The sequence below is a fragment of the Achromobacter sp. K91 genome, from assembly GCF_003576205.1.
In the GTDB taxonomy this organism is placed as follows: domain Bacteria; phylum Pseudomonadota; class Gammaproteobacteria; order Burkholderiales; family Burkholderiaceae_B; genus Achromobacter; species Achromobacter aegrifaciens.
Genome location: NZ_QWFB01000037.1, coordinates 56,377 through 113,285, shown reverse-complemented (window position 1 = coordinate 113,285; position 56,909 = coordinate 56,377). Strand labels below are relative to the sequence as shown.

Below are 56,909 nucleotides of genomic sequence, written 5' to 3'. Positions count from 1 at the left end.
TGCACCGCGCTGGATTCGGGGTAGGCATAGCCCTGGCGGGTGGCGGATCCCAGAAAGAAGCGGCGTTCGATGCCGAAAGTTATGCCGGTATCGGCCAGCAGATAACGCAGGCCCAGCGCGCCGATGGTGCTGGGGATGCCGGATGAGGTGCTGTTGTTGCGAAAGCGTTCTTCGTTAGAGCGTTCGTCCGGGGTGCTTTCCCCGGTGCAAGGGTCGACATTCCTGCGCGACTCGTAGGTGCTGCCGCTGTCGTACAGCGTGTTGGAGCTGCGCGCGTACGCCTCGAGCATGCCCCAGCGGTTGTTCAGTTGCGGCGGACGCCAGAAGATTTCCGCAGTGCTGAAGATCACGTCGCCAGGGGTGTTGATGGCGGCCCCGCCCAGGCTGGAGCTGGCCGGCCGTGCGCCGCGATAGGACGCGGAGAACGAGCCGCCCCATTCGCGCGACAGGGCGGCGACGCCGCTGCGCGTGTTGTAGCGCTCCAGCGGCGTGAGGCCCAACTGGCCGGCATCGTCCATGTCGATGGCTTGCTTGAGCGAGTCGGTGGCGGCGCGGTTGTCGCCCATTGCCGACTGCGCATAGGCCTGGTCCAGGATCAGGCGCGGCGGCGCCTGGCCGGTGGCGCGCGCGGCCGCGAAGTCGGACGCCGCACCCGCGGGCTGGCCCAGGCGCTGGCGCGCATAGCCGCGCTGCGCAAGCAGCTGGGCCGAGTCCGGCTGGCGGGCGATGGCGTCGCTCAGCCGGGCTTCCGCCTCGGCGGCTTGCGCCTTGTCGCCCGCGGCCAGCGCGGTCGTCAGCAGCTGGGCATAGCTCTCATTGTCCGGCGCTTGCGCCACGGCCTGGCGGGCCAGCGTGATGGCTTCCTGGTAGGCGCCCTTGTCGTAGGCGGCATAGGCGCCCGTGGCGGCCTCGCTACCCGGAGCCGGCGCCGCGGGCGCCTGGCTTGCGGCGATCTGCTTCTGATAGGCCTGCTGCCTCGCCTGCAGCGCCGCCTTGTTGGGCGCGCCCAGCGCCAGCGCCGTGTCGACGGCCTGGCTGGCGGCTTCGTAGCGCTGTTGCGCGCCCAGCGATTCCACCCACAGCAAGGCCCATTCGCCTTGCCTGGGCACGGCGCGGAAGGCGCGTTCGGCGCCTGCGGCGGACGCGGCGTAATCCTGGCGTCCATAGTCCGCATAGGCGCGCGCCGCCACGGGATAGGCGCGCTGGTACGGGGTTTGCGGCGCGGGCTTGCGGACAGGGGCGGGCGTCTGCACGGGCGTCTGCCCGGAAGCTTGCGCAGGCGTTTGCGCCGCGGGCTGTGTGGGCGTGGCGGCCACGGCAGGCGGGCGCTGCAGGTTGGCCTTGGCCTGCCGCAGTTCCGGGGTGCCCAGGCCGTCGGCGATCGCCGCGTCGGCCGCACGGGCGGCCTCCTGCCGTTTACCTTGCTTTTCCAAGGCATAGACCAGCAACAGGCGCAGGCGAGCCACGTCGGGCCGCAGGCGGATGGCGTTCTCCGCCATGATCTGGGCGGTTTCGTAATGGCCGGCGTCGTACTGCTTGTAGGCCTGGTCGGCCAGTTGGTAGGCGTCGCCTTCCAGCGGACGTTCGGCTGCGGCGGCAGGTTGCGTGGCCGCTACAGGGACTGCGGCCACGCACAGCAGGGCGCTGAAAGCCAGCGTACGGGAAAGGACGGTCATGGAGGAGTGGGCCTGTGCGATAGCGGGTCCGCGGGGTGTTCGGTTTGCGTCGGGGCGCCTTGCTGGAATGACAGCGCTTCGTGCAGCGTCTTTTCGTCGAGCCAGCCCCGCTCCATCAGGATTTCGCCCAGCGGCCGCTTCTCGCGCGCCTGGATCTCCAGCGCCTGCTCCAGCATCTGATGATCGATGGCCTGCCAGGACAGCAGCAGGTCGCCCAGGCGCTGGCGCTGCTGCGCCAACTGGTCGGTGGAGGGGAAGTCATGCATGGTCTTGTCCCAGGCCAGCCGCTTGCCCGTGATCAGGTGGCCGATGAACAGGCGCCAGGCCCGCGCCGCCGCCATGGCGTTGATGAAGTTGCCGACGATCATGCGCGGCATGGACAGCAGGGCGTGCTCCCAGCCGTACATGCGGCCGACGAAGTACGCGCGCTGCACCACGCGCAGCAGCAGGGCCCCCGCGTTCAGCCACATCAGCGTCACCAGCCAGCCGCCGGGGCGGAAGTAGGAAGGGTAATAAACCTTCCACCAGCCAAAGCGGTCGGCCAGATAGAAGAGAAAGAAGTTGGCCAGCAGCAGATAGGCCAGTATTGCGATGAACGACGTGAACAGTCCCTTGCGGTCGCGGAACAGCAGATACTTGGTGGCCAGCGAGCCGGTCCATCCCACCTGCTGCCAGCCTTGCAGGCCGATGCCCAGCGTCCAGCGCGCCTTTTGCCGGTAGGCGGTGCGGAAGGTGTTGGGGAAGTATTCGCGCACGCCCAGCGGCATCCTGATGGCAGAGATCTTCTCCCGCCCCAGGCCGAACCATGAGCGGCGGCGCGTCACGTACTCGACCTCGAATTTGCCGAAGATCTGGCGCATGCCGCGCTGGGCCAGGCGCGCGCCGATGTCGTAGTCCTCGGTCAGCGTGTCGGTATTGAAGGGCTGGTTGTTGGTCTCTGCCGCCAGCACCTCCAGCGCGTGGCGCGAGAAGCAGGTGCCGACGCCGGCGGACGGCACCATCTTGGACAGGCTTTCCCGCACCACCAGGTCCTTGGTGTGCCATTCGGCGAACTCGTCCATGTAGGTGCCGGCGACCAGCTCGTGCCACTCCCGTTCCAGCGACGTGACTGGCAACTGGATGAAATCGATGCGCGGCAGCAGATAGTTGTAGTACTTGAGTTCCAGCGGGTGCAGCACGTCTTCGCTGTCGTGCAGGATCACGCCGGCGAAGGGCTCGGGCTGCATGGCATTCTGGGCGAAGATGGCCTGCACGATCCAGTTCAGGCAGTCGGCCTTGCAGGTCGGCCCGTCGTGCGGCACTTCCACCCGTATCAGTTGGCGGTAGCGCCGCCGCATGCGTTCCACTTCCTTGATGGTGCGCTCGTCGTTCTGGTACGTGCCCGCGAAGATCATGTAGTTCTTGTATTCCAGCGTCGACACCATGTTCTCCAGCATGGGCGCGATCACGTCGTACTCCAGCCAGGCCGGCACCATGATCGCCAGCGGCTGTTCCCGCTTGGCGCGCAACTGCTCGGCGGTCAGCGGCGCATACTGGCGCTTGACCGTCAGCCCGCGGCGCAGTTCGCGCAGCCAGAACCAGCCGTCGATGAACAGGTCGTCCAGGCTGGACAGCAGGATGATGACGCCGACTACCGCCGTCACGATCTCCAGGCCGCGGTAGTAGTCGGCGATGAGGTAGGGCCAGTAAAGCGAGGACATGGCGCCTCCGGGTTACTTGCTGTCCTTGTTCTTCCTGCGGGTGACGCGCAATGCGGCGATCAGGATCAGGAGCAGGACCAGCAGGCACACGCTCAGCGCCGGGACGCTCCACGACAGGTAGTTGCGCCATTCGAAGAAGGCGCTTGCGCCCGCCCCCGGCGGCTGGCCCGCCGCGGGATTGGCGCTGTCGATCCAGGCCAGCGGCCCTGCCGCGCCGATGATGGCGATGTTGCCGCGGTTCAGCACGAAGGGCGCCTGCGGCATGACCGGGCGCTGGCCCAGCGTGTGCCACAGCAGGCCGTCCTGGCCGCCGGCGCGCACCACTTCGGCCGTGCTCAGGTTGTCCAGGCCGGAAACGTCGAGCCAGGGCGCGCTCTTGCCGTCCACCGTCAGCTGCTTGCGGTCCGTGACCTTGACCATGGGCTTGGCGCCGTCCACCGCGACTTCCATCGCCACGAAGGGGCCGCCGGGCTTGGCCGCCTGACCCGCCGGCGTGAGCGACAGCGCCGCGCGCGTGGCGGACAGGCCGCTGGCCGTGGCGATGCCGATGACGCGTTGCAGGCTGGCCGGCGCGTCGGCCAGATAGCCGTCGGGGATCAGCAACTGGGGGCTGCCGGCCAACAGCGGCAGCAGCCCCACGAAGGTGCCGTCCGGCTGCGCGCGGCCCGGCTTCACATAGCTGGTGGGCAGCACGTTGACGGGGTAGCCTTGCGGGATTTCATTGCAATCCACCGATACCGGCTGGCGCTGGAACGTGACGCGCACCGCGTTGGTAAGGCCCAGGGCGTAGCCGGGCACGCGCGCCGTCAGGCGTTCGGGATGGCCGTCGGCGTCCATCTGCTTGGCGGCCAGCAGGATGCCATTCCAGAACACCGAGGCGACCGGCCGGGTGGCGGACGCGCCCGGCGCGGCGGCCAGGTCCATGACCAGTTCGTCCGGCATGCTGCCGTCCGCCGACACCGCGGCCAGCGCGAACGTGGCGTTCCAGTCGCCGCGCGCGACCACGTCGAAGCTGGCGGACGATCCGCCCAACGCGGTCAGGCGCATGCCATCTTCGCCCGAAGCCTGCGGCGGCTCCGCCGTCTTGACCTGCGCCTGGCGCGTGACCAGGATGCGGCGCCAAGCCGTGTCGAAGGCGCCCGCGCCTTGCGCGCCGGCGTCGGCGGCCACGGCGATGACCGCCTGCCGGCCCAGCGGCGCCAGGCGGATCTCCTTGGAGGGCAGGTCCTGGCCGGCCAGGGGCATGCGCCGCTGGCGCCAGGCCTGGAAGGCCTCGGCGGCGTCGCCGTCCTGCGCCAATTGCGCCTGCAAGGCGTCCAGCGCCTCGTTGTAGCGGGCGCGCAGCGCGGCGTCGGCGATCACCACGTCGCCGCTGACGGCGGGCGCGCCCATGACCAGCAGCGCGCCGATCTCCGCGGCGTTGGCCAGCTTGTGCTTGTCCTTGCCCGCCAGGGCTGCGAACGCCTGCACTTGCCCCAGTCCGTTCGGGGCCTGCAGGCCGCGGGTGTCGATCTCGTCGCCCACCGCCGGGAAGGCGCGGACTGCGACCCGCTTGCCGCTGCGCTCCATCGCCACGCCCATGCGCCAGGCGCTGTCGAAAGCCTGCTGGTCGAGCTTGGCGCCCGCCACCATCAGCACGGGCTTGCCGGGCAGGGTGCTCCAGGCTTCGTCCAGGCTGCCGATGGCCGAGGCGTCGTAGCGGTAGCTCAGGCGCGTGCGCGGCGACACCATCAAGGCGTTGGCGGTGGCGCGGTTGCTTTCGCACTGGCGCTGCGCGATCTCCGATTGCCAGTCCACCGCCAGGCGCACGAAGCCGGTGTCGCGCACGCGTTGCTCCACGTTCAGCTTGCGCGTGGCCGACCCCTCGCCGTCGGCGATGCGCTGCGCCGTCTGCGGCACGCCGTCCACCCATAACACCATGCTGGCGCGGCCCGGTTCGCCCTTGATGTAGCGCGCGTCGAAATCGAGCGTGGCGTCGGCTATCGCCACGCCGCGGGGTACCGGCAGGTAGAACTCCTGGCGCGCATCGCTGTTGCTCAGCACCACCGGTTCGCGGATGCCCAGGTCTTCCAGGCTGGTGTCGCGCGTGACCCAGTCGTCGCCCAGCAAGCGCCGCAAGGCGTCGCCCGCGGGACTGGCCATCGCTCCCAAGGGGAGCAGCAACCCGGCGGCGATCAGCGCGCGGCAGAGGGTGCGGGCGGCGGGGGAATGCGGGGCATGGGGCATGAGGGCTCCGGTGGTGAGGGGCATGGGGCGGCTAACGGGCCGCGGCCGGTGCTTGAGGCGCAAACTCGGATACGGCGCGGCCGCAAAGCGCATCGACGATGCGCTGGCTGGCGAGGCCGTCGCCATAGGGATTGATGCGGCGCGAGAACGAAGCGTGCAGTTCCGGGTTGTCGAGCAAGCGGTTCACTTCGGCCAGGATGCGCTGCGTATCGGTGCCGACCAGCGTCACGGTGCCGGCCTGCACGGCTTCCGGGCGTTCGGTGACGTCGCGCATCACCAATACCGGCTTGCCGAGGTAGGGCGCTTCTTCCTGCACCCCGCCCGAGTCGGTCAGGATCAGGTAGGCGCGCTGCATGAACCAGACGAAGTCCAGGTAATCCAGCGGGGCGATCAGATGCACGCGCGACAGGCCGTCCAGTTGAGCCATCACCACGTTGCGCACCTGCGGATTCAGGTGCACGGGGTAGACGATCTGCAGGTCTTCGCGCCGCGCCAGTTCGGCCAGGGCGGCGCAGATGTTCCGGAAGCCCTCGCCGAAGCTTTCGCGCCGGTGTCCGGTCACCAGCAGCAGGCGGCGCTGCGGATCCAGCCAGCCGTAGCGTGCCGCCAATTGCTGCGCCAGCGCACCTTCGGGCGCGAGCTTGGCGCAGGTCATGGCCAGCGCGTCGATCACGGTATTGCCTGTGACCGTGATGCGGCCCGAGAGGTTTTCGCGCAACAGGTTGGCGCGCGATTGCGCCGTCGGCGCGAACAGCCAGTCGCCCACCGCGTCGACCACGCGGCGGTTCATTTCCTCGGGGAAGGGCTTGGCCAGATCGCCGGTGCGCAGGCCGGCTTCGACGTGGCCGATGCGCGCGCGGCGGTGGAAAGACGCCAGCGCGCAGGCCGATGCGGTGCTGGTGTCGCCGTGGACCAGCACGCAATCGGGCTGCTCCGCCTCCAGCACGCTGTCCACCCGGCTGATCAGCCGCGCGTACAGGCCGTTGAGCGTCTGGTTGGGCACCATGATGTCCAGGTCGTGCTGCGCCCGCAGGTCGAACAGGGCCATCACCTGATCCAGCATCTCGCGATGCTGGCCCGTCACGCAGACGACGCTCTGGATCCTGGGTTCGCCTTGCAGCGCGGACACCAGGGGCGCCATCTTGATCGCTTCGGGACGGGTCCCGAATATGGAAAGGACTTTCATCGCAAGAGCGGGCCCCCTACGCCGGTGGCATTTTCTTGCGTAGATTATGGATTGAAAGTAATCGTAATATGTGACGGTTTATTTCAATAAAAGGGGATTGCCGGAAAATTTGGGGACAAACTGTTGCTTTCGCGCGATACCCCGAACTATTTACCCAGCGTCATGCCGCCGTCGATGGTGACGACCGAACCCGTCATGAACAGGAACGGCGGCCTGGTCAACGCGATGATCGACGCCGCGATTTCCTGGGTAGTCGCCAGGCGGTTCATCGGATGCATGGCCGCAAGCCGCGCTTCGTCCAGTTCGCCCGCGTCGATGGAATGCTGGATCAAGGGCGTCTTGACGTAGCCCGGCGCCACCGCGATGACCCGGATGCCGTCCTCGGCCCATTCATTGGCCAGCGACCGCGTCAGCGTCGCCACGCCGGCCTTCGATACGGCGTAGTGGGCGCGGCCCTTCATCATGACCATGCCGGCCACCGACGCGATGTTGACGATGACGCCGCCGCGGGCGCGCAGCGCCGGATACAGGGCATGCGCGCAATGGAAGGTGCCGTTGAGGTTCACCGCCAGGACCTGGGCCCATTCCGCGGGGTCCTTTTCCGCGACCGGGGCACGGCTGCCGGCGATGCCGGCGGCGTTGATCAGCAGGTCTACGCCGTCCAGCTGTGCCGCCGCGCGGGCTACGCTGGCGTAGTCCGAAACGTCGACGGCCACGGCGTCATCCGCGGCGCTCCGGTCCCACACCACGACCTGCCAGCCTTCGGCGCGCAGCTGCCGCGCGCATTCCTGGCCGATCCCGCTTGCGCCGCCGGTGACGACGGCGGTCCTTGCTTGAGTGTTCGTGCTCATGTCTGACTCGCTATGTAGGTTGTGTCGATTTCAGGTGCCGGAGGCCGCTGCTTGCGCGGCCGGCGCCGCGCGCCGGTTGCGCACGCACAGGATCGCCAGGCCCGCGCTCGCCAGCGTCGCCAGGGCGAACACCTGGGCCGCGAGTTCCCATTCGCCGCCGCTGGCCTGCATGACCGCGCCGGTCAGGGTCGGGCCGAAGAAGCCACCCAGCGAGCCGATGGTCGTAACCAGCGCCAGGGGGCCAGCGCTCGCGCCGATGTAGTTCTGCACCGCGGCATTGAGCGGACCGTAGTACGCGATGGTGTAGCCGGTGATGATGGACACCACGGCCAGGAATGCCGCCAGGGACACCGTCGCCGCGCCGTGCAGCATCAGGAAGCCGCCCGCGCCCGCCAGGCAGACGACCGCCAGGTGCCAGCGGATGTCGCCGGTGCGTTCGCTGCTGCGTCCGACCACGTAGCTGAACACCAGCGCCACGACGTTGGGAATCATCAGCAGCGCGCCGATTTCCAGCGGCGTGATGCCGTACAGCTGCTTGAGTATGGTCGGAAGAAAGTACGCCAGGGCAAAGGTCGCGGCATACGCGGCCAGCAAGATCAACAGCAGGCCCCACAGCATGGGCTGGCGGAAGACGGCGAATCCGTGCGTCCAGGAAGCGGAGGGGAAGGCCGTGCGGGCCGGAGCCTCGTGTTCCATGACGGCGCGCAAGCCCTGGCGCTGGCCGTCGCTGAGCCAGCGGGCCTCCTGCGGCGTGCCGGGCAGGTAGCGCAGGATCATCAAGCCCAGCAGCATGGTGGGCAGGCCTTCGATGAGGAACAGCCAGCGCCAGCCCGGCATGCCGGCGTCGATCTTCAGCAGCGCGCCCGCCAGTGGCCCGCCGAAGATCATGGCCAGCGGCAGCGCCATGATGAAGATCGAATTGATGCGGCTGCGGTAGCGCGGCGGAATCCAGGATGCGATGTAGAAGTTGACGGCGGGAATGAAACCGCCTTCCGTCACGCCCAGCAGGAAGCGCAGCGCGTAGAACGATTTTTCACCGTGCAGCGCGGCCATCAGGCAGGAGACCAGGCCCCAGGCCAGGAACATGCAGGCCAGCCAGCGCCTGACGCCGAAGCGTTGCAGCGCCAGGTTGGCGGGCACGCATACGCTGGCATAGCCGATGAAAAAGAGGCCCGCGCCGAACCCGTAGGCCGCCAGGGAGATGCCCAGGTCCGCGCCCATCTGCAGCTGCGCATAGCTGATGTTGGTGCGGTCCAGGAAGTTGAGCAGATATCCTGCGAACAGCAAGGGCAGGACGCGGTTGCGAAAGCCGGCGACAGCCTGTTCGGCATGCGCCAGATCTTCATTACGGATCATGGTAGGTCTCCTGTCGTCCGCCTTGGCGGCGGATCTCTCTCTAGGCTGGGATGGCGGCGGCGCGGGGCAGCACTGCGCCGGCTGTGGTTTCAGTTGCGCCCTGTCACCCGGGCGTACAGGTCGGTATCCGGCCACGCGGCGCCGCGCCAGGCGACGTGCTGGTCGGGCCGGATCAGGGTGAGCGGGGCGGGGTAGAGGTTGGCCACGCCGCCTTCGTCCGGACGGATCAGCGTCAAGGGCACGCCCGCAGCCTGCGCTGCGGATACGGCGGCATCGACGTCGCGGGCGGCTGCCGTGGGCAAGGCCAGCAGGGTAAAACCCGGGCCGAAATGGTCGTACAGCGAGCTGCCGTCATGCAGCCAGGCATGCGGCGCCAGGGCGCCGGGACGGGACGAGGGCGTGTAGTTGATGAAGTCCCGGGCCGGCTCGGGGCTGCCGTCGGGCACGATGACGGGAGAGTCCGCGTACTGGTAGCCCAGCACCACGCCCAGGGTGGAGAACTCGCGCATCTTCGCCGCGCGGATGCGCGCGCCGGCTTCCTGGCGTGCCCGCTCGCCTGCGGCGCCAGCGTCTTCAAGATGGTCCGCCAGCAAATGATTGCCGAGGATCGAATGGTTGTGTTCGGCTTCGTCGAGCACCCATTGGTGCACGGGCCGGCGTTCCCGTTCATAGCTGTCGATGAGGGCGGGGCCGCCCCAGCCTTGCAGCGCCGCGGCCAGCTTCCAGCCCAGGTCCACGCTGTCGGCCACCCCCATGTTCATGCCATAGCCGCCGAAGGGCGGATGCAGATGGCAGGCATCGCCCACCAGGAAGACGCGCCCTTGGCGGTAGCGGTCGCCCAGCAGCTTGCTGGCGGTCCACTCGTCGCTGCTGAGCACCTCGTATGGCAGGTCGATGCCGGTGGCGCGGGCGATCATGGCGCGCGCGTCGATGTCGCTGGCGCGTTGCTGCGGGTCCACGTGAGTGGGCATGAAGAACCAGGTGTCGCCGCTGTCCATCGGACCGATCAGGCTGGGCGCGTCGCCGTTGATCTGCCAGTACATGATGGCGGGGCCGTGCCGATGGGCCTGGGCCAGTCCGGGGGCGCGGAACACGATGTTGTAGTTGCGGGACAGCCCGTAGCTGCCTTCCATGCGCGTGCCGATCAGGTCCCGCACCAGGCTGCGGGCGCCGTCGGCGCCCACCAGGTAATCCACTTCCAGTTCGATGTCCCGGCCTTGCGCCAGATCGCGCAAGCGCGCGTGCACTCCGCCGGCATCCTGCGTCAGGTCCAGCAGCTCGGAGCGGAACCGTATCTCCACGTCGGGTAGCGAGGAGGCATGCGAACGCAAGACCTCTTCCACGGTGTACTGGGGTATCCACTGCGCGTGTTCCGAGTACAGCGGATTGCGGCCGGGGGCGCAGTACATGGCGTTCTCGTGCCGCCCGAGTTCGACGCCGGCCAGGCGGGTGCAGAACACGACGTTGGAGGGGTAGTACGCGCCCAGCGGCGACGCCGCGCGCAATCGGTCGGCGATGCCCCAGCGGCGCAGGTGTTCGCGCGTGCGCACATTGGTCGTCTTGGCGCGCGGCGCGTATCCCACGCGGTCGTTGCGCTCGATGAGCAGGCACGGAATCCTTCTGTGCCCCAGTTCGATCGCCAGACTCAGTCCGGCCGGTCCGGCGCCCACGATCAGCACGCGGGGCGAGGCTCGCTTCTCCACCTTCGGTCTCCTCGGTTGCCTGCTCATCTGCAGGCTTTGGAAGCATCCTAGGCCTATGTCCATGATGCCGAAAGATGGCAGAATTGGCTTGCTGATATCAAATTTGATTCACTTCCATGAAGCTCAACACCCTGCGGGATTTCCTGGCCGTGGCCGAACGCGGCGGCGTCAGGGCCGCGGCCCGCCACCTGGACGCGCCTCAGCCGGCCATCTCGCGCAGCATCCGCGAACTCGAGAAAGAGCTGGGGTGCGTGCTGTTCGAACGGCATGCCAAGGGCGTGCGCCTGACCCCCATGGGCGCCGTGTTCCTCAGGCGGGCCAACGCCATCCGCCATGAGCTGCAGCGTGCGCGCGACGAGATCGGCCAGTTGAACGGCGCGTCCCGCGGACGCGTCACGCTGTGCATGTCGACCGCGCCGCATCTGGGACTGTTCGCCGAAGTGTTGCGCGAGTTCCGGGCGCGCTACCCGGATACTCATCTGGAGATCATCGACGGGGTCTACCCGCTGGTAGAGGCGTCCCTGCTGGATGGCACCGTGGACTTCTACATCGGGCCGGTGCCCGCGCGCACGCCTGGCGAGCTACAGGTGGAAAAGCTCTTCGACAACACGCGCGTGATCATCGGCCGCAAGGGCCATCCGCTGGCGCGCGCCCGTTCCCTGCGCGACCTGGCCGGGGCGCAATGGATCACCACCTCCATCACGCACAAGGCCGAAGAAGAGCTGGGTCCGCTGTTCGAGAAGCATGGCCTGCCACCGCCGCACCTGGCCTTGAAGGCCCAGTCCGCGCTGACCTTCATCACGGCCCTGACCAATTCCGACCTGCTGATGATGCTGCCGGTGCAATGGCTGCAGTATCCGCTGCTGCAAGGCGTGTTCCAGGAAATCCGCGTCAAGGAACCGCTGCCCGCGCCGCCGGTATGTATCGTGCAGCGCGCCGGCCTGCCGCTGACGCCGGCGGCCGAGTACTACTGCACGCTGGCGCGGCGGGCAAGCGCGCGGACCTCGGGCTAGAGGCCGGCCGCCGGCCACTGGAAGCGTTGCGCCACCTTGTCGAGAAAGCGGCCGGCCGCCTCGCGGTGGTAGTCGGTGGAGCGGGCCACGCCCTGGCCCGCGGCTTCCAGGTCCAGCATCGCGTTCAGGTCGCTGTTGAGCGAAGCGTTGAAGCCGCGCTTGGTGATCGCCAGCGCCGCCATGGGCAGTTCTGCCATGGACAGCGCGATCTGCCGCGCGCGCTCGTGGATCGCCTCCTGCGGCTGGATCTCGAACACGATGCCCATGTCGCGGGCTTCCTGCGCCTCGAATTCGCGGGTGGAGAAGGCCAGTTCCTTGGCGCGTTGCAGGCCCACCATGCGCGGCAGCGTGTACATGGTGGCGCAATCGGGGATGGCCCCCAGTCGCAGGAAGGACAGGCAGAAGCGCGCCCGCGGCGAGGCCAGGATCAGGTCGGCGGTCAGGGCCAGGCCCAGCCCGGCGCCATAGGCCGGGCCGTCGACCGCTGCGATCACCGGCCGGTCCAGCGTGATCAGGCCTTCTATCGTCAGGAGCAGGCTGGCCATGCGTTCGCGCGCCTCTTCGGCGGAGCCGCCGGAGCCCATGGTGGAGATGTCGCCGCCCGAGCAGAAGGCGCCGCCCGCGCCGGCCAGGATCACGACGCGCACGCCGCGGTCGCGCCGGATCTCGCCCACCAGATGGGCCAGCTCTTCGCGCATGACCATGTCCAGCGCGTTGCGCTGGGCGGGGCGGTTCAGCGTGATGGTGGCGACGCCGCCTTCCACGGCATAGAGCAGGGTCTTGAACTCGCTAGAGATGACTTGCATCGGATCGGTCTCCATGTCTGCCTTCCATGATGGCCGGGCCGCGCCATGCGGATCCGGCCGCAAGCTGCCGCGGGCGCTCAGGCGATGGCGCCGCGTTCGCGCAGGGCCTGGATATCGGCTGGCGCCAGGCCCAGTTCCGCCAGCAATTCTTCTGTGTGCGCACCGGGCGCGGGCACTGCGCGAGCCTGCCCGGGCGTGCGCGAAAGCCGCGGCGCGGGGGCGGGGTGCACGATGCCGCCGGTTTCGATGAAACTGTTGCGCGCCACATGGTGGGGGTGCCGCGGCGCTTCCTCGAAGTCCAGCACCGGCGCGAAGCAGGCATCCGTGCCTTCGAGCAGCGCGCACCATTGCTCGCGGGTGCGGCCCGCGATGATGCCGGCCAGCTTGGCGCGCAGCTGCGGCCATTGCGCGCGTTCCCATTGCTGCTGGAAGTCCGGGTCGTCGATGCCGCAACGCTCCAGCAGCAGGCGGTAGAACTGCGGTTCGATCGCGCCGATGGAAACGTACTTGCCGTCCGCGCAGGCATAGCAGCCGTAGAAATGGGCGCCGCCGTCCAGCATGTTGGACTGGCGCTGGTTGATCCAGCCTCCGTCTTGCAGCTTGCCGTGGTAGGCGCTCGCCAGCAGGGACGCGCCGTCGCAGATGGCTGCGTCCACCACCTGGCCCCGGCCCGTGCGGCCGGCCTCGAGCAGGCCGCAAAGCACGCCGAAGGCCAGCATCATGGCGCCGCCGCCCATGTCGCCGACCAGATGCAGCGGCGGCGTCGGCGGCCGGTCGGCATGTCCCATGGCGTGCAGCGCGCCGGTGATGGCGATGTAGTTCAGGTCATGGCCGGCCGCCTGCGCCAGCGGTCCGTCCTGGCCCCAGCCCGTCATGCGTCCGTACACCAGCCGCGGATTGCGCGCCAGGCATTCGTCCGGCCCCAGGCCCAGCCTTTCCATCACGCCCGGCCGGAAGCCTTCCAGCAAGGCGTCCGCCCGGTCCAGCAGCCGCAGCACGATGTCGGTCGCGCCGGGCTTCTTGAGATCCAGCGCGATCGTGCGCCGGCCCCGGTCGATGATGGTGCCGCCGCCGCCCAGGAACCCGGGCGCAAGCCGGTCGATGCGGATCACGTCCGCGCCCATGTCCGCCAACATCATGGCGCAGAACGGGCCGGGCCCGATGCCGGCCATTTCCACCACCGTCAATCCGTTCAGGGGACCAGCCATGTCTATCGTCACTCCATGATGTGTCGGGTTCTCAGGATTCGAAGAATTCGGCGCGCGCGTCCAGGATGACCTGGGTGTACTTCTCCATGTTGGCGTCCATGCGATGGGTCGGGCCGACGATGGACAGGGCAGTCAACTGTCCGCCGACACGCCCGGCGATGCCGATGGCCGAGACGCCTTCATTGCCTTCGTCGCGGGTGTGGAAGTACTTCTTTTCCAGCTGGGATTCGATCTGCGTGCGCAAGGTGCCGGGGTCGGTGATGCTGCTGGCCGTGACGTGTTCGAACGGCAGCGCATCGATCACGGCGTTGCGTTCTGCGGCGTCCATTTCACCCAGCAGCGCCTTGCCCAGCGCCGCGATCTGCAGGTCGAAGGTGGTGCCGGGCTGCACCACGTAGCGCAAGGCGCGCGGGCTTTCCTGGCTGGCGTAGATCTTCACCTTGTTGCCGTCCAGCAGGCCGCACATCGAGGATTCGCCGGACTGGCGCGTCAGGATCTCCAGCGCTTCGGACGCGAAGGCTTGCAGCGGGTCGGCCGCCGAAATGCCCTGGGCCACGTCGAGCAGCCTGCCCGTCGGGTGGAAGTAGCGCGACTTGGGCGTGCGCAACAGGTAGCCTGCCTGGCGCAGCGTGTAGAGCAGGTCCGAGCAACTGCTGTCGGCCAGGTCGAGAAAGCGCGCCATTTCCGAATTCGTCAGGGGACGGCGTTCCCGCGCATAGACTTCGAAGACTTGCAGCACGCGCTGTGCGGTAGGGAGGATTTGCGGCATAGGATGTCGGAGTGGATAGTGGAACCGGCCCGGGCGTTTGCGTAGCCGGTCATTTCAACGCGGAAATGCCTAATACGCTTTGCGCCATGAGCAGGGCCTGGATCTGGTTGGTGCCTTCGGCAATGCTCAGGTGGCGGGCGTCGCGGTAATGACGCTCGACGGGGAACAGCGTGGTGTAGCCCGCGCCGCCATGCACCTGCATGGACAGTTCCGCCACGCGCAGCACGGCGTCGGTGGCATGGCGCTTGGCCATCGAACATAGCATCTGGCTGTCGGCGGCGTTGCGGTCCAGCGCGTCGGCGGCGCGCCAGCACAGCAGGCGCGAGGTTTCGACCAGCGTCATCATGTCGGCGATCATATGCTGCACCAGCTGGAAGCCGCCTATGGGCCGGCCGAACTGGACCCGGTCGCCGGCGTATTTTACCGCCGCCTCATAGGCGGCCTCGGCGATGCCCAACGCGGAAAACGCCACCACGCAGCGGCCGATGTTGAGGTACTTCTTGGCCAGCGCGAAGCCCTTGCCCTCGGCGCCGATCAGGTTGGCCGCGGGGATCTCCACGTCTTCGAACAGCAGCTCGCCCAACGGGCAGCTCAGCATGCCCATCTTGTCGATGGGGCTGGACGAGAAGCCTTGCATGGCGCGCTCGAACAGCAGGCAGGACACGCCGCGTTCGCCGCCATCCCGCTGGGTCTGCACGAACACCACGCCCAGCTCGCAGACCGTGCCCAGGCTGATGTAGAGCTTGCGGCCGTTGACCTGCCAGCCGGTTTCGGTCTGCACCGCGCGCGTTTCGACATGGGCCGCGTCCGAACCAATGTTGGGTTCGCTCAGCGCGAAGCTGGCGATCGCGTCGCCCGACAGGACGCGCGGCAGGTACTTTTCCTTGAGGTAGGGCGAGCCGCCGTCGCTCAGCACCGAGGCGGCGAGATTGCTGGTGCTGACGATGCTGCGCAGCGACGGCCAGACGCGCGCGAGCTCGGCTATCAGCATGCCGTAGGTCGTCATCGGCAGGCCGTAGCCGCCGTCCTTTTCCTGCAGCATGCCGCCCAACAGGCCGAAGTCGCGCATGGCGCGGACCATGTCCTGCGGCACCACGCGGGCTTCGGCCTCGTAGCGGTTGACGATGGGCGCGACTTCGGCCGTCAGGTAGCGGCGCAGCGAGTCGCGCAATTCGATCTGGGTGGAGTCCAGTGAGAAGTCCATGCGAGTCCTAGGCGGAGATGGTCGAGGAGGGCGTTGCGGCGGCGGTCATGAGGGGCGTTGCTCCAGGCTGGCATCCGCGCCGGGGCGCAGGCCGATCAGCGCGTCCAGCGGCATCGCGCCCTGTCCTTCGGCGCCGACCCAGACCGGGTTGAGCTCCAGTTCCTGCAAGGTGTCGCGGCGGCTCCAGGCAAAGTCCGAGACCCGCAGGATCAGGTCCTCCAGCGCGGCAAGGTCGGCGGGCGCCTGGCCGCGCACGCCGTCCAGCACGTCGGCGTAACGGATCTCGCGCAGCAGGGCGCGCGCATCGTCGCGCGACAACGGCACCATGCGGTGGGCCACGTCGCGGATGGTTTCGACGAAGATGCCGCCCAGGCCGAAGGTCAGCACCAGGCCGAAGGCCGCATCGCTATGCACGCCGACCAGCACCTCGCGGCCGCCCGGCGGCAGCATGCGCTCCACCAGGATGCCGTCGATGATGGCGTCCGCCTGGTGGCGTGCGACCGATTCATGAATGGTGGCATAGGCTTCGCGCGCCGCGCCGGCGCTGGCGATGCCCAGCTTGACGCCGCCCGCTTCGGTCTTGTGCGCGATCTGGGCGCTGACCACCTTCATCACCACGGGAAAGCCCAGGCGCTCGGCCTCGCGGGCTGCCTGCTCGGCGCTGGCGGCAACCACTCCTTCGGGTATTGGCAGGCCGGCCGCGCGCAGCATGGCCTTGGCCGCGGCTTCGCTAAGCATGCGGGCCTGGTCGGATGCGGCATCGGCGTGCGCGGGCGCTGCCGCCGTCGCGCGTTCGGGCCGCTTCCACGGTATGGCCTTGGACAGGGCCGCGATCGCGTCCGACAGCGACAGGAACGGCAGCAGGCCGGCGGTTTCCAGCAGTTGGAAACCGCCGCCCAACCGCCGGCTCATCCAGACCGGCACGATCAGGGTTTCGGTTTCGGCCGCCACCGTGGCGATGGCCTGCGCCATGCCGTCGGTGATGGAACCGTAATCCATGGGGATGGGGAACAGCACCGTGCCCACCGCCGGGTCGGCGCATATCGCGCGCAGGCAGGCCGCCGAGGCCTCGGGGTTGCGCAGGATGTCGGCAGTGGTGTCTACCGGGTTGTCGATACTGGCGAAATCCGGCAGCAGCTTGCGCAAGGCGGCCTTGGTCTCGGGCGCGAACACCGCCATCGGCAGGCCGGCTGCGCCGGCGATGTCGGCGGCCAGCGCGGCGGTGCCGCCCGAGAAGGTATGGATGCACAGGCCGTTGCCGCTCTTGGGCGTGATGCGCGTCAGCAGGCGCGAGACCGCCAGCAGCTGATCCAGGTCGTCCACTTCGATTGCGCCGAACTGCCGGAACACCGCGCTGTTGACCGCAGCCGTGCCGGCCACCGACGCCGTGTGCGACTGCGCGGCGCGTACGCCGGCTTCCGACCGGCCCACCTTCAGCACCACCACCGGCTTGTTGCGGGCGCGCGCCAGTTCCAGCGCCGCCGTCAGCCGCCTGCCGTGCTTCACGCCTTCCATCAGCAAGGCGATCACGCTGGTTTTCGGATCGTTCGCCATGTGGGCGATGAAGTCAGGAATCTCCAGGTCGACCTCGTTGCCGGCGGAGAACCACAGGCCCACTCCCTGGCCGTAGGACAGGCCCTGCAGCAGGTTGCGGCCGAGTCCGCCGCCCTGGGTCGCCAAGCCGATGGAGCCGGTGTTCAGATCGTCCTTGAAGGCGGGCGAGAAGGTCATGCCCAGGCGGTCACGCACGTTCACGAAGCCCGGACAGTTCGGCCCGTAGACGTGCAGGCCGGTAGCCTCGCACAGCTCGGCGATCTCGCGTTCCAGGCGCCGGCCTTCCTCGCCTGCCTCGGAAAAGCCGGAGGTCATGACCACCGCGAAAGGGATCCCGCGCGCCGCGCATTGCCGCAAGGCATCCAGCACCAGCGAGGCGTTGATCATGATCAGGGCCACGTCGATCTCGGCTGGCGGCAGGGCGCTGATGGATGGCCAGCAGGGCCGGCCGCCGATTTCCTGGTAGGCCGGGTTGACCGCGTACACCTCGCCCGGCACCGACGAATGCAGCACCAGGTTGTCGTACAGGCGGCGCCCCTGGCTGGATTCGCGGGCAGAAGCGCCGACCACGGCCACATTGCGCGGATTGACGAAGCGCGTCAGGTCTGCGAACGGTTTCATGCGGCGCCCTCCATGGACCGCAGCACCATCGCGAAGTCGGCCTGGACCACCACCTCGCCGCGCTGGTTGACGGCTTCGCGCCGGAACACCACCTTGTCCTTGCCCGGCCGGTACTGCCCGGTTTTTTCGGTCACCGTCACTCGCACGACGATGGTGTCGCCGATGAAGGTGGGTTTGGGAAAGCGGCAGTTGATGTCGATCAGCGCCAGCACGTAGGGTTCCAGCTGGCGGTAGCCGCTGGACTGGGTGGTCAGCCCGGACAGCACGGACAGCACCAGCAGGCCGTGGGCGATGCGCTGGCCGAAGGGCGTGGCGCTGGCGTACTCGTGGTCGACGTGCAGGCGGTTGAAGTCGCCGGACAGGCAGGCGAAGTTGACGATGTCGCTTTCGGTAATGGTGCGGCCGGCGGATTCGAAGCAATGGCCGACCTCCAGCGGCTGCTGGACGGGAAGAGGGGATGGGCTGGCAGGGCTTGCGCTTTGCATGGCTGATCGGATTCCGGAAGGGAGGAGCGTTTTACGAAGCGTAGCGGCCGCCGGTCACATGCAGCAGTTCGCCCGTGATGAAGGAGGACCGTTCAGAAGCCAGGAAGGCCACCGCGTTGGCGATGTCCTCGACCGCGCCCAGGCGTGGCACCGGCTGGCGCGCCAGCGCATTGGCGCGCAGGGTTTCGTAGGTGGACAGGCCGCGCACCAGCGGCGTTTCGATCAGTCCCGGGGCGATGGCGTTGGCGGTGATGTTGAACTTGCCCTGTTCCAGCGCCAGCGCGCGGGTGAAGCCGATCAGGCCCGCCTTCGCAGCCGAGTAGTTGGTCTGGCCGGGATTGCCCCAGTGCGCGCGCGAGGCGATGTTGATGACGCGGCCCCACTTCCTTTCCATCATCGAGGGCAGGGCGGCCTTGGTGCAGTAGTAGGCGCCTTTCAGGATGGTGTCGACCACCGAATCCCAGTCCTCCACCGGCATCTTGAGCAGGTACTTGTCGCGCGTGAAGCCGGCGTTGTTGACCAGGATGTCGATGCCGCCGAACTTGTGCGCGGCCAGCTCGGCCATGGTCTGCACCTGTTCCGCGTCGCAGACGTCGAGCACGGCGCCGATGGCCTCGTGGCCGGCCTGCTTCAGGTTGGCTACCGCCTGTTCCACCGATTCGGGATTGATGTCGGTAATGACGATGCGGGCGCCTTCCTGCGCCAGGGCCAGTGCCGACGCATAGCCAATGCCGCGGCCGGAACCCGTGATGACGGCGACTTTACCGGTGAGTTGCAGGTCCATCTCCATTCCCCTTCTGTAGCTGATGGCGCCCGGCACGCTGGACCCGAAATCCGATATCCCGGGATAGGCGCCTGGCAAGTTTGAATTTATTCCGAGGTTCCGAACAAATATACACACCACCGGAATTCTTGACAATTAATATCGGCACATCGTTATACTGTTCGGCATGTCGGAATAAGTTGGCCCGACATTCCCATATCTCTAAAAAAACGGAAGGAGATCGACTCATGGCAATGTTGAAGGGATTGTTGGCCGCGGTACTGAGCCTGGCTGCCGCAGGCGCAGCCAGCGGGGCCGACGCTTATCCGGACAAGCCGGTGCGGGTGTACGTGGGCTTCGCGCCCGGCGGCGCCACGGACTTGCTTGCCCGCCTGTATGCCAAAAAGCTCGGCGAACGTTTCAACCAGACATTCATCGTGGAAAACCGCCCCGGCGCGGGCGGCAACATCGCGATCCAGGCGCTGACGCAGGCCCCGGCCGACGGCTACACCATCGCGATGGCGGCCAACTATGTGGCGGCCAACGCCGCCATGAAGCGCAACCCCTACGACTGGGAGCGCGACCTGATGCCCATAGGCATGGTGGCCTCCACGCCCAACATCCTGGTGGTGCCGCCCGGCTCCAGCATCCAGGGTGTCGACGACCTGATCAGCAAGGCCAAGGCCGGCGGCAACAAGCTGACTTTCGCCTCGGCCGGCATGGGCTCGTCCATTCACCTGGCGGGCGAGCTGTTCAAGGTCATGGCCGGCGTCGACATGACCCACGTGCCCTACAAGGGCGTGTCGCCGGCCGAGGTGGACCTGATGTCGGGCACCGTGGACATGATGTTCGGCAGCGTTTCCACGGCCATTCCGCTGGTGCAGTCCAAGAAGCTGAAGGCGCTGGCTGTCACCGGGCGCGAGCGCATGAAGGCGATGCCCGACCTGCCCACCATCGAGGAAGCCGGCCTCAAGGGCTACGACGTGGAAGCGGTGTACTTCATGGCGGCCCCCGCCAAGGTGCCGGCGCCGGTCCTGAAGACGCTGGCCGATGCCGTGGCCGACATCAACAAGCAGCCGGATGTCCAGGAATTCATGGACCGGATCTACGCCCGGCCCCTGACCGGCGGCCCCGAAGAGGCGCGGGCCTTCCTGAAGAGCGAAGTGAAGAAGTGGCAGGGCGTGGTCGATGCCACCGGCATGAAGGTGGACTGACGCGCGGCAACGGGTCCGTTCGCCGGATTCGAGACAGCGGGCGCCACAAGCCCGCGGACACAAGACCAATCAGGAGACATACATGAACACACGCAGGCGATACACGCTGGCAGTGCTGGCCGGCCTGATGACCGCAATGACCTTGCCGCAGATGTCGCACGCGGCCGATGACTATCCGAACAAGCCCCTGCGCCTGATCGCGCCCAGTTCGCCAGGCGGGATCCTGGACATCACCAGTCGGGTGATAGGCAAGAAGCTGTCGGAGCGGCTCGGCCAGCCGGTGGTGGTGGAAAACATGGCAGGCGCGGCCGGCATCCTGGGCATGCAAGGCCTGCTGCGCGCCGAGCCCGACGGCTACACGATGGTCATGGGCAGCAGCGGCCCGAACGCGGTCAATTACACGCTGTACAGCAAACTGCCGTACGCCATGTCCGACTTCGCCCCGGTGATCCGCATCATCACCATGCCGAACGCGCTGGTGGTCAACGCCAACGCGCCGGTCAAGACGCTGGCCGAGTTCCGCGACTATGCCCGCAAGAAGCAGGGCAATCTGTCCATGGCGGTTTCCATGATCGGCACGTCCGGACACCTGGGCGGCGAGCTGCTGAAGAACCGCCTGGACTTCACCGCTGTCACCGTGCCCTACAAGGGCGCCGCGCCCGCGACCAACGACCTGGTCGCAGGCCAGGTCGACTTCACGGTCGAGAACGTGATCACCGTGGCGCCGCTGGTCAAGGCGGGCAGGCTGCGGGCGCTGGCGGTCACCACCCGCGAACGCAGCCAGATCCTGCCCGACGTGCCGACGCTGGCCGAGCAAGGCTATCCCGATGTCGACGTCGGCGCCTGGCTGGGCGTGCTGGTCGCGGCGCGCACGCCGCCAGCGGTGGTCGCGCGGTTGAACAAGGAGCTCAACGCGGTCCTGGCCGATGAAGAGGTGAAAAAGCAGCTGGCGCAGCAGGGCGGCATTCCGCTGGGCGGCACGCCGGCCGAGTTCGACAGCTTCATCCGGTCGGAAAAAGACCGCTGGGAAAAAATCATCAAGGCCGCCGGCATCAAGGCGGAATGACCAGCATGCCGGCGGCCTGGCGCCGCCGGCATGCGTAGGGAGGCATGATCCATGGCAATCGATTATCAAAACCTGCGCAACTGGAAGTTCGAGGACCGCGTCGACCGCTACAGCGCGCGCGACTGCATGATCTACGCGCTGGGCCTGGGCTACGGCAGCGATCCGGCCGATGAAGCCGAACTGCGCTACGTGCACGAGGACGGGACGGCCGTGGTGCCGACTTTCCTGGCCACCATCGGCGCGCCCAATGGCTGGGCCGCCGATCCGGCCACCGGCATAGACTGGGTCAAGATCCTGCACGGCGAGCACCGCATGACCTTCCATGCGCCGCTGGCCGCGGCCGGCGCGGTGCGCAGCCAGACCCGCGTCACGCGCGTCGTGGACAAAGGCGCCAGCAAGGGTGCGCTGGTAGTCACCGTGCGCGACATTTCGGATGCTGAGAGCGGTGCGCCGTTGGCCACGGTGGAGCATGTGTCGTTCTGCCGCGCCGATGGCGGCTTCGGCCAGGGCGACGAGCCGCCCGAGGCATTGCCGGCCACGCCGCAACGCGAACCCGATCAGGTCGTGCTGCTGTCCACGCTGCCGCAGCAGGCGTTGCTCTATCGCCTGAACGGCGATCTCAATCCGGTGCACGCGCTGCCGCACATGGCGCGCACCGCCGGCTTCGACCGGCCCATCCTGCATGGCCTGTGCACCTACGGCATGGCGGCGCGAGCCTTGCTGCAGGCTTGCGCGCCGGCGGCGCCGCAACGGCTGGGCGCCATCGCCGCGCGCTTTTCCGCGCCGTTCTTCCCGGGCGAAACGCTGCGCGTGGAGATCTGGCGCGACGGCGACCGCCTGCAATTCCGCGCGCTGGCCCACGAGCGCGGCACGGTGGTGCTGAGCCACGGCGCCGCCAGCCTGGCGCATTGAGAAAAACCAGAGGTGAACCATGTCAGTACTTGAAGCCCATGCCCGGGAGATGCCCGATGGCATCGCCTACCGCATGATTCCGTCCGGCACCACGGTGACCTGGCGCGAGTTGGAACTGCGCAGCCGCAAATGCGCGGCGGCCATGCTGGACGCCGGCCTGCAATCCGGCGATGTGATCGCGGTATTCCTGGAAAACCATCCGCGCTTCTTCGAACTGTTGTGGGCCGCGCACCGCGTCGGCCTGTACTACACCACCATCAGCCGCCACCTCAAGCGCGAGGAAGCGCGCTACATCATCGAAAACTGCGACGCACGGGTGCTGTTCTATTCCGGTCACACGCAGGCCGAAACGGATGCGGACGGGCTGGATGCGCGCGGCGTGCTGCGCGTCAGCATGGACGGCGCGGACGCCAGCGCAATCCCGTACGAAGACTGGATCGGCCGCTACGCCGATGACGTGGCCCTGCCTGAAACCCCGGAAGGCACGGACTTCCTGTATTCGTCGGGCACCACCGGGCTGCCCAAGGGCATCAAGCGCCCGCTGTCGGTGGCCAACCGCTATTTCCGCGTTGGCGATGCGCCCAGCAGCGCCTGGAAAGCTTTCGACCGCGACACCGTCTATCTGTCCACCGCGCCGTTCTATCACGCGGCCCCGGTGCGCTGGAATATGGCGGCGCTGCGGGCGGGCGGCAGCTGCGTGATGATGGAAAAATTCGACGCGGCCGCTGCGCTGGAGGCCATCGCCACCCATGGCGTCACGCATTCGCAATGGGTGCCGACCATGTTCATCCGCTTGCTGCGCCTGCCGCAGGAGGAGCGCACGCGCCACGACCTGTCCACGTTGCGCTACGCCGTGCATGCGGCCGCGCCGTGCCCCGCCGACGTCAAGGAAGCCATGATCGCGTGGTGGGGGCCGATCCTGTACGAGTACTACAGCGGCACCGAACTGGTGGGACGCACCTCGCTGGGCTCCGATGAGTGGCTGGCGCACCGCGGCTCGGTCGGCCGGCCGGAGTTCGGCCAGGCCCACATCATGAGCGAGGACGGGCTGAACGAACTGCCCCCGGGCCAGCCAGGCGTCATCTATTTTTCCGGCGGCGGCTCCTTCGAATACCACAAGGACCCGGCCAAGACGCGCGGCGCCTACAACGCGCGCGGCTGGGCCACCTACGGCGATATCGGCTACCTGGACCAGGACGGCTATCTGTACCTGACAGACCGCCTGTCCAACATGATCGTGTCGGGCGGCGTCAACATCTATCCCCAGGAAGCCGAGAACCTGCTGAGCACGCATCCCGCGGTGGCGGACGTAGCGGTGGTCGGCGTGCCGAACCCGGAGTTCGGCGAGGAGGTCAAGGCCGTCGTGCAATTGCGCGATCCGGCCGCGGCCAGCCCCGACCTGGCGCGGCAGTTGATCGACTATTGCCGCGACCGGATCTCGCCCATCAAGTGCCCGAAGAGCGTGGACTTTTCCAGCGACATGCCGCGCACCGAGACCGGCAAGCTGCTCAAGCGCCTGGTCAAGCAACGTTACTGGCCGCAAGCCTAGGCGGCCCGCCATGAAAGATCAGGAGGCAGCATGAATCGGCAGCGCAAGCTTTTCTCGGCGGAGCATGACCTGTTCCGCGACACCGTGGCGCGCTTCATCGCGCAAGAGATCACGCCGCATCACTACCAATGGGAACAGGAAGGCCTGGTGCCGCGCGAACTGTGGCGCAAGGCCGGCGCGGCCGGCATCCTGCTGCCCAGCACGCCCGAGGAATACGGCGGGGGCGGCGGCGACTTCCTGCACACGATCATCGTGGTGGAAGAGATCGCCCGTGCGCTGGCCACCGGCGTCACCGGCTTCACCACCCATTCCGATATCGTCGCGCCGTATCTGCTGAACTTCGGCACCGAGCGCCAGAAGCAGCGCGACCTGCCCGGCATGGCCCAGGGCGATATCGTGGCGTCCATCGCCATGACCGAGCCGGGCGCGGGCAGCGACGTCAAGGCGATACGCACCGCGGCGGTCCGCTCGCAGGGCGGCTACGTCATCAACGGCCAGAAGACCTTCATCACCAACGGCTTCCATGCCGACCGCGTGCTGGTGGTGGCCAAGACCGATCCGGCAGCCGGCGCGCGCGGCATCAGCCTGTTCTGGGTCGATACCGCGACGCCCGGATTCACGCGCGGACGCCTGCTGGACAAGGTCGGGCAGAAGGCGCAGGACACGGCCGAACTCTTCTTCCAGGACATGTTCGTGCCGGACGAGGACATGCTGGGCGAGCCAGGTCAGGGCTTCGGCTATCTGATGAAGGAACTGGTGCGCGAGCGCCTGATGATCGCGGTGCGCTGCGCCATGGCGCTGGAAAGCGCGCTGCAATGGACCGTCGACTACACCAAGGACAGGCGCGCCTTTGACAAGGCATTGATCGACAACCAGCACATCCGCTTCAAGCTGGCAGACATCAAGACCCTGGCCGCCGCCACTCGCGCCTTTGTCGACGGTTGCGTGCAGCAATACCTGGATGGCGAGCTCGATGCCGGCGGCGCGGCCATGGCCAAGCTGTGGGCATCTGAAGCCACCAGCGCCATCGACGACCTGCTGCAGTTCCACGGCGGCTACGGCTACATGCGTGAATACCCCATCGCCCGCGCCTACACCGACGTGCGGCCCAACCGGATTTACGGCGGCGCCTCGGAAGTGATGCGGGAGCTGATCGCACGGACGCTTTGAACTTTCTTCTTCTTCGACTTCGACAGGAACAGATCCCTACATGAGCAAGCATCTCTCGAAATCGGTTGCCATCGTCGGCGCCGCCGAATCCGACCTGGGGAAAGTGCCCGGGATGACCTCGCTGGACCTGCAGGCGCAGGCAGCGGCCCGCGCGCTGCGCGATGCCGGCCTGACGCTCAAGGACGTCGACGGCGTGTTCGCGCACGTGGACGACAAGTTCGCCGGGCTGCACCTGGCGGAATACCTGGGCATACGGCCGCGCTATGTGGATTCGACCAGCGTGGGCGGCATGTCCAGCGTCATGCACATCCGCCACGCCATGGCCGCCATCGAGGCCGGCATGTGCGAGGTGGCGCTGGTGGCCTACGGCAGCACCCAGCTGTCGGACGGCACGCGCAAGGTGGGCGGCACGCCCGAAGACATGCGCATGCCGCGCGGACAGTTCATCACGCCGTATGGGCAGCTGAGCCCTATCGGCTACTACGCGATGGTGGCGCAGCTGCACATGCAGCGCTACGGCACCACCCACAAGGACCTGGCCGAAGTGGCGGTGGCGGCGCGCAAATGGGCGCAGCTCAACCCCAAGGCCTACCGCCGCGAGGACACCTCGATCGAGGAAGTCATGGCGTCCAAGTTGATTGCCGACCCCTTGCGCCAGCGTGACTGCTGCCTGGTGACCGACGCCGGCGGCGCGGTCATCATCACGTCCGCGGCGCGAGCGCGAGAGCTCAAGCGGCCGCCGGTCTACGTGATGGGCATCGCCGAATCCTTCTCGCACCACTACACGCCCTTCAACACGGCGGACTGGCTGGACACCAATGTGGCGCAGACGGCCGACGCCGCGCTCGCCATGGCCGGCGTCACGCGCGCCGACATCGACGTGGTGCAGATCTACGACCATTTCACCATCGGCGTGATCCAGTCGCTGGAAGAACTGGGCTTCTGCAAGCGCGGGGAGGGTGGGGCCTTCGTGGCGGACGGACGCCTGGCTCCGGGGGGCGACTTCCCCATCAATACCTCGGGCGGCGGCCTGTCCTACAACCATCCCGGCCAGTTCGGCATGCTGCTGCTGCTCGAGGCCGTGCACCAATTGCGCAAGGAATGCGGCGAGCGCCAGCTGCCCCGCGCCGAACTGGCCCTGGTGCACGCGCCAGGCCTGGTTTTTTCCTGCAACACCACCCTGATACTCGGAGTCTGACCATGGAACTCGCCCAACGCCCGCTGCCGCAACCGACCCGGATCACCCAGCCTTACTGGGACGCGGCGAAGGAAAGCCGCCTGGTCATCCAGCAATGCGCCTGCTGCAAGACGCGCCAGTTCTATCCGCGCGAATTCTGCACCGCCTGCCTGTCCGACAGCATCGAGTGGATCGACTCCGCAGGACTGGGCACCGTCTACACCTACACCGTCAACCGGCGTCCGAGCAATGCCGCCCTGAGCGGAAAAGTGCCATATGTGGTCGCCATGATCGACCTGGACGAAGGCGTGCGCATGATGGCCAACATCATCGACACCCCGCCCGAGGCGGTTCGGATAGGAAGCCGGGTGCGGGTGTGTTTCGAACAGGTGTCGGACGAGATCACCTTGCCGCAGTTCAGGCTGGAGGTGTGAGCACAGCGCCGGCCGGTGGCCGGCGCAGGCAAATAAAAAAGGCCGGTCTGACTTTGAATCAGACCGGCCTTCTGCGGTATTTGGTGGAGCCGGGGGGAATTGAACCCCCGTCCGCAAGCCCTCCGCAACCAGTTCTACATGCGTAGTCGATTTATTTGGTTTTAACCCTGGACTTAGCCAACCGACAGGCCGGACCAGAGCGATTCACGTAATTTAAATTTGAACCGTGTGACCCCAGTTCAAACCGATTCCTTGTGAATGTCGCTGCTGCGGTTCGAGGGTTGCCCCCCTAGGAAGTTGCCTTCCCCCGCCTGACCCAAGGACAGATCAGTGCAGCGGCTCACCGCTTAAGCGGCGAGAGCGAAACGCTCGTCGTTGGCGTTTGTAGTGTTCCAGTGGTTTAACGAGCGTACTGGTGCTCGGCATGCCCTGAGTTGTTTCGCGACCCACGTCGAATCCGGATCGGCCCCAAGAGGATCTATTGTACTGGGAAACGCCATAGCCTGCTGCATCGTCTGCGCCGCCATGCCCGGGCGTGGCGCAGACGATACAGGCGGGCCGTCACACGGCGTTGGCGCAGGCCGCCTTGGGCTCCCGGCGCGGGCGCGAAGCCGCCATCAGCGCGAAGGCCAGGACCACGGAGATGCCGACGATGACGGCCGCGGCCCAGCCCAGCGAGGCCAGTCCGTAGTTGTCGATGACGTACCCGCCGACCACGGCGCCCAGGCCGATGCCGGTGTTGGCGCCCGAGATATTCAGGGACGCGGCAAAGGCCGGCGCTTCCGGCGCGGACTTCATCAGCCGCACGTGGCAGACGATGAAGAGCGCGGCTTGCGCAATGCCCCAGACGCCCAGCGCCACGGCCAGCAGTCCGTGCGACTGCATCACGGGGGCGATCACGGCCAATCCTGCCGCCATCAGCGCCGAGAATAAGGCGGTCGCGCCCAGGGGGCTGCGGTCCACCATGCGGCCGCCCAGGGTGTTGCCGATCAAACCGACGGCGCCGAATGCCATCATCGTCCAACCGACGATCTGGCCGTTGAAACCGGCCAGCCGCTCCAGCATGTCCGCCAGGTAGGTGTAGGCCGTGAACATGCCGGTGAAAACCAGCAGCGACAGCAGCACATGGCCGACCACGATCGGGTTGCGCAGGATGCGCAGCTGCGTGATGAGCTTGACGCTGTCGGCGCGGATGCGGGTGCTGGGGAAGGCGAACAGCAAGAGCAGGGCCTTGGCGAACGCCACCGCCGACAGCACGCCAAAGGCGGCGCGCCAGCCGAAGGCGTCGGAAATCAGCACGCCGATGGGGATGCCGAATACCGTGGCCGCGACGATGCCGAAGGCAACCATGGAGATGGCGCGGCCGGCGCGCGCCGGGCCGACCAGTTCCACGGCCGTGGCGCTGGCCAGCGACCAGAACACCGGCAGAGCCAGGGCAGGGACGAGGCGCGCCACGGCCATGACCCAGATGTTCGGCGCGACGGCCGCCAGGGCGTTGGACAGGCCGAACAGCACCAGCACGCCAATGAACAGGCGCTTGCGCTCTATGTTGGCCATGAGCGCCGTGAGCAGCGGACCGGTCGCCGCCACCGTGAAGGCGAACAGCGATACCAGCAGGCCGGCCTGGGACACGGTGACGTTCAGGTCGCGGGCCAGGCCGGGCAGCAGCCCGATGATCAGGAACTCTGTCGTCAGGATGGTGAAGCCGGCGGCGGAAAGTAACAGGATGGGCAATAGCATAGGCATTCCTCTGGCGCGACGCGGCAAGGCGGCGCGCGGGGGGCGTTGTGGGCGGTCTAAAAAAGGTCAGGTGTGCGCCGGCCTGAATGCCGGGCAGAGCAACGGGGCCGAAGGGCGCCGTGGCAGGGATCAGTGGCGGACGGCGGTGTCCGCAACCTCCGGCATCAGCCGGAAAAGGCAATCGGGAAGCACCCGCATGCCTTGCATAAGCCACACTTTAAGTGACTTTGGTTTCAGGATAAAGGCCCTGGTTTCGGAAATATTGTTCGGGAAACTCAACTAATTTTCACGAACAACAGCAAGACAGGAGCCGGGCCGCGTGGCGGCCCGGTCAGGCAGGCTTACCGCAGGTCGCTGGGCAGCAGCGGCTGGATGGCGGACCAGAGTTCCGCGGGGGAATTGGCGCAGGTTTCCGCTTCCCAGGCCGTGATGTTGTCGTCTTCGCCGACGTAGCCGTAAGCGGCCGCGACCGCCGGCATGCCCGCCGCGTGCGCGGCCTGGATGTCGCGCAGATCGTCGCCGACATAGACGCAACGGTCTACGGCGAAGCCGGCTTCGCGCGCGGCGTGCTGCAACGGCAGCGGGTGCGGCTTGGCGTGAGCCGTGGTGTCGCCGCAGACCAGGACGGCACTGTCGCGCGTCAGGTCCAGGTATTCGACGATGGGCAGGGTCAGATAGGTGACCTTGTTGGTCACGATGCCCCAGGACAGTCCGCGGTTGCGGATGTCCGCCAGCAGCGCTTCGATGCCGGGAAACAGCTTGCTGTGGACGGTGGAGCCGGCGGCGTAGTCTTCCAGGAACTGCAGCCGGGTGGGCTCGTAGTCGGCGTCGCCCGGCTTCAGGTCCAGCGCCACGCGCAGCAGGCCGCGGGCGCCCTGGGATGCGACCGGGCGCAGGGCCTCGTACGGCATAGGTTCCAGTCCCTTGCGGGTGCGCTGGCGGTTGGCTGCGGCGGCCAGGTCGGGGGCGGTGTCGGCCAGCGTGCCGTCGAAGTCAAACAGGATCAGGGCGCTCATTTGCGGGTAGCCATCAGGTAATTGACCGAGGTGTCGGACGACAGGGTGTAGATCTGGGTGATCGGGTTGTATTCCATGCCGCGCATGCTGACCGGTTCCAGGTTGGCGCCGCGCGCGGCTGCCGACAGCTCGCTGGGCTTGATGAACTGGTCATAGCTGTGCGTGCCGCGCGGCAGCAGGCGCAGGACATATTCCGCGCCCACGATGGCGAACAGGAAGGACTTGGGATTGCGGTTCAGCGTCGAGAAGAACACCCAGCCGCCCGGTTTCACCAGGGTCGAGCAGGCGCGCACGATGGACGCCGGATCCGGCACGTGTTCCAGCATTTCCATGCAGGTCACCACGTCGTACTGGCCGGGTTGTTCCGCTGCGAGTTCCTCCACCGGAACCTTGCGGTACTCCACCTTCACGCCCGATTCCAGGCCATGCAGGCGAGCCACCTTCAGGGACTTGTCGGCCAGGTCGATGCCGGTCACCTCGGCGCCGCTGCGCGCCATGGCTTCGGACAGGATGCCGCCGCCGCAGCCCACGTCCAGCACCTTCTTGCCCGCCAGGCTGCCTGCGCATTCCTGGATCCATTCCAGCCGTAGCGGGTTGATGGCGTGCAGGGGCTTGAACTCGCTTTCGGGATCCCACCAGCGGCTGGCCAGGGCGCCGAACTTGTCGATTTCGGCCTGGTCGGCGTTGATGGGGCGGGCGGTATCGTGGGTTTGCGTAGTCATGGGCAGGTTCAGCGTAAGGCGACTCTATGACTCTATATATAGAGGGGTCCATCGCGCCGGGCGAGGGAGGGGCGGCGCAGCCCTGCACCGCTTTGGTGCGTGGCTGGCGAAAAAAAGGGCCTCGCTATGCGAGGCCCCCTTATTGTAGCTAGTCCAGCAATTACTTGCGGCTACCCACGATTTCGATCTCAACGCGACGGTTTTGGGCGCGGCCTTCCTTCGTCTTGTTGGAAGCGATCGGGTTCAGCTCACCCTTGCCTTCCGTGTAGATACGGTTCGGGTCGATACCCTTGCTGACCAGGTAGGTCTTGACCGAAGCGGCGCGGCGCTCGGACAGCTTCTGGTTGTAGGCTTCGGTACCGATCGAGTCGGTGTGGCCCACAGCAATGATGGTTTCGAGGTCGATACCGCGAGCTTGCTGGGCGACTTGGTCCAGCAGCTGACGGCCTTCGGGCTTCAGCGTCGACTTGTCGAAGTCGAAGAACGTGTCAGCATTGAACACGACCTTGGCCGCCATCGGGGCCGGCTTCGCCTTCTGTTGTGCAACCGGCACGCCGTCGCAACCGGGGATACCGGTGGCCGGGGTCCAGAATGCATCGCGCCAGCACAGTTCGTTCGTGCCGTTCTTCCAAACGTCACCGAACGGGTTGCGCCAGTTGTCCACGGTTTGCGCGGAAGCTACACCAGAGGCCGTGACGGCGGCGAAGGCGAGCGCCAGAGCGAATTTGGAGGGTTTGTTCATGTTTCTCCTCGTTGAGCTTGAAGCTGGATAAGTGACTCGCAGCGAACCCCCGCCGCATATCAGGAAAACGGGGCCAGTATAGCAACGCCAAGAGCTGGTTCAAAGGAATAGCTACTGGGTTTCCTGCGTGCTGGAAACAATCTTAAGGCATTTGGGGGGCTTTGGCTTCCCTGGAGAGGCGCATTGGCGCTGGATATGACGTTTTCGGCGCTCCTTCGGTTTTCCATGTTGGTTTTTGACAACAGGGCCGCGGGACGCGGGCGGACGCGCGGTTGGTCGCCGCCCCATATCTTCCCGTCCGGCCGGTCGAGGCGCCGCTTGGGGAGCGCCTTCTGACCGTCGCGGGAATCGGATGATAGAATTTCCTGTTTACCCGGCCCGGGTTCCTCCTTACACGATTCTGTCGTTATATATATGGATTCCTTTGCCAAGGAGACGCTTCCGGTATCGCTGGAAGAAGAGATGCGCCGCAGTTACCTCGATTACGCGATGAGCGTGATCGTCGGGCGGGCGCTACCGGATGTGCGGGACGGCCTCAAGCCTGTCCACCGGCGCGTGCTCTACGCGATGCACGAACTGAACAACGATTGGAACCGCGCCTATAAGAAGTCGGCGCGTATCGTCGGGGACGTCATCGGTAAATACCACCCCCACGGCGACCAGTCCGTCTACGACACCATCGTCCGCATGGCGCAGGATTTCTCCATGCGCTACATGCTGGTCGACGGCCAGGGCAACTTCGGCTCGATCGACGGCGACAACGCCGCGGCGATGCGTTACACCGAAATTCGCCTGGCCAAGATCGCCCACGAATTGCTGGCCGACATCGACCAGGAAACGGTGGACTTCGGCCCCAATTACGACGGCAGCGAACAAGAACCGCTGCTGTTGCCGTCGCGCCTGCCCAACCTGCTGGTCAACGGCAGCTCGGGCATCGCGGTGGGCATGGCCACCAATATTCCGCCCCACAACCTCCAGGAAGTGGTCGACGGCTGCCTGTACTGCCTGCGCAATCCGGGCTGCTCGGTCGATGAGCTCATGGAGCTCATCCCGGCCCCCGATTTCCCCACTGGCGGCATCATCTACGGCATGTCCGGCGTGCGCGAAGGCTATCGCACCGGTCGCGGCCGCGTCATCATGCGCGCCAAGACCCACTTCGAGGACATGGAGAAGGGCAATCGCCAGGCCATCGTGGTCGACGCGATCCCCTACCAGGTCAACAAGAAGACGCTGCAGGAACGCATCGCCGAGCTCGTCAACGACAAGAAGATCGAAGGCATCTCGGACATCCGCGACGAGTCCGACAAGGACGGGATGCGCCTGGTCATCGAGCTCAAGCGCGGCGAGGTTCCCGAGGTTGTCCTGAACAACCTCTACAAGAACACGCAGCTGCAAGATACCTTCGGGATGAACCTGGTGGCGCTGGTCGACGGCCAGCCCCGCCTGCTCAACCTGAAGCAGATGATCGACTACTTCCTGCAGCATCGCCGCGAAGTGGTCACGCGCCGCACGGTGTTCCAGCTGCGCAAGGCCCGCGAACGCGGCCACGTGCTGGAAGGCCTGGCCGTCGCGCTTGCCAACATCGACGATTTCATCGCCATCATCAAGGCAGCTCCGACCCCGCCGGTCGCGCGCCAGGAACTGATGGCGAAGTCGTGGGATTCGTCGCTGGTGCGCGAAATGCTGTCGCGCGCCGACGGCGACACGCCGGGAGGCCGCGCGGCCTTCCGTCCGGACGACCTGGGCGCCGAGTTCGGCCTCCAGGGCGACGGCCTGTACCGCCTGAGCGACACGCAGGCCCAGGAAATCCTGAACATGCGCCTGCAACGCCTGACCGGGCTGGAGCAGGACAAGATCGTCGGCGAATACAAGGACATCATGTCCACCATCGCCGACCTGCTGGATATCCTGGCGCGTCCTGAGCGCATCACCACGGTCATTGGCGAAGAGCTGCAGGCCATCAAGGCGGAGTTCTCGACCGGCGCGAAGGATACGCGCCGCTCGGAAATCGAACTCAACGCCACCGAGCTCGACACCGAAGACCTGATCACGCCGACCGACATGGTCGTGACCCTGTCGCACGGCGGCTACATCAAGAGCCAGCCGCTGTCCGAGTACCGCTCGCAAAAGCGCGGCGGACGCGGCAAGCAGGCCACGGCCATGAAGGAAAACGACTGGATCGACCAGTTGTTCATCGCCAACACGCACGACTTCCTGCTGTGCTTCTCCAACCGCGGCCGCGTGTACTGGCTGAAGGTCTGGGAAGTGCCGCAAGGCACGCGCAACTCGCGCGGCAAGCCCATCGTCAACATGTTCCCGTTGGCCGAAGGCGAGAAGATCACCGTGGTGCTGCCGGTCAAGGAATTCAGCGAAGACCACTACGTCTTCATGGCGACCTCGCGCGGCACGGTCAAGAAGACCCCGCTGTCTGACTTCTCCAACCCGCGCAAGGCGGGCATCATCGCCGTGGACCTGGACGACGGCGACTACCTGATCGGCGCCGACCTGACCGACGGCCAGCATGACGTCATGCTGTTCTCGGACGCCGGCAAGGCCGTGCGCTTCGACGAGAACGACGTGCGTCCGATGGGCCGCAACGCCCGCGGCGTGCGCGGCATGATGCTGGAAGACACCCAGACCGTCATCGCGCTGCTGGTGGCTGGCGACGAAACGCAAAGCGTGCTGACCGCCACCGAAAACGGCTACGGCAAGCGCACCCCGATCACCGAGTACACGCGTCACGGCCGCGGCACCAAGGGCATGATCGCCATCCAGACCAGCTCGCGCAACGGCAAGGTCGTGGGCGCGGTGCTGGTCATGCCTTCGGACGAGATCATGCTGATCACGACCGGCGGCGTGCTGGTGCGCACCCGCGTCTCTGAAATCCGCGAAATGGGCCGCGCCACGCAAGGCGTCACGCTCATCAACGTCGACGACGGCAGCTCTCTGTCCGGCGTGCGCCGCGTCGTGGAAAGCGATGCGGACGATGACGGCGACCTGGGCGAAGACGGCCAGGACGCGGACGGCGGCGACGACAACGGCGCTGCGGACTCGACGGATTCGACGGAACCTACGGAGCAATAATGGCCCGCCCCTGGAACTTCTCGGCAGGCCCCTCGGCCTTGCCCGAGGTGGTGCTGCAGCAAGCCGCTGCGGAAATGCTGGACTGGCACGGCAGCGGCATGTCCGTGATGGAAATGAGCCATCGCGGCAAGCATTTCGTGCAGATCTGCGATGAAGCAGAGTCCGATCTGCGCGACCTGCTCGGACTGCCGGCGGACTACGCCGTCATGTTCATGCAGGGCGGCGGTTCCGGGGAAAACGCCATCGTTCCCATGAATCTCATGGGACGCCGCGGTACGCCGGCGGCCGACTTCGTCGTGACGGGCCATTGGTCCAAGCGTTCGTACAAGGAAGCCGGCCGCTACGGCAGCACCCATGTGGCGGCAAGCAGCGAGCAGGCCATCCAGCTGGATGGCCGCGAGCAGGCGCCGCTGACCTGGGTGCCGCCGGCCGATACCTGGCAAGTGCGCCAGGATTCGGCCTATCTGCACCTGTGCAGCAATGAAACCATCGGCGGCGTCGAGTTCATGGACTGGCCCGACACCGCCGCGCTGGGCGCGCCCGACGTGCCGCTGGTCGTCGACGCGTCCTCGCATTTCCTGTCGCGTCCGATGGACGTGACGCGCTGCGGCATGATGTACGCCGGCGCGCAAAAGAATGCCGGCCCGGCGGGCGTGACCATGGTCATCGCGCGCCGCGACCTGATCGGCCACGCCTTGCCGATCTGCCCGTCCGCGTTCGATTACGCCAACGTGGCCGCGGAGCATTCGCGCTACAACACGCCGCCCACCTTCCCCATCTACGTCGCCGGCCTGGTCTTCAAGTGGGTCAAGGCCAATGGCGGCGTGGCCGGCATGGAAGCCGCGAACAAGGCCAAGGCCGATCTGCTGTACGGCTATCTGGACAGCACCAGCTTCTACCGCAATCCCATCCACGCACCGGTGCGCTCGCGCATGAACGTGCCGTTCGTGCTGCGCGACGAATCGCTCAACGACGCCTTCCTGCAAGGCGCGGACGCGGCCGGCCTGACGCAGCTCAAGGGCCACAAGAGCGTGGGCGGCATGCGCGCCTCGATCTACAACGCGGTGCCCCTGGCTGGGGTCACGGCGCTGGTCGAGTACCTCAAGGAATTCGAGCGTCGCTATGGATGACGATCTGCAGCGCAAGCTGCTCCCCTTGCGTCAGCGCATCGACGCGTTGGACGCCCAGATCCTCGACCTCCTGACGCAGCGCGCAAGCGCCGCCCTGGAAGTGGGCGAGGCCAAGCACGCCGCGAATGCCGATGGCCCCGTGCTGCGCCCCGAGCGCGAAGCCGAGGTCATCCGCCGCCTGCAGCAGACCAATCCCGGCCCGTTCCCGAACGCTGGCGTGGCCGCGGTCTGGACCGAAATCATCTCGGCCTGCCGCGGCCTGGAGCGCGGCATGACGGTCGCCTTCCTGGGGCCGCAGGGCTCGTTCTCGGAACAGGCGGCGCAGGAGCATTTCGGCCACGCCGTGCAGAAGCTGCCTTGCGCTTCGTTTGACGAAGTCTTCCGCGCCGTCGAGGCGGGGCAGGCCGACGTCGGCATGGTTCCGGTCGAAAACTCCACCGAAGGCGCGGTCAACCGCAGCCTGGACCTGCTGCTGAACACGCCGCTGAAGATCCTGGGCGAGCGTTCGCTGGTCATTCGCCATTGCCTGATGTCGCAGTCCGGCAGCATGGACGGCATCAAGACGATTTCCGCGCATCCGCAGGCGCTGGCCCAGTGCCAGGGCTGGCTCACGCGCAACCATCCCGATGTGGCCCGCGTGGCCGCGTCCAGCAATTCCGAGGCCGCGCGCGCTGCCGCGGGCGACCCGAGCATCGCGGCGATCGCCGGTGAAGTGGCGGCGCCCGCCTGGAACCTGCAGATCGTGGCCGCGGGCATTCAGGACGACCCGCATAACCGCACGCGCTTCCTGGCGATCGGCAACATCGAGCCGCTGGTCAGCGGCAAGGACAAGACCAGCCTGATCCTGGCCGTGCCGAACCGCGCTGGCGCCGTCTACGAAATGCTGGCGCCGCTGGCGGCCAATGGCGTGTCCATGACGCGCTTCGAGTCGCGGCCGGCCCGCACCGGCCAGTGGGAATACTATTTCTATGTGGACGTCCTGGGTCACCGCAATGACCCGAACGTCGAACGCGCCCTGGCCGCCTTGCAGGCGCAGGTTGCCTACCTGAAAGTGCTGGGTTCCTACCCGGCGCCGTGAGCCCTTCCGACATGACCACCGCATCCAAGCCCCTCGTTGCTCCGGCGCACGTCAGCGCCATCGCGCCTTACCAGGCCGGCAAGCCCATCGAAGAACTGGCCCGCGAATTCGGGCTGGACCCGGCCGGGATCGTCAAACTGGCGTCCAATGAAAACCCGCTGGGCATGCCCAAGTCGGCGCGCGAGGCGATGCTGGCCGCGGCCGAGTCGCTGGCGCGCTATCCCGATCCCAACGGCTTCGACCTGAAGTCGGCGCTGGCTGAACGCTACGGCGTGCCGATGAGCTGGGTCACGCTGGGCAACGGCTCCAACGACATCCTGGAAATCGCGGCGCTGGCGCTGCTGGAGCCGGGCGTGTCGGCGGTCTATGCGCAGCACTCGTTCGCGGTCTACCGCCTGGCCACCCAGGCGCGCGGCGCCCGCCACATCGTGGTGCCGGCCAAGGACTACGGGCATGACCTGGATGCGATGTTCGATGCCATCGCCGACGATACGCGGCTGCTGTTCATCGCCAACCCGAACAACCCCACCGGCACCTTCGTGCCGGGCGACCAGGTCGCGGCCTTCCTGGAGCGCGTCCACGCCGCCCACGGCGATCGCGTGACGGTGGTCCTGGACGAGGCCTACAACGAGTACCTCGACCCCGAGTTCCGCTTCGACAGCACCGCGCTGGTGCGCCGCTATTCCAACCTGATCGTGTCGCGCACCTTCTCCAAGGCCTACGGCCTGGCGGGGCTGCGCGTGGGCTTCGCGGTGGCGCAGCCGGCCCTGACGGATCTGCTGAATCGCGTGCGCCAGCCGTTCAACGTCAATACGCTGGCGCAGGCCGCGGCCATCGCCGCGTTGCGCGACGCGGCCTACCTGGAAGAGGCCTATGCCTCCAACAAGGCGGGCAAGGCGCAGTTGTGCGCCGCGTTCGAGCGCCTGAAGCTGCGCTACGTGCCCAGCTACGGCAACTTCGTGCTGGTGCATGTGGGCGACGCCCCGCGCATCAACCTGGAGCTGCTCAAGCGCGGCGTGATCGTGCGCCCGGTTGCCGGCGACGGCTTGCCGGAGTGGCTGCGGGTGTCCATCGGACTGCCGCAGGAAAACGAGCGGTTCATCGAAGCCTTGAGCGCCATCCTGTCCGCATGAACGACGCGTCACCGAAATCCGATCAGGGGGCCGCTGGCCCCCTGATTCCTGTATTGGCCGTAGTAGGCGTGGGCCTGATCGGCGGATCCTTCGCCGCGGCCTTGCGCCGGGCGGGGCAGGTGGGCCGGGTGCTTGGGGTAGGGCGCAACGCGCAATCGCTGGCCCGCGCCGTTGAACTAGGGCTGATCGACGAAGCCGCTTCCGCAGAGGATGCCGCGGCGCGCGCCGATCTGATCCTGCTGGCGACGCCAGTGGGCGGGCTGGGCGACGTGCTGTCGCGCATGCGCGCGCATCTGCGCTCCGATACCGTGCTGACGGATGGGGGCAGTACCAAGGCCGAAGTGGTCGAGGCCGCACGCGCCGCCCTGGGCGACCGGATCGCGCAGTTCGTGCCTGGCCATCCCATCGCCGGCGCAGAGCGCACCGGACCGGAGGCGGCCGATGCCGACCTGTACCGCAAGCGCACCGTCATCCTGACGCCGCTGGCCGAGAATGGCGCGGCCTCGCTGGAGCTGGTGCGCCGGGCATGGCAGGCTTGCGGGGCGGACGTGATCGACATGGACGCCGACGCCCATGACCGCGTGCTGGCTTCGGTCAGCCATTTGCCGCATCTGCTATCGGCGGTGTACATGGAGCAAGTGGCCGAGGCCACCGATGCTTCCACGCGCCTGGCGCTGGCGGGCAGCGGCTTTCGCGACTTCACGCGCATCGCCGCGGGTTCGCCCGAGATGTGGCGCGACATTTTTCTGTCCAACCGCGACGCCATGCTGGCCGAACTGGCCGACGTGCGCACGGTGCTGGATCGTGCCGAACGCGCCATTGCCGATGGCGATGGCGCGGCTTTGCTGACGCTGCTGGACACGGCGGCCCGCGCCCGCCGCAACTGGCGCAAGGAGTAGCTGACATGGGCGCTTTGCCTTATCTCGATCTGCCGCGCGTGCGGCAAGCGCGGGGCGTGATGGCCCTGCCGGGTTCCAAGAGCATTTCCAACCGCGTGCTGCTGCTGTCCGCCATCGCCGAGGGCAGCACCGTCATCACCGGTTTGCTGGATTCCGACGACACCCGCGTCATGCTCGGCGCCTTGCGCCAGCTGGGCGTGCAGGTGTCGGAACTGGAGGCGGGCAGTGTCACGGTGCAGGGCGTGCGCCGCTTTCCGGTGGAAAGCGCCGACCTGTTCATGGGCAACGCCGGCACCGCGATCCGGCCGCTGACCGCGGCGCTGGCGCTCATGGGCGGCGATTACCGCCTGTCGGGCGTGCCGCGCATGCACGAGCGCCCCATTGGCGACCTGGTCGACGCGCTCAAGGGCTTGGGCGCCAGCATCGATTACCTGGGCCAGCCTGGCTATCCGCCCCTGCATATCGGCCGCGGCGACATCGCGGCGGACGCGGTCACGCGCGTGCAGGGTTCGGTGTCCAGCCAGTTCCTGACTGCCTTGCTGATGGCCGCGCCGCTGCAGGCCGGCCGCAGCGGCAAGCCGGTCACGATCGAAGTGCTGGGCGAGCTCATCTCCAAGCCGTACATCGAGATCACGTTGAACCTGATGGCGCGCTTCGGCGTGCAGGTGCGGCGCGACGGCTGGAGCCGTTTCGTCATCGACGGCGGGGCGGCCTATCGCAGCCCCGGGCAGATCGCGGTCGAAGGCGACGCCTCGACGGCTTCCTATTTCCTGGCGCTGGGCGCGATCGGCGGCGGGCCGCTGCGCGTGACCGGCGTGGGCGCGGACAGCATCCAGGGCGACGTCGCCTTTGCCGGCACGCTGGCCGATATGGGCGCCACCGTGACCTACGGTCCCGACTGGATCGAGGTGACGGGCGCGCGCGTCGCCCAGGGCGAACGCCTGAAAGCCTTCGACACCGATTTCAACCTGATCCCGGACGCCGCCATGACCGCGGCCGCCCTGGCGCTGTACGCCGACGGCCCGTGTCGCCTGCGCAACATCGGCAGTTGGCGCGTCAAGGAAACCGACCGCATCCACGCCATGCAGACCGAACTGGAAAAGCTGGGCGCGCAGGTGGAATCGGGGCCGGATTGGCTGCGCGTGACGCCGCCGGCGCAGGATGCCTGGCGCGATGCGCACATCGGCACCTGGGACGACCACCGCATGGCAATGTGCTTTTCGCTGGCGGCTTTCGGGCCGGCGGCCGTCCGTATTCTCGACCCGGGCTGCGTCAGCAAGACCTTCCCGGGTTACTTTGATGTTTACGCGGGCCTGGTAGCGGCCTAGCGAAGAATCGCCCATGACTTCGATTTCCCCTGCAACTTCCTCCACTGTCCCCGTCATCACCATCGACGGCCCCACCGCGTCCGGCAAGGGCACGGTGGCCCACCGCGTCGCCAAGGCCCTGGGCTGGGCCGTGCTCGACAGCGGCGCGCTCTATCGCCTGACCGCGCTGGCGGCGCTCAACCGCGGCTTGTCCCCCGAGGACGAGCCCGCCGTGGCGCGCGTGGCCGAAACCCTGGATGTGCGTTTCGAAGGGCCTCATGTCTACCTCGAGGGCGTGGATGTCGGCCACGATATCCGTCGCGAGGAAGTCGGCAACTTCGCCTCGCGCGTGGCCGCCTTCCCGGGCGTGCGCCAGGCGCTGCTCGAGCGCCAGCGCGCCTTCCGGCTGGCTCCGGGCCTGGTTGCGGACGGGCGCGACATGGGTACGGTGGTGTTTCCCGATGCGCCCCTGAAGGTGTTCCTGGTAGCCGATGTGGTCGCGCGGGCGCAGAGGCGCTGTAAGCAGTTGATCGAAAAGGGAATTTCTGCTAATCTTGATGACCTCCTACGGGATATGCGCGAGCGGGACGCCCGCGATATGGGGCGGACTACCGCTCCCTTGGCTCCCGCAGCGGATGCACACGTGCTGGATTCGTCTGATTTGACGATTGCAGAAACGGTGCAGGCAATACTGGATTTCTGGAAGAACGCCGCCGCGGATTGAATTACCGGTCCCGGACTTTTCTCTCGAATCCTCCGCAGTTTTCTGTTTTTTTTTATCGGCCCTGTTCAAGCCAGGCGCAGCCCCCACGGGACACCCCGCAAGGGTAAACCGGCAAGCAGGCATTTTGACTCCACTGTGGCGGGCAATCCGCTGCGGTGTGTTTTTAACGGCCATTTCGGCCCAATGGATTTCAACCCCATGTCTTCCGTTTCCACTACCGCCACCGGCGGCGAAAGCTTCGCCGACCTTTTCGCACAAAGCCTCAAGAGCCAGGACATGAAGTCCGGCGAGGTCATCAGCGCCGAAGTCGTGCGCGTCGACCACAACTTCGTCGTCGTCAACGCCGGCCTGAAGTCCGAAGCGCTGATCCCCCTGGAAGAGTTCCTGAACGACCAGGGCGAGCTCGAAGTGCAACCTGGCGATTTCGTCTCGGTGGCCATCGATTCCCTGGAAAACGGCTACGGCGACACCATCCTGTCGCGTGACCGCGCCAAGCGCCTGTCGGCCTGGCTGCAACTGGAAAAGGCCCTGGAAAACGGCGAACTGGTTACCGGCACCATCACCGGCAAGGTGAAGGGCGGCCTGACCGTCATGACCAACGGCATCCGCGCGTTCCTGCCGGGTTCGCTGGTGGACCTGCGTCCGGTCAAGGACACCACCCCGTACGAAGGCAAGACCCTCGAATTCAAGGTCATCAAGCTCGACCGCAAGCGCAACAACGTCGTTCTGTCGCGTCGCCAGGTGCTGGAAGCCAGCATGGGCGAAGAGCGCCAGAAGCTGCTCGAAACCCTGCACGAAGGTGCTGTGGTCAAGGGCGTGGTCAAGAACATCACCGACTACGGCGCGTTCGTGGACCTGGGCGGCATCGACGGCCTGCTGCACATCACCGACATGGCCTGGCGCCGTGTGCGTCACCCCTCCGAAGTCCTGCAAGTGGGTCAGGAAGTCGAAGCCAAGGTGCTCAAGTTCGACCAGGAAAAGAGCCGCGTCTCCCTGGGCGTCAAGCAGCTGGGCGAAGATCCGTGGGTGGGCCTGGCTCGCCGCTACCCGCAAGGCACCCGCCTGTTCGGCAAGGTCACCAACCTGACCGACTACGGCGCGTTCGTTGAAGTCGAAGCCGGCATCGAAGGCCTGGTGCACGTCTCCGAAATGGACTGGACCAACAAGAACGTCGATCCGCGCAAGGTCGTGACCCTGGGCGAAGAAGTCGAAGTCATGGTCCTGGAAATCGACGAAGACCGTCGTCGCATCTCGCTGGGCATGAAGCAGTGCCGCCAGAACCCGTGGGAAGAGTTCGCCACCAACTTCAAGCGTGGTGACAAGGTCCGCGGCGCCATCAAGTCGATCACCGACTTCGGCGTGTTCGTCGGCCTGCCCGGCGGCATCGATGGCCTGGTTCACCTGTCCGACCTGTCGTGGACGGAAACCGGCGAAGAAGCCGTGCGCAACTTCAAGAAGGGCGACGAGATCGAAGCCGTGGTTCTGGGCATCGATACCGACAAGGAGCGCATCTCGCTGGGCATCAAGCAGCTGGAAGGCGACCCCTTCAACAACTTCGTTGCCACGTTCGACAAGGGCGCCGTTGTTCCGGGCACCATCAAGTCGGTCGAAGCCAAGGGCGCTGTTGTCACGCTGTCCGTGGACGTTGAAGGCTACCTGCGCGCTTCCGAGATCTCCTCGGGCCGCGTTGAAGACGCCACCACCGTTCTGACCGCCGGCGAGAACATCGAAGCCATGATCGTCAACATCGACCGCAAGACGCGTTCGATCCAGCTGTCGATCAAGGCCCGCGACAACGCCGAAACCGCCGAAACGATCCAGCGCATGTCCGACGCCAGCGCTTCGTCCGGCACCACCAACCTCGGCGCGCTGCTGAAGGCCAAGCTGGACCAACAGCGCAACGACGGTTAATTCGTGACCAAGTCGGAGCTGATCGCCGCCTTGGCGGCCCGCTATCCTCAGCTGGCCGCCCGCGACACCGATTACGCGGTCAAGACCGTGCTCGACGCAATGACCCAGGCCCTGGCCTCGGGTCAGCGCATCGAGATCCGCGGTTTTGGCAGCTTCTCGCTGTCGCAGCGGTCTCCCCGCATCGGTCGCAATCCGAAATCCGGCGAACAGGTGCTGGTGCCTGGAAAACAGGTGCCGCACTTCAAGGCGGGCAAGGAATTGCGCGAGCGGGTGGACTTGGCCGGCGGCAATGACGAGGACGCTCAATCTTCTGGATCGAGTGAACCGATGCCGTCGATGGTGAGTCTGCACGCCATGCATTGACGGCACGGCAGTAAGGCCGCCTTCGGGCGGATCGGACCGAGAACCTAGCCCCTTGAGCAATCAAGGGGCTTTGTTTTTTGGCGCCAGGCGGGATCCGTCGCTTACAATTGATAGTCTTGAATTCTTTGGAGCATGCGCCATGCGCTACCTAGTCTGGGCCCTGCGATTGCTCGTGTTTGTTGCAGTATTGATGTTCGCGTTGAAAAACACGGATCCGGTCGCCGTGAAGTTCTACGCCGATTACGTGGTGCAGGACGTGCCCCTCATCGTTGTGATGCTGGTCGTGTTCGTCTTGGGCGCCTTGTTTGGCTTGTTGCTGACCGTGCCCGCCGCCATGCGCCGCCGCCGCGAAGCCATGCGCCTGCGCCGCGAGCTGGACCGTGTCCAGGCCGCCGTTGCCGGCACCACGCCCGCCGTGCCGCCGGAGGCCGTGGCCCCGATGTCGCCGCTGTGATGCCGTTGCGTCAGCACTGAATCCCTTTCCGCACTGAATTACCGCAAGAGCCCGCATAGTGGATTTTGAACCTTGGTGGTTGATTTTCGTGCCGGTATTGTTCGCGCTGGGCTGGCTGGCCGCGCGCTTCGATATCCGGCAAATGCTGCGGGAAACCCGCAGCCTGCCCGACTCCTATTTCCGCGGGCTGAACTTCCTGCTCAATGAAGAGCCGGACCGCGCCATCGACGCCTTCGTCGAAGTGGCCAAGCTGGACCCGGAAACCACCGAGCTGCACTTTGCGCTGGGCAGCCTGTTCCGCCGCCGGGGCGAAATGGAGCGCGCCATCCGCGTGCACCAGAGCCTCCTGAACCGTTCCGACCTGCCCGCCGCCGAACGCGAGCATGCGCAGCACGAGCTGGCGCAGGATTTCCTCAAGGCCGGCATGCTGGACCGCGCCGAAAACGGCTTCGAGCAGCTCAAGGACACCCGCTACGCCTTGCCCGCGCTGCGTTCGCTGATCCGCATCTACGAATCCGAGCACGATTGGCCGCGCGCCATCGAAGCCGTGAAGACGCTGCAGGGTCTGGTCGACGAGCCGGTGCCGCAGCTCGTGCACTATTACTGCGAACAGGCGCAAACCGCGCTGTCGGCCAAGCCCGCCGACATCGACGCGGCCCACAAGGCGCTGGATGCCGCCGACCATGCCTTGTCGACCATCGATCCGGCGTCGAGCAAAGGCGCCATGGTGCGCACCGCCATGCTGCGCGCCCGCCTGGCCCTGATCGAACAGGACCCGAAGCGCGAACGCCTGTACCTGGAGTCGATCATGACCGACGCTCCCGAGTACGCCGGCCTGGTGGCCGAGCAGGTCCTGGCGAACTACCGCGCCGCCAATCAGGAAGCGGCCGGGCTCGACGTGCTGCAGAAGCAGTATGCGCGCCATGCGTCGCTGGACCTGTTCAACGTGCTGTTCCGCGAACTGCGCGCCCAGCAGGGCTCCGCGCCGTCATGGGCATTTGCCCGCAATGCCTTGCGCAGTCATCCGTCGCTGCTGGGGCTGGACCGTCTGCTGGAGGCCGAGCTGGCCAATCCGGAAAGCGGCGCCGAGCAGGCGCCAGTGCCGGGCGCCGACCTGACGTTGTTGCGCAGCCTGATCCACAAGCATACGCAGCGGCTGGACCGCTACGCATGCCGCAGTTGCGGTTTTCAGGCGCGTCGCTTTTACTGGCAATGTCCCGGCTGCAACGCCTGGGAAACCTACGCGCCGCGCCGCTTGGAAGAACTTGAATGAATGCATTTCCCGCCGAAGCCATTTCGCATAGCCGCGTCCTCGTGGTGGGCGATGTGATGCTGGACCGGTACTGGTTCGGCGAAGTCGAACGCATTTCGCCCGAAGCGCCGGTGCCCGTGGTACGCGTGGCGCGCCGCGAAGACCGCCTGGGCGGCGCGGCCAACGTCGCGCGCAACGTGGCGGCCCTGGGCGGCCATGTGACCTTGGTCGGCGTGCTGGGCGAAGACGAGGCGGGCGACAGCGTCCGGCGCTTGTCCGCCGAAGCCGGCATACAGGCCGAGCTGCTCGCCGATCCGTCCTTGCACACGACCTTGAAGATGCGCGTGCTGGGTCGCCAGCAGCAGCTGCTGCGCGTGGACTTCGAACAGCATCCGGCACAGGCCGCGCTGGACAACGTCGATGCCGCTTTCGCGCGCCATCTGGCCAACCACGACATCGTCGTGCTGTCCGACTATGCCAAGGGCGTGCTGGCGCGGGTCGAATCGCTGATCGCGCTGGCCCGCAACGCCGGCGTGCCGGTGCTGGTGGACCCGAAGGGCCACGATTACACCCGTTACCGCGGGGCGACGCTCGTCACCCCCAACCGCTCGGAAATGCAGGAGGCCGTGGGCCGCTGGAGTTCCGAGGCCGAACTCACCGATCGCGCGCAGCGCCTGCGCGCCGACCTGGATCTGGAAGCCTTGCTCGTGACCCGTTCCGAGCAGGGCATGACTTTGTTTACCGACGCGGGGCGCGACCACATCGACGCGCAGGCGCACGAAGTGTTCGACGTGTCCGGCGCAGGCGACACCGTGCTGGCGACGCTGGCCGTGTCGCGCGCCATCGATCTGCCGTGGGTCGACGCGATGGGCTGGGCCAACAAGGCCGGCGGCATCGCCGTGGGCAAGCTTGGCACGTCCATCGTCACCGCCGCGGAATTGGCAGGAGAACTCTCATGATCGTCGTTACCGGAGCCGCGGGCTTCATAGGCAGCAACCTGGTGCGCGGGCTCAACCGCCGCGGCATCAAGGACATCATCGCGGTCGATGACCTGACCGAAGGCGACAAGTTCGTCAACCTGGTCGATTGCCAGATCGCGGACTACATGGACAAGGACGACTTCCGCCGCCGTGTCCTCGACGGCAGCCTGCGGGAAGTGCGTGCCGTGCTGCACCAGGGCGCGTGCTCGGACACGACCGAGCGCAACGGCCGCTACATGCTCGACAACAACTACCGCGTCACGCTGGAGCTGTTCGAGTTCTGCCAGGAGCGCCGCATTCCGTTCCTGTACGCCTCGTCGGCGGCGGTCTACGGCGGTTCCTCGATCTACGTGGAAGACCCCGCCAACGAAGGCCCGCTGAACGTCTACGGCTATTCCAAGCTGCTGTTCGATCAGGTCCTGCGCCAGCGCATGGACAGCCTGACCGCACAGGTGGTGGGCCTGCGCTACTTCAACGTCTACGGTCCGCACGAACAGCACAAGGGCCGCATGGCTTCGGTGGCGTTCCACAACATGAACCAGTTCCTGGAGCATGGGCACGTGCGCCTGTTCGCGGGCTGGGACGGCTACGTGGATGGCGGCCAGAGCCGCGACTTCATTTCCGTCGAAGACGTGGTCGCGGTCAACCTGCATTTCCTGGACCACCCCGAGCAGTCGGGTATTTTCAACTGCGGAACGGGCCGCGCGCAGCCCTTCAACGATGTGGCGGCCGGCGTGGTCAATGCGCTGCGCGCGGAGCGCGGCGAAGCCGAGCTGACGCTGGCGCAACTGGTGGAACTGGATCTGATCCGCTACATCCCGTTCCCGGACGACCTGAAAGGGCGCTATCAGAGCTACACGCAGGCCGATGTCACGCGCCTGCGCGCAGCGGGGTTCCAGGCGCCGATGCGCGATGTGCGGACCGGCGTCACCGAGTACGTGCGTTACTGGCGCGCCCGCAAGTAAGTCTGCGCCACTGCGCCGGGTCTGCAAGAAAAGCCACCGTTCGCGGTGGCTTTTTTTCGCCTGGCGGTTTGCCGGGGCGGATGTTTCCATTCACTGCGCCGCCGTGGCGGGGCGCGTCGCCCGCATGATCTGAGCGTGGCGTGACAGCCGTTGCGCCAGACACCTGGGAGACCCTCCATGAATCCATTCCTTCAATCCGCCGCTGCCCACCCGGCCCCTTTTGCCAGATGGCGCAGGGTGCGCGCCACCCTTGCTTCCGGCGCCCGGCCGCGCCCTTTGCGGCAGGCCTTGGGCGCGCTGCTGGTAACGGCGGGCCTGGGCCTGGCCGCGCCGCAGGCGCACGCGGTGGACCTCAACCAGGCCAATGCCCAGCAGCTCGAAGGCGTCCGGGGCATCGGCCCGCGCATGGCGGAAATCATCATCAAGGAGCGCGAACGGGGCGGCAAGTTCGAATCCTTGAACGACCTGGCTGAACGCGTGCGCGGCATCGGCCCGAAGAAGGCGCAGGCCCTGCAAGAGGCCGGCCTGCAGGTGGCAGGGACGGGCCCTCAGGCCGGGCAGGGCGATACGGCGGCCAAGCCGGCGCAGGGCAAGCCGGCTGCGGGCAAGGCCGAAGCCAAATCCGAAGCGAAACCGGCGGCGTCCCAGCCCGCGGCCCGCGCCCGGCCCTGAGCGCGTCGCGCGCCGCGCGGGTAGCCCTGGCGGGAGCGCGGCTTTTGGCGGCGCGCGCCGCCAGGCGGGGTTATCATCGTCCGCATGACTACTACCTATCCCACTATCGAGCAAACCGTCGGCAATACGCCGCTGGTGCGCCTGCAGCGCATTCCCGGGGCCGCGGGCGCCGCCCGGGGCAATGTCATCCTGGCCAAGCTGGAGGGCAACAACCCCGCCGGCTCCGTGAAGGACCGTCCGGCCCTGTCGATGATCGCCCGCGCGGAAGAGCGCGGCGACATCAAGCCGGGCGACACCCTCATCGAGGCGACCAGCGGCAATACCGGCATCGCGCTGGCCATGGCTGCCGCCATGCGCGGCTACCGCATGATCCTGATCATGCCGGACAACCTGTCGGTGGAACGCCGCGCGGCCATGACGGCCTACGGCGCCGAGCTGATCCTGACGCCCGCGGACAAGGGCGGCATGGAATACGCCCGCGACCTGGCGTCGGCCATGCAGGCGGACGGCCGCGGTCTGGTGCTGGACCAGTTCGCCAACCCTGACAACCCCCGCGCCCACATCGAAACCACCGGGCCGGAAATCTGGAACCAGACCGAAGGGCGCGTTACCCACTTCGTGAGCGCCATGGGCACCACCGGCACCATCATGGGCGTGTCGACCTACCTGAAGTCGCGCAACCCCGCAGTGCAGGTGGTGGGCGCGCAGCCCGCCGAAGGATCGTCGATCCCGGGCATCCGCAAGTGGCCCGAAGCCTATCTCCCCAAGATCTTCGATCGCAGCCGGGTGGACGCCTATGAATCCATCGAGCAGGCCGAGGCCGAACAGATGGCGCGCCGGCTGGCGGCGGAAGAGGGCATCTTCGGCGGAATTTCATCGGCGGGCGCGCTGGTTGCCGCCCTGCGCGTGGCCGAACGCGTCAACGACGCCACCATCGTGTTCATCGTGTGCGACCGCGGCGACCGCTACCTGTCCACGGGCGTCTTCAACTGAACGCCTGATCGCCGTCGGGCAGAACAGAACCGCCATGCCGGGTTTGCCGGGCATGGCGGTTTTTCATTGGTCGGGCGCGGCGTGCGCCCGTGTTTCTTGCGCACTTATTCGGGCTGGATGCCGGCGTCCTGCATCACCTTGATCCAACGCTCGCTCTCCGCCAGGTTGAAGGCTTCGGCTTCCTGGTAGCTCATGGTGCTGGGCAGCGTGCCTTGCGACTTCAGCGCTTCAACCACCTTGGGCGATTGCGAGGCTTCGATCATGACCTTGTTCAGCTTGGCGATGATGGGCTGCGGCGTGTCTTTGGGCGCCCACATGCCGTACCAGGTGACGATGTCGAAGCCGGGCAGGACGCTTTCCGCGATGGTCGGCACGTCGGGCAGTTCGGCCAGGCGGGTCTTGGTCGTCACGGCGATCGGGCGGATCTTGCCGCTCTGGATCAGCGGGAGAGCCGGCGCCAGCGGCGCGTACATCAGGTCCACGTGGCCGCCCGCGACGTCGGTCAGGGCCGGGCTGCTGCCGCGGTAGCCGACATGGGTGATCTTGGCCTTGGTGGAGGTATTGATCAGTTCGCCCGCCAGGTGCGGCAAGGTGGCCACGCCGGGGGATGCGAAGGTCAGCGAACCGGGTTGGGCCTGGCCCTGCTTGATCAGTTCGCCGAAGGTCTTGAACTTCGAGTTGGGCGGGACGACGGCCACCATCGGCACCGTGCCCAGCACGCCCACCATCTTGAAGTCCTTGATCGGGTCAAAGCTCAGATTCTTGAATTGGGCCGGATAGATGCCCTGCACCGACGGGTTCATCAGCAAGGTGTAGCCATCCGCCGGCGCCTTGGCGACCTGGGCCGTGCCGATGGTGCCGCTGGCCCCCGCGCGGGTTTCGATCACCAGCGGCTGACCCAGGATCTCGCCCATCTGGACCGCGATCAGGCGGCCGACCACGTCTGTCGGTCCTCCTGCCGCCCAAGGCATGATCACGCGGATGGGCTTGTCCGGATAGTCCGCCTGCGCGTAGGCGGTTGCTGCCGGCACGGCCGCCGTGGCGATCGCCGAGCAGGCCGCGGCGAGGAAGGTGCGTTTGTTCATCTACTGTCTACTCCTACAAAGGTGAGATTGGCCGAGGGCAGCGCTGCTTGCAGCATCGCCTTGACCTCGGCCAGCTGTTTCCCCGTGGTGGCTTCGTTCTTCAGCATCCGGCTCAGCGGGCCGGCCACCACGATGGCAAAGGGTTGTTCGTATGCGCGGAATCCGAGCGAAATGGACATCACGTCCTCGACGTTCTCGCCCACCGAGCGCTGCCAGCCGCGCGCCATGCCCGCCTCCAGGTCGCGGTCGAAGGCTTCCCGGCTGGTGAGCGTGCTGTCCGTGTAGGCGGCAAAGCCGCTGTAGGCCTTGAACCACTTCTGCCGTTCTTCCTGCGACAGCACCGATAGCAGCGCCTTGCCGGAGCTGGTGGCGTGCACCGCCTTGAAGCCGCCCGGCTGATGCGAGAAGCGGATGGTCTGCTTGGACTCGGCGACGATCAGGTACACGACCTTGTCGTCGGCCAGCTTGGCCAGCAAGGCCGTCTCGCCCGTCAGGTCCCGCACCCGGGCCAGCACCGGCTCGATCACCGCGTTCAGCGGGTCGCTATGGCAGATCAGGGTGGCCACGTGTATCAGTTTCTGGGTCGGGTAATAGCCGTGCTTCTTGCCGATTTCATAGAGATAGCCGCGCGCCACCATGGTCTTCAGCAGACCATGGCAGCTCGACAGCGGAATTCCCATCTGGGCAGCGATCTCGCTGTACAGCAGGGGCTTCTGCTCCTCGGCAAAGAGGTTCAGCACATCCAGCACTCGGCCGGCGGTTTTCACATCCATGATGTTAGTATCCTATACGTGATAAATTTATGTCAAACAGCATTCAATCGACCAGGAGTTGCAACGCATGAGATGGAAGAACCGTCCTGAGGGATCGAACTGGGGAGATTTCGGGCCTGACGACCAGCGAGGTTGCCTGAATTACATCACCCCCGCGAACGTGCTGAGCGGCATGCGGGAAGTGCGCGAAGGCCTGAGCTTCTGCCTGTCGCTGCCGCTGGATTACCCGGGCGGCAACGGCGTGAACGTGCGGCGCCATCCGCCCAAGCTGCGGCCCACCGAGAGGGACGGCGACCAGTACCTGAATTTCCCGCTGGGACGCCTGCGTCCCGGCTGCGTCGACGTGCTCAGCGACGACATCGTCGAAATGAGCTTGCAGTATTCGACGCAATGGGATTCGCTGGCCCACGTGGGCGCGCTGTTCGACGCCAATGGCGACGGCCTGCCCGAGCGCGTCTACTACAACGGCTACCGGCCCAACGAGCACGTGGTGGGTCCGGTGGACTACGACGTGGACAATGGCTATGCCAAGACCGATCTGGGCCAGGGGCCGGCCTCCAACGCCAAGAAGCTGGACATCACCCAGCTGGCCGAATCGTGCCTGCAGACGCGCGGCGTGATGGTCGATCTGGCGCGCCACTACGGACGGGAGCAGAAGTCGGTCGGCTATGACGAGCTGATGCGCATCCTGGACGCGGACCGGATCGAGATCGAGCAGGGCGATATCGTGCTGTTCCATACGGAATTCGGCGACGCCCTGCTGGAAAAGAACCGCGAGCCGGATCCCCATACGCTGCACGAGATCTGCGCCGGCCTGGACGGCAGCGACGAGAAGCTGCTGCAGTGGATCACCGACTCGAAGGTGGCGGCCATGGCCTCGGACAACCACGCCTTGGAAATCTATCCCACGCAGAAGCCCAATGCCTGCTGCGCGGCGCTGCCTCTGCACCACCACTGCATTTTCAAGCTCGGCCTGCCGATCGGCGAGATGTGGTACCTGGGGGCGCTGGCGCGCTGGCTGACGGCCAACGGCCGCAGCCGCTTCCTGCTGACGGCGCCGCCGCTGAACCTGCCTGGCGCCGTGGGTTCGCCCGTGACGCCGGTTGCGACGGTGTAAAGCGCAGGACCGCGGCGCCTGGCGCCGCGGGTCCTGGGGGCTTCAGCGGCCCACGCGCGCTTCGATCTCGCTTGCCAGATCCGCTACCGAGGTCGCGTAGAAGTAGCTGCGGTTGTACTTGGTGAGCGCGAAGAAGTTGGGCGTGCCGACGCGATATTGCGCCGTGCCTCGGGCCTCCTCGACCAGGTCGACCACGCCCAGCGGCTGGCTGCCCCAGCCCGAGGCCGATGCGCCTGGCTGCAGGCGGGCGCCGGCGGCGGTGAGCGTGCCCCAGCTTTGCTTGGGTTCCAGTCCGCCGTCGACGAGCGCGGTGGGATCGGCAGGCAGCACCACGGGTGCGAACACCGGCAGGCCGCGCTGCCAGCCGTGCTGCGACAGGAAGCTGCCCACGGACATGATGGCGTCGCGGGTGTTGTTGCTCAGGTCGATATGGCCGTTGTCGTCGCCGTCCACCGCGTAATGCATGACGCTGGTGGGCATGAACTGCGGCATGCCGATGGCGCCGGCGTACGAGCCGCGGGTTTCCAGGTCCAGCTTGTCTTTCATGACCAGGGTCAGGAAGTCGGCAAGCTGGCCGCGGAACATGGTGGCGCGTTCGGGCTTGGCGGGGTCCGGGTAGTCGAAGGCCAGCGTCGTCAGCGCATCCAGCACGCGGAAATTGCCCATATTGCGGCCGTACAGCGTTTCCACGCCGATGATCGAGGCAATCACCGGCGCCGGAACGCCGAAGCGCTGCGCCGCCTGGTTGAGCAGGTCGCGGTTCTCGTTGTAGAACTCCACGCCCCAGCCGATGCGCTTGGGTTCGACGAAGCGCGAGCGGTAGGTCAGCCAGCTGCGCCAGATCTTCTTGCCCGGGGGCGACGGCGCGATCAGGCGCGCGACGGTGGCGTTGTAGCGCGAACCGGCCAGCGCGGCGACCATGGGGTCCAGCGGCAGTTGGCGCTCGGTGGCCAGGTTTTCCACGAAAGTGCGGACTTCAGGCCGCAACGTGCCATTGGCGGCCAGCGCGGCGGGGGCGTCGTCCGCCAGTTCGGATCCAGGTGTCGGCGCGCTGGGTCCGATGCGGATGGGGGCCGGGGTTGATTCGGCGGCCGGCTGGCCGGCGACGGTGTTGGGTGCAGAGGGGGCGGTGGTGGAGCAGCCCGCCAGCAGGGCGGAGAGCGTTCCGAGTTGCAGTAATCGCCGACAGATGAACATAATCTTCCTTATGGAGACCATGTATCTTACCCACCCGGCATGCCGCCTGCATGAAATGGGCAGTTGGCATCCCGAAAGCCCCCAGAGGCTGGACGCCATTTCAGACCAGTTGCTTGCCAGCGGCTTGATGCCTTACCTGGACGACCGCCAGGCGCCGCAGGCATCCCGCCATGACATATTGCGGGTGCACACTGTCCAGTATCTGAACAGTTTGCGTGAACATACGCCGGAGCAAGGGTATTTCCCTATCGATCCGGATACGCTGATGAATCCCCATACCTACGAAGCCGCCCTGTACGCGGCCGGGGCAGGGGTGGCCGCGGTGGATGCGGTGATGGGCGGAGAGGCCCGCACGGCCTTCTGCGCGGTGAGGCCCCCGGGGCATCACGCCTGCCGTTCCCAGGCCATGGGATTCTGCTTTCTGAACAACGTCGCTATTGCGGCGCAGCATGCGCTGGACTTCCACGGCCTCTCGCGCGTGGCCATCGTCGATTTCGACGTGCACCACGGCAACGGCACCGAAGACATCTTCGCCGGCAACGACCGGGTGCTGATGTGCAGCTTCTTCCAGCATCCGTTCTTTCCCAATAGCGGCGCCGAGAGTCCCGCTTCGAACATGCTGAACGTGCCCGTGGCCGCGTACACCGGCGGGGCGGCGGTCAGGACCATCGTCACCGATACCTGGCTGCCGGCGCTGGAAGCGCACCGGCCCGAACTGATCCTGGTATCGGCCGGTTTCGACGCGCATCGCGAGGACGACATGGGCCAGATGGGCCTGGTCGAGGCGGATTACGCCTGGATAACAGAACAGCTCGTGGAGGTGGCCGAGCGCCACTGTCAGGGGCGCATCGTCAGCACGCTGGAAGGCGGTTACAACTTGTCCGCCTTGGGCCGCAGCGTGGTCGCCCATATACGAGCGCTGGCGAAGCTGTAGAATCGAGAAAAAATTGTGCAATGCGATCCCGGCGCATGCCGGGTAATTATTTTCCATTTGGAGGCAGCGGGATGAAGGTTTTGGTACCTGTCAAACGCGTCGTTGACTACAACGTCAAGGTGCGCGTCAAGTCTGATCAAACCGGCGTGGATATCGCCAATGTGAAGATGTCCATGAACCCCTTTGACGAGATCGCCGTCGAGGAAGCGACCCGCCTGAAGGAGAAGGGTGCTGTCGCGGAGGTCGTGGCGGTTTCTTGCGGCGTTGCGCAATGCCAGGAAACGCTGCGCACGGCCATGGCCATCGGCGCCGACCGCGGCGTGCTGGTCCAGACCGATGCCGAACTCCAGCCGCTGGCCGTGGCCAAGCTGTTGAAGGCGCTGGTCGACAAGGAACAGCCGCAGCTGGTGATCCTGGGCAAGCAAGCCATCGACGACGATGCAAACCAGACCGGCCAGATGCTGGCCGCGCTGCTGGACTGGCCGCAAGCCACGTTCGCCAGCAAGGTCGAGCTGGCCGATGGCAAGGTCACGGTCACGCGCGAAGTCGACGGCGGCCTGGAAACGCTGACGTTGAAGCTGCCCGCCATCGTCACCACCGACCTGCGCCTGAACGAGCCGCGCTACGTCACGCTGCCCAACATCATGAAGGCCAAGAAGAAGCAGCTGGACACCGTCACGCCTGAAGAGCTGGGTGTGGACGCCGCGCCGCGCCTGAAGACGCTGAAGGTCAGCGAGCCGCCCGCCCGCAAGGCCGGCATCAAGGTGGCCGATGTCGCGGCCCTGGTGGACAAACTCAAGAACGAAGCGAAGGTGGTCTGAACATGACGACGCTGGTTATTGCCGAACACGATAACGCCCAGCTCAAGGGCGCAACCCTGAACGCCGTCGCCGCCGCCGCCAAGATCGGAGGCGACGTGCACGTGCTGGTCGCCGGCGCCAACGCGCGCGCCGTGGCCGACCAGGCCGCCGCCGCCGCCGGCGTGGCCAAGGTCCTGCTGGCCGACGCGCCGCAACTGGCCGACGGCCTGGCCGAGAACGTCGCCGCCCAGGTGCTGGCCGTGGCCTCGGGCTACAGCCACATCCTGTTCCCCGCGACCGCCTCGGGCAAGAACGTGGCCCCCCGCGTGGCTGCCAAGCTGGACGTGGCGCAGATCTCCGACATCATCGGCGTGGAATCGGCCGACACTTTCCAACGCCCGATCTACGCCGGCAACGCCATTGCCACGGTGCAGTCGGCCGATGCCGTCAAGGTCATCACCGTGCGCACCACCGGCTTTGACGCCGTGGCCGCGCAGGGCGGTTCGGGTGCGGTGGAAGAAGTCGCCGCCGTGGCCGATTCGGGCCTGTCCACCTTCGTGGGCCGTGAAGTCGCCAAGAGCGATCGTCCGGAACTGGCTGGCGCGCGCGTCGTCGTCTCCGGCGGCCGTGGTCTGGGCAGCGCCGAAAACTTCAAGATCCTGGACCCGCTGGCCGACAAGCTGGGCGCAGCGCTCGGCGCCTCGCGCGCCGCGGTCGACGCCGGCTACGCGCCTAACGACTGGCAAGTCGGTCAGACCGGCAAGATCGTTGCCCCGCAACTGTATGTCGCGGTTGGTATCTCGGGCGCCATTCAGCATCTGGCCGGCATGAAGGATTCGAAGGTCATCGTGGCCATCAACAAGGATCCGGAAGCGCCGATCTTCGGCGTGGCCGATTATGGCCTGGTGGGCGATCTGTTCCAGGTCGTGCCCGAACTGACCGGCGCGCTGTAAGCCACACGCGCAGCCGTATCGAAGGCCCGCCAGCTTCGCGCTGGCGGGCTTTTTTATTATTTTGACGCGAGGACTACACATCTTGTGATTTCAGTATTCCAAATCTTTTGATTTCTCGAAAGATTCTGATAATGTGTTCCGCGCGCAGCTAGATTCGCGCAAGTGCTTGGCCTGTACAGAACGAAGGAGATTCGGGATGGAATGGTTCTTTGACACTCTGCGAAAATATCCGGAACTTGCGATATTCCTTACCCTCGGTCTCGGGTACTGGATAGGCGCCAAGAAACTCTTCGGATTCAATCTGGGAGCCGTGACTGGCACGCTGCTGGTCGGCGTGCTGGTGGGACAGCTCAATATCACGATCGCTCCCGTCCTCAAGCAGGTCTTCTTCCTGCTCTTCCTCTTCGGTCTGGGTTACGGCGTCGGACCGCAGTTCTTCCGAGGGATGAAAAGCGACGGCCTTCCGCAGGTCATCTTTGCCGTCATTATTTGCGTGATCTGCCTGTTGGTGACATGGGCGACAGCCGTAGGCTTTGGCTTCGATGCCGGCACCGGCGCAGGCCTGCTGTCAGGGGCCCAAACCATTTCCGCGGTCATGGGCGTGGCGACGGACACCATCAACGGCTTGGGCATAGACGCAGCAACCAAAAAGAAATGGATTGACAGCATTCCCGTCGCGTACGCGGTCTGCTACATCTTCGGCACGGTTGGAAGCGCCTGGATCCTGGCATCCCTGGGCCCGAAGCTGATGCGCGTGGACATCGTCAAAGAATGCCAGGAATACGAAGCCAAGATGTCGGGGGGCGCCGACTCGATGGAGTTGTCGGGCTACCGCAAGTTCATCGCGCGCGCCTACAAGCTGGACCGCGAGGAATTCGCCGGCAAGACGGTGGGAGAGCTGGAGTCCCGCTTCGTCGAGGCCCGGGTGTTCGTGGAGCGCATCCGGCGCGGCGACCAGATCATCGACAGCGATGCCAAGACGGTGCTGCAGCAAGGCGACGTGCTGGGCGTGACCGGCAGGCATGATGCGTTGGTTACGCAGGCCGCCGGCATCATCGGCACCGAAGTCGAGGACCGCGACCTGATCAACATGCCCGCCGAGGTCGTCGAAGTCGTCTTGACCAACAAGAACATAGCCGGCAAGACCATCAAGGAAATCGCCGACAGCGAAGCGGGCCGCGAACTGGGACGCGGCGTGTTCCTGCGCAAGGTCGTGCGCGGCGGCCACGACATGCCGATCAACTGGGGCTTGAAGCTTGATCGCGGCGACCGTCTGTATGTGCTGGGCGCCAAGCGCGACGTAGAACGCGTGGTCGGCCGGCTGGGCTACGTGGATCGCGCCACCAGCCAGACCGACATGGTCTTCGTCGGCTTCGGCATTCTGCTGGGCGGCCTGTTCGGCTCTCTGGTGCTGACCGTGGGCGGCGTTCCCGTCACCTTGTCGACCTCCGGCGGCGCGCTGATTTCCGGCCTGATCTTCGGCTATCTGCGTTCGGTGCATCCGACCTTCGGCCGTGTGCCGGAACCGGTGCACTGGTTCCTGACATCGGTGGGGCTGACGACGTTCGTCGCGGTCGTGGGTATATCGTCAGGGCCGGGATTCGTGCTGGGCTTCCAGCAATTGGGCGCCAAGCTCTTCATCGCGGGCATCATCGCCACCAGCGTTCCGATGATCGTGGGCGTGTACATTGCGCGGTATGTATTCAAGTTCCATCCCGCCATTGCGTTGGGAGTCTGCGCCGGAGCCCGGACCACCACCGCGGCCATCGGCCAGATAACTGAAACGGCGAAGAGCCAGGTGCCTGCCCTGGGCTACACGGTTCCTTACGCCATCGGCAATACCCTGCTCATCATCTGGGGGATTGTCATCGTCATGCTCATGTCCTAGCAGAACGCCCCGCCAGCCCCGCGCTTGCGGGGCGTTTTGCAAGCGCGCCGGCGCGGCCGGCGACGCTCAGCGCCTGTCACCATGCAAACCAGGAGTACTGAACAATGGCTTCCACCGCGCCTCTTACCGTCAGCCTGGCTTCGGCCTTGAAAACCACCCGTTCGCGCCAACGCGACCTGGAGCAGCTTTCTCCGTTTGAACTCAAGGACTACCTGATCACGCTGGCCAAGGACAACCAGCACACCGCCGCGATCACCATGCTGAACGCGGGCCGCGGCAACCCTAACTGGATCGCCACCGAACCGCGCGACGCCTTCTTCCTGATGGGCCAGTTCGCGATGAAGGAAGCGCGCC

The 56,909-nt window shown here is 66.5% G+C and carries 50 protein-coding genes and 1 other RNA gene (2 of these 51 only partly in view); 29 read left to right on the top strand and 22 right to left on the bottom strand.

Features of this window, described 5'->3' with window-relative positions:
- The 7 genes from DXK93_RS19595 to DXK93_RS19565 all read right to left on the bottom strand — a co-directional run.
- Positions 1–1,676: the 5' portion of a hypothetical protein gene (locus DXK93_RS19595; protein WP_119450921.1), read on the bottom strand. It extends 655 nt beyond the left edge of the window; only the first 1,676 of its 2,331 coding nucleotides appear in the window; its start codon is at positions 1,674–1,676; its stop codon lies off the left edge, out of view.
- On the bottom strand, positions 1,673–3,376 hold the full coding sequence (locus DXK93_RS19590; RefSeq protein ID WP_054450835.1) for a glycosyl transferase family protein: 1,704 nt from the start codon (positions 3,374–3,376) through the stop codon (positions 1,673–1,675). The genes DXK93_RS19595 and DXK93_RS19590 overlap by 4 nt, the downstream gene beginning before the upstream one ends.
- 12 nt (positions 3,377–3,388) lie before the next feature.
- The gene (locus tag DXK93_RS19585; RefSeq protein ID WP_119450920.1) at positions 3,389–5,602 is read right to left on the bottom strand and encodes a cellulose biosynthesis cyclic di-GMP-binding regulatory protein BcsB; all 2,214 of its coding nucleotides are present in this window, start codon (positions 5,600–5,602) and stop codon (positions 3,389–3,391) included.
- Between the two features lie 31 nt (positions 5,603–5,633).
- Positions 5,634–6,788, bottom strand: coding sequence for a non-hydrolyzing UDP-N-acetylglucosamine 2-epimerase (wecB, locus tag DXK93_RS19580; RefSeq protein WP_119450919.1), 1,155 nt, complete (start codon positions 6,786–6,788; stop codon positions 5,634–5,636).
- A gap of 146 nt (positions 6,789–6,934) precedes the next feature.
- Positions 6,935–7,639, bottom strand: coding sequence for an SDR family NAD(P)-dependent oxidoreductase (locus DXK93_RS19575; RefSeq protein WP_119450918.1), 705 nt, complete (start codon positions 7,637–7,639; stop codon positions 6,935–6,937).
- Between the two features lie 30 nt (positions 7,640–7,669).
- Positions 7,670–8,995, bottom strand: a complete 1,326-nt coding sequence (locus DXK93_RS19570) for an MFS transporter (RefSeq protein ID WP_119450917.1) — start codon at positions 8,993–8,995, stop codon at positions 7,670–7,672.
- 89 nt (positions 8,996–9,084) lie between these two features.
- Positions 9,085–10,698 carry an FAD-dependent monooxygenase gene (locus DXK93_RS19565; RefSeq protein WP_233564575.1) on the bottom strand — a complete coding sequence of 538 codons (1,614 nt, stop codon included), beginning with the start codon at positions 10,696–10,698 and terminating at the stop codon, positions 9,085–9,087.
- A gap of 116 nt (positions 10,699–10,814) precedes the next feature.
- Here DXK93_RS19565 and DXK93_RS19560 point away from each other — a divergent pair, with 116 nt between their 5' ends.
- Positions 10,815–11,711 (top strand): LysR family transcriptional regulator, encoded by an 897-nt coding sequence (locus tag DXK93_RS19560; protein ID WP_054450843.1) that lies wholly within the window; start codon positions 10,815–10,817, stop codon positions 11,709–11,711.
- Here DXK93_RS19560 and DXK93_RS19555 read toward each other — a convergent pair.
- The 7 genes from DXK93_RS19555 to fabG all read right to left on the bottom strand — a co-directional run bounded on the left by DXK93_RS19555 (position 11,708) and on the right by fabG (position 19,142).
- Complete coding sequence (locus DXK93_RS19555; RefSeq protein WP_054450846.1) at positions 11,708–12,532, bottom strand: enoyl-CoA hydratase/isomerase family protein; 825 nt, start codon at positions 12,530–12,532, stop codon at positions 11,708–11,710. The two genes, DXK93_RS19560 and DXK93_RS19555, sit on opposite strands and share 4 nt — an antisense overlap.
- 62 nt (positions 12,533–12,594) lie before the next feature.
- Positions 12,595–13,725 carry a CaiB/BaiF CoA-transferase family protein gene (locus DXK93_RS19550; RefSeq protein WP_119450916.1) on the bottom strand — a complete coding sequence of 377 codons (1,131 nt, stop codon included), beginning with the start codon at positions 13,723–13,725 and terminating at the stop codon, positions 12,595–12,597.
- Between the two features lie 31 nt (positions 13,726–13,756).
- Entirely contained in the window at positions 13,757–14,494 is a 738-nt protein-coding gene (locus tag DXK93_RS19545) for an IclR family transcriptional regulator (protein ID WP_119450915.1), read from the bottom strand.
- A gap of 49 nt (positions 14,495–14,543) precedes the next feature.
- A complete protein-coding gene (locus DXK93_RS19540; RefSeq protein ID WP_119450914.1) occupies positions 14,544–15,698 on the bottom strand; it encodes an acyl-CoA dehydrogenase family protein in 1,155 nt (384 codons plus the stop codon).
- A gap of 45 nt (positions 15,699–15,743) precedes the next feature.
- Complete coding sequence (locus tag DXK93_RS19535) at positions 15,744–17,873, bottom strand: acetate--CoA ligase family protein (RefSeq protein WP_119450913.1); 2,130 nt, start codon at positions 17,871–17,873, stop codon at positions 15,744–15,746.
- Positions 17,870–18,358 carry a MaoC/PaaZ C-terminal domain-containing protein gene (locus DXK93_RS19530; protein WP_054450854.1) on the bottom strand — a complete coding sequence of 163 codons (489 nt, stop codon included), beginning with the start codon at positions 18,356–18,358 and terminating at the stop codon, positions 17,870–17,872. Before DXK93_RS19530 ends, DXK93_RS19535 begins: the two co-directional genes overlap by 4 nt.
- A 31-nt stretch (positions 18,359–18,389) precedes the next feature.
- On the bottom strand, positions 18,390–19,142 hold the full coding sequence (gene fabG, locus DXK93_RS19525; protein WP_119450912.1) for a 3-oxoacyl-ACP reductase FabG: 753 nt from the start codon (positions 19,140–19,142) through the stop codon (positions 18,390–18,392).
- 227 nt (positions 19,143–19,369) lie between these two features.
- Between fabG and DXK93_RS19520 the strand changes: the two genes are divergently transcribed.
- The 7 genes from DXK93_RS19520 (at position 19,370) to DXK93_RS19490 (ending at position 26,643) form a co-directional block, all read left to right on the top strand.
- Positions 19,370–20,335: a tripartite tricarboxylate transporter substrate binding protein gene (locus tag DXK93_RS19520; protein ID WP_054450858.1), complete on the top strand. Its 966-nt coding sequence runs from the start codon at positions 19,370–19,372 to the stop codon at positions 20,333–20,335.
- A gap of 82 nt (positions 20,336–20,417) precedes the next feature.
- Positions 20,418–21,401: a tripartite tricarboxylate transporter substrate binding protein gene (locus DXK93_RS19515; protein ID WP_054450860.1), complete on the top strand. Its 984-nt coding sequence runs from the start codon at positions 20,418–20,420 to the stop codon at positions 21,399–21,401.
- Positions 21,402–21,452: 51 nt separating this feature from the next.
- Positions 21,453–22,313, top strand: coding sequence for a MaoC/PaaZ C-terminal domain-containing protein (locus DXK93_RS19510; protein ID WP_054450862.1), 861 nt, complete (start codon positions 21,453–21,455; stop codon positions 22,311–22,313).
- Positions 22,314–22,332: 19 nt separating this feature from the next.
- Positions 22,333–23,862, top strand: a complete 1,530-nt coding sequence (locus DXK93_RS19505; protein WP_119450911.1) for an AMP-binding protein — start codon at positions 22,333–22,335, stop codon at positions 23,860–23,862.
- A 30-nt stretch (positions 23,863–23,892) separates the two neighbouring features.
- Positions 23,893–25,032 (top strand): acyl-CoA dehydrogenase family protein, encoded by a 1,140-nt coding sequence (locus DXK93_RS19500; RefSeq protein WP_119450910.1) that lies wholly within the window; start codon positions 23,893–23,895, stop codon positions 25,030–25,032.
- Positions 25,033–25,072: 40 nt separating this feature from the next.
- Complete coding sequence (locus tag DXK93_RS19495) at positions 25,073–26,230, top strand: acetyl-CoA acetyltransferase (protein ID WP_119450909.1); 1,158 nt, start codon at positions 25,073–25,075, stop codon at positions 26,228–26,230.
- 2 nt (positions 26,231–26,232) lie between these two features.
- The gene (locus tag DXK93_RS19490) at positions 26,233–26,643 is read left to right on the top strand and encodes a Zn-ribbon domain-containing OB-fold protein (protein WP_119450908.1); all 411 of its coding nucleotides are present in this window, start codon (positions 26,233–26,235) and stop codon (positions 26,641–26,643) included.
- A gap of 81 nt (positions 26,644–26,724) precedes the next feature.
- On the opposite strand, the gene ssrA is transcribed toward DXK93_RS19490, so the two are convergent.
- The 5 genes from ssrA to ompA all read right to left on the bottom strand — a co-directional run bounded on the left by ssrA (position 26,725) and on the right by ompA (position 30,863).
- Positions 26,725–27,113, bottom strand: a transfer-messenger RNA (tmRNA) gene (gene ssrA / locus DXK93_RS19485).
- Positions 27,114–27,204: 91 nt separating this feature from the next.
- Entirely contained in the window at positions 27,205–28,383 is a 1,179-nt protein-coding gene (locus DXK93_RS19480) for an MFS transporter (protein ID WP_119450907.1), read from the bottom strand.
- A 341-nt stretch (positions 28,384–28,724) separates the two neighbouring features.
- Positions 28,725–29,399: an HAD-IA family hydrolase gene (locus tag DXK93_RS19475; protein WP_054450877.1), complete on the bottom strand. Its 675-nt coding sequence runs from the start codon at positions 29,397–29,399 to the stop codon at positions 28,725–28,727.
- Positions 29,396–30,121, bottom strand: a complete 726-nt coding sequence (gene ubiG / locus DXK93_RS19470) for a bifunctional 2-polyprenyl-6-hydroxyphenol methylase/3-demethylubiquinol 3-O-methyltransferase UbiG (protein ID WP_054450880.1) — start codon at positions 30,119–30,121, stop codon at positions 29,396–29,398. Before ubiG ends, DXK93_RS19475 begins: the two co-directional genes overlap by 4 nt.
- Before the next feature lie 160 nt (positions 30,122–30,281).
- The gene (gene ompA / locus DXK93_RS19465) at positions 30,282–30,863 is read right to left on the bottom strand and encodes an outer membrane protein OmpA (RefSeq protein WP_013392385.1); all 582 of its coding nucleotides are present in this window, start codon (positions 30,861–30,863) and stop codon (positions 30,282–30,284) included.
- 414 nt (positions 30,864–31,277) lie between these two features.
- On the opposite strand from ompA, the gene gyrA reads away from it, so the two are divergent.
- From gyrA to cysM, 15 genes are all read left to right on the top strand, one after another.
- Positions 31,278–33,947 carry a DNA gyrase subunit A gene (gene gyrA, locus DXK93_RS19460; protein WP_119450906.1) on the top strand — a complete coding sequence of 890 codons (2,670 nt, stop codon included), beginning with the start codon at positions 31,278–31,280 and terminating at the stop codon, positions 33,945–33,947.
- A complete protein-coding gene (serC, locus tag DXK93_RS19455; RefSeq protein WP_199728316.1) occupies positions 33,947–35,077 on the top strand; it encodes a 3-phosphoserine/phosphohydroxythreonine transaminase in 1,131 nt (376 codons plus the stop codon). The genes gyrA and serC overlap by 1 nt, the downstream gene beginning before the upstream one ends.
- Positions 35,070–36,155 carry a prephenate dehydratase gene (pheA, locus tag DXK93_RS19450; RefSeq protein ID WP_119450904.1) on the top strand — a complete coding sequence of 362 codons (1,086 nt, stop codon included), beginning with the start codon at positions 35,070–35,072 and terminating at the stop codon, positions 36,153–36,155. The genes serC and pheA overlap by 8 nt, the downstream gene beginning before the upstream one ends.
- Before the next feature lie 11 nt (positions 36,156–36,166).
- Complete coding sequence (hisC, locus tag DXK93_RS19445) at positions 36,167–37,288, top strand: histidinol-phosphate transaminase (RefSeq protein ID WP_119450992.1); 1,122 nt, start codon at positions 36,167–36,169, stop codon at positions 37,286–37,288.
- Positions 37,285–38,187, top strand: a complete 903-nt coding sequence (locus DXK93_RS19440) for a prephenate dehydrogenase/arogenate dehydrogenase family protein (RefSeq protein WP_119450903.1) — start codon at positions 37,285–37,287, stop codon at positions 38,185–38,187. The genes hisC and DXK93_RS19440 overlap by 4 nt, the downstream gene beginning before the upstream one ends.
- A gap of 5 nt (positions 38,188–38,192) precedes the next feature.
- A complete protein-coding gene (aroA, locus tag DXK93_RS19435) occupies positions 38,193–39,515 on the top strand; it encodes a 3-phosphoshikimate 1-carboxyvinyltransferase (RefSeq protein ID WP_119450902.1) in 1,323 nt (440 codons plus the stop codon).
- 13 nt (positions 39,516–39,528) lie between these two features.
- A complete protein-coding gene (gene cmk / locus DXK93_RS19430) occupies positions 39,529–40,218 on the top strand; it encodes a (d)CMP kinase (RefSeq protein WP_054450894.1) in 690 nt (229 codons plus the stop codon).
- A gap of 198 nt (positions 40,219–40,416) precedes the next feature.
- Complete coding sequence (rpsA, locus tag DXK93_RS19425) at positions 40,417–42,129, top strand: 30S ribosomal protein S1 (protein ID WP_026382780.1); 1,713 nt, start codon at positions 40,417–40,419, stop codon at positions 42,127–42,129.
- A gap of 3 nt (positions 42,130–42,132) precedes the next feature.
- Positions 42,133–42,492, top strand: a complete 360-nt coding sequence (locus tag DXK93_RS19420) for an integration host factor subunit beta (protein WP_013392394.1) — start codon at positions 42,133–42,135, stop codon at positions 42,490–42,492.
- 139 nt (positions 42,493–42,631) lie between these two features.
- The gene (locus DXK93_RS19415; protein WP_013392395.1) at positions 42,632–42,946 is read left to right on the top strand and encodes a lipopolysaccharide assembly LapA domain-containing protein; all 315 of its coding nucleotides are present in this window, start codon (positions 42,632–42,634) and stop codon (positions 42,944–42,946) included.
- Between the two features lie 58 nt (positions 42,947–43,004).
- Positions 43,005–44,219 carry a lipopolysaccharide assembly protein LapB gene (gene lapB / locus DXK93_RS19410; RefSeq protein WP_054450896.1) on the top strand — a complete coding sequence of 405 codons (1,215 nt, stop codon included), beginning with the start codon at positions 43,005–43,007 and terminating at the stop codon, positions 44,217–44,219.
- Positions 44,216–45,157 (top strand): D-glycero-beta-D-manno-heptose-7-phosphate kinase, encoded by a 942-nt coding sequence (rfaE1, locus tag DXK93_RS19405; protein ID WP_119450901.1) that lies wholly within the window; start codon positions 44,216–44,218, stop codon positions 45,155–45,157. The genes lapB and rfaE1 overlap by 4 nt, the downstream gene beginning before the upstream one ends.
- Complete coding sequence (gene rfaD / locus DXK93_RS19400; protein WP_054450903.1) at positions 45,154–46,143, top strand: ADP-glyceromanno-heptose 6-epimerase; 990 nt, start codon at positions 45,154–45,156, stop codon at positions 46,141–46,143. The genes rfaE1 and rfaD overlap by 4 nt, the downstream gene beginning before the upstream one ends.
- A 177-nt stretch (positions 46,144–46,320) precedes the next feature.
- Entirely contained in the window at positions 46,321–46,815 is a 495-nt protein-coding gene (locus DXK93_RS19395; protein ID WP_119450900.1) for a helix-hairpin-helix domain-containing protein, read from the top strand.
- 84 nt (positions 46,816–46,899) lie between these two features.
- Positions 46,900–47,808 (top strand): cysteine synthase CysM, encoded by a 909-nt coding sequence (gene cysM, locus DXK93_RS19390; protein WP_041655288.1) that lies wholly within the window; start codon positions 46,900–46,902, stop codon positions 47,806–47,808.
- 104 nt (positions 47,809–47,912) lie between these two features.
- On the opposite strand, the gene DXK93_RS19385 is transcribed toward cysM, so the two are convergent.
- Together DXK93_RS19385 and DXK93_RS19380 are read right to left on the bottom strand one after the other, a co-directional pair.
- Positions 47,913–48,893 (bottom strand): tripartite tricarboxylate transporter substrate binding protein, encoded by a 981-nt coding sequence (locus tag DXK93_RS19385; protein WP_054450908.1) that lies wholly within the window; start codon positions 48,891–48,893, stop codon positions 47,913–47,915.
- Positions 48,890–49,666, bottom strand: a complete 777-nt coding sequence (locus tag DXK93_RS19380; RefSeq protein WP_054450911.1) for an IclR family transcriptional regulator — start codon at positions 49,664–49,666, stop codon at positions 48,890–48,892. The genes DXK93_RS19385 and DXK93_RS19380 overlap by 4 nt, the downstream gene beginning before the upstream one ends.
- Positions 49,667–49,733: 67 nt before the next feature.
- On the opposite strand from DXK93_RS19380, the gene DXK93_RS19375 reads away from it, so the two are divergent.
- Complete coding sequence (locus tag DXK93_RS19375; RefSeq protein ID WP_054450914.1) at positions 49,734–50,783, top strand: cyclase family protein; 1,050 nt, start codon at positions 49,734–49,736, stop codon at positions 50,781–50,783.
- Positions 50,784–50,825: 42 nt separating this feature from the next.
- On the opposite strand, the gene mltB is transcribed toward DXK93_RS19375, so the two are convergent.
- The gene (gene mltB, locus DXK93_RS19370; protein ID WP_119450899.1) at positions 50,826–51,980 is read right to left on the bottom strand and encodes a lytic murein transglycosylase B; all 1,155 of its coding nucleotides are present in this window, start codon (positions 51,978–51,980) and stop codon (positions 50,826–50,828) included.
- A gap of 10 nt (positions 51,981–51,990) precedes the next feature.
- Here mltB and DXK93_RS19365 point away from each other — a divergent pair, with 10 nt between their 5' ends.
- The 5 genes from DXK93_RS19365 to DXK93_RS19345 form a co-directional block, all read left to right on the top strand.
- On the top strand, positions 51,991–52,914 hold the full coding sequence (locus tag DXK93_RS19365; RefSeq protein WP_082400679.1) for a histone deacetylase family protein: 924 nt from the start codon (positions 51,991–51,993) through the stop codon (positions 52,912–52,914).
- A 71-nt stretch (positions 52,915–52,985) separates the two neighbouring features.
- Complete coding sequence (locus DXK93_RS19360) at positions 52,986–53,735, top strand: electron transfer flavoprotein subunit beta/FixA family protein (RefSeq protein ID WP_013392406.1); 750 nt, start codon at positions 52,986–52,988, stop codon at positions 53,733–53,735.
- Between the two features lie 2 nt (positions 53,736–53,737).
- The gene (locus DXK93_RS19355) at positions 53,738–54,667 is read left to right on the top strand and encodes an electron transfer flavoprotein subunit alpha/FixB family protein (protein WP_054450918.1); all 930 of its coding nucleotides are present in this window, start codon (positions 53,738–53,740) and stop codon (positions 54,665–54,667) included.
- 196 nt (positions 54,668–54,863) lie between these two features.
- The gene (aspT, locus tag DXK93_RS19350) at positions 54,864–56,555 is read left to right on the top strand and encodes an aspartate-alanine antiporter (RefSeq protein ID WP_119450898.1); all 1,692 of its coding nucleotides are present in this window, start codon (positions 54,864–54,866) and stop codon (positions 56,553–56,555) included.
- 104 nt (positions 56,556–56,659) lie between these two features.
- Positions 56,660–56,909 carry the 5' portion of a bifunctional aspartate transaminase/aspartate 4-decarboxylase gene (locus DXK93_RS19345; RefSeq protein WP_119450897.1) on the top strand. The gene runs 1,571 nt beyond the window's last position, so only the first 250 of its 1,821 coding nucleotides appear in the window; its start codon is at positions 56,660–56,662; its stop codon lies off the right edge, out of view.

Bases quoted from the DNA above. Each gene is read 5' to 3' on its own strand.
- DXK93_RS19590 (WP_054450835.1), bottom strand. From the start codon at position 3,376: ATGTCCTCGCTTTACTGGCCCTACCTCATCGCCGACTACTACCGCGGC.
- DXK93_RS19585 (WP_119450920.1), bottom strand. From the start codon at position 5,602: ATGCCCCATGCCCCGCATTCCCCCGCCGCCCGCACCCTCTGCCGCGCG.
- wecB (WP_119450919.1), bottom strand. From the start codon at position 6,788: ATGAAAGTCCTTTCCATATTCGGGACCCGTCCCGAAGCGATCAAGATG.
- DXK93_RS19575 (WP_119450918.1), bottom strand. From the start codon at position 7,639: ATGAGCACGAACACTCAAGCAAGGACCGCCGTCGTCACCGGCGGCGCA.
- DXK93_RS19570 (WP_119450917.1), bottom strand. From the start codon at position 8,995: ATGATCCGTAATGAAGATCTGGCGCATGCCGAACAGGCTGTCGCCGGC.
- DXK93_RS19560 (WP_054450843.1), top strand. From the start codon at position 10,815: ATGAAGCTCAACACCCTGCGGGATTTCCTGGCCGTGGCCGAACGCGGC.
- DXK93_RS19555 (WP_054450846.1), bottom strand. From the start codon at position 12,532: ATGGAGACCGATCCGATGCAAGTCATCTCTAGCGAGTTCAAGACCCTG.
- DXK93_RS19550 (WP_119450916.1), bottom strand. From the start codon at position 13,725: ATGGCTGGTCCCCTGAACGGATTGACGGTGGTGGAAATGGCCGGCATC.
- DXK93_RS19545 (WP_119450915.1), bottom strand. From the start codon at position 14,494: ATGCCGCAAATCCTCCCTACCGCACAGCGCGTGCTGCAAGTCTTCGAA.
- DXK93_RS19540 (WP_119450914.1), bottom strand. From the start codon at position 15,698: ATGGACTTCTCACTGGACTCCACCCAGATCGAATTGCGCGACTCGCTG.
- DXK93_RS19535 (WP_119450913.1), bottom strand. From the start codon at position 17,873: ATGAAACCGTTCGCAGACCTGACGCGCTTCGTCAATCCGCGCAATGTG.
- DXK93_RS19530 (WP_054450854.1), bottom strand. From the start codon at position 18,358: ATGCAAAGCGCAAGCCCTGCCAGCCCATCCCCTCTTCCCGTCCAGCAG.
- fabG (WP_119450912.1), bottom strand. From the start codon at position 19,142: ATGGACCTGCAACTCACCGGTAAAGTCGCCGTCATCACGGGTTCCGGC.
- DXK93_RS19520 (WP_054450858.1), top strand. From the start codon at position 19,370: ATGGCAATGTTGAAGGGATTGTTGGCCGCGGTACTGAGCCTGGCTGCC.
- DXK93_RS19515 (WP_054450860.1), top strand. From the start codon at position 20,418: ATGAACACACGCAGGCGATACACGCTGGCAGTGCTGGCCGGCCTGATG.
- DXK93_RS19510 (WP_054450862.1), top strand. From the start codon at position 21,453: ATGGCAATCGATTATCAAAACCTGCGCAACTGGAAGTTCGAGGACCGC.
- DXK93_RS19505 (WP_119450911.1), top strand. From the start codon at position 22,333: ATGTCAGTACTTGAAGCCCATGCCCGGGAGATGCCCGATGGCATCGCC.
- DXK93_RS19500 (WP_119450910.1), top strand. From the start codon at position 23,893: ATGAATCGGCAGCGCAAGCTTTTCTCGGCGGAGCATGACCTGTTCCGC.
- DXK93_RS19495 (WP_119450909.1), top strand. From the start codon at position 25,073: ATGAGCAAGCATCTCTCGAAATCGGTTGCCATCGTCGGCGCCGCCGAA.
- DXK93_RS19490 (WP_119450908.1), top strand. From the start codon at position 26,233: ATGGAACTCGCCCAACGCCCGCTGCCGCAACCGACCCGGATCACCCAG.
- DXK93_RS19480 (WP_119450907.1), bottom strand. From the start codon at position 28,383: ATGCTATTGCCCATCCTGTTACTTTCCGCCGCCGGCTTCACCATCCTG.
- DXK93_RS19475 (WP_054450877.1), bottom strand. From the start codon at position 29,399: ATGAGCGCCCTGATCCTGTTTGACTTCGACGGCACGCTGGCCGACACC.
- ubiG (WP_054450880.1), bottom strand. From the start codon at position 30,121: ATGACTACGCAAACCCACGATACCGCCCGCCCCATCAACGCCGACCAG.
- ompA (WP_013392385.1), bottom strand. From the start codon at position 30,863: ATGAACAAACCCTCCAAATTCGCTCTGGCGCTCGCCTTCGCCGCCGTC.
- gyrA (WP_119450906.1), top strand. From the start codon at position 31,278: ATGGATTCCTTTGCCAAGGAGACGCTTCCGGTATCGCTGGAAGAAGAG.
- serC (WP_199728316.1), top strand. From the start codon at position 33,947: ATGGCCCGCCCCTGGAACTTCTCGGCAGGCCCCTCGGCCTTGCCCGAG.
- pheA (WP_119450904.1), top strand. From the start codon at position 35,070: ATGGATGACGATCTGCAGCGCAAGCTGCTCCCCTTGCGTCAGCGCATC.
- hisC (WP_119450992.1), top strand. From the start codon at position 36,167: ATGACCACCGCATCCAAGCCCCTCGTTGCTCCGGCGCACGTCAGCGCC.
- DXK93_RS19440 (WP_119450903.1), top strand. From the start codon at position 37,285: ATGAACGACGCGTCACCGAAATCCGATCAGGGGGCCGCTGGCCCCCTG.
- aroA (WP_119450902.1), top strand. From the start codon at position 38,193: ATGGGCGCTTTGCCTTATCTCGATCTGCCGCGCGTGCGGCAAGCGCGG.
- cmk (WP_054450894.1), top strand. From the start codon at position 39,529: ATGACTTCGATTTCCCCTGCAACTTCCTCCACTGTCCCCGTCATCACC.
- rpsA (WP_026382780.1), top strand. From the start codon at position 40,417: ATGTCTTCCGTTTCCACTACCGCCACCGGCGGCGAAAGCTTCGCCGAC.
- DXK93_RS19415 (WP_013392395.1), top strand. From the start codon at position 42,632: ATGCGCTACCTAGTCTGGGCCCTGCGATTGCTCGTGTTTGTTGCAGTA.
- rfaE1 (WP_119450901.1), top strand. From the start codon at position 44,216: ATGAATGCATTTCCCGCCGAAGCCATTTCGCATAGCCGCGTCCTCGTG.
- rfaD (WP_054450903.1), top strand. From the start codon at position 45,154: ATGATCGTCGTTACCGGAGCCGCGGGCTTCATAGGCAGCAACCTGGTG.
- DXK93_RS19395 (WP_119450900.1), top strand. From the start codon at position 46,321: ATGAATCCATTCCTTCAATCCGCCGCTGCCCACCCGGCCCCTTTTGCC.
- cysM (WP_041655288.1), top strand. From the start codon at position 46,900: ATGACTACTACCTATCCCACTATCGAGCAAACCGTCGGCAATACGCCG.
- DXK93_RS19385 (WP_054450908.1), bottom strand. From the start codon at position 48,893: ATGAACAAACGCACCTTCCTCGCCGCGGCCTGCTCGGCGATCGCCACG.
- DXK93_RS19380 (WP_054450911.1), bottom strand. From the start codon at position 49,666: ATGGATGTGAAAACCGCCGGCCGAGTGCTGGATGTGCTGAACCTCTTT.
- DXK93_RS19375 (WP_054450914.1), top strand. From the start codon at position 49,734: ATGAGATGGAAGAACCGTCCTGAGGGATCGAACTGGGGAGATTTCGGG.
- mltB (WP_119450899.1), bottom strand. From the start codon at position 51,980: ATGTTCATCTGTCGGCGATTACTGCAACTCGGAACGCTCTCCGCCCTG.
- DXK93_RS19365 (WP_082400679.1), top strand. From the start codon at position 51,991: ATGGAGACCATGTATCTTACCCACCCGGCATGCCGCCTGCATGAAATG.
- DXK93_RS19360 (WP_013392406.1), top strand. From the start codon at position 52,986: ATGAAGGTTTTGGTACCTGTCAAACGCGTCGTTGACTACAACGTCAAG.
- DXK93_RS19355 (WP_054450918.1), top strand. From the start codon at position 53,738: ATGACGACGCTGGTTATTGCCGAACACGATAACGCCCAGCTCAAGGGC.
- aspT (WP_119450898.1), top strand. From the start codon at position 54,864: ATGGAATGGTTCTTTGACACTCTGCGAAAATATCCGGAACTTGCGATA.